63 protein-coding genes and 4 pseudogenes (1 of these 67 cut by a window edge) are annotated in these 54094 nt (G+C 63.0%); 49 read left to right on the forward strand and 18 right to left on the reverse strand.

Translation table 11 applies throughout. The annotated features are described in order from the left end of the window. The 4 genes in view from OKW27_RS34995 to OKW27_RS35010 are tightly spaced (at most 56 nt apart) and all read right to left on the reverse strand, a layout consistent with a single transcriptional unit that may run on beyond the window. A protein-coding gene (locus OKW27_RS34995) for a hypothetical protein (RefSeq protein WP_429336124.1) crosses the window boundary here: on the reverse strand, positions 1–112 show its 5' end (the start). 176 nt of this gene lie to the left of the window's left edge; the window shows 112 of its 288 coding nt (coding positions 1–112); it begins with the start codon at positions 110–112; the stop codon falls past the left edge of the window. A 56-nt stretch (positions 113–168) separates the two neighbouring features. Continuing rightward, the gene (locus tag OKW27_RS35000) at positions 169–330 is read right to left on the reverse strand and encodes a hypothetical protein (RefSeq protein ID WP_429336125.1); all 162 of its coding nucleotides are present in this window, start codon (positions 328–330) and stop codon (positions 169–171) included. Further along, a complete protein-coding gene (locus OKW27_RS35005; protein WP_429336126.1) occupies positions 327–575 on the reverse strand; it encodes a DNA-directed RNA polymerase subunit alpha C-terminal domain-containing protein in 249 nt (82 codons plus the stop codon). Before OKW27_RS35005 ends, OKW27_RS35000 begins: the two co-directional genes overlap by 4 nt. Beyond that, on the reverse strand, positions 572–784 hold the full coding sequence (locus OKW27_RS35010; protein WP_429336127.1) for a hypothetical protein: 213 nt from the start codon (positions 782–784) through the stop codon (positions 572–574). The genes OKW27_RS35005 and OKW27_RS35010 overlap by 4 nt, the downstream gene beginning before the upstream one ends. A 496-nt stretch (positions 785–1280) precedes the next feature. Here OKW27_RS35010 and OKW27_RS35015 point away from each other — a divergent pair, with 496 nt between their 5' ends. The 15 genes from OKW27_RS35015 to OKW27_RS35085 all read left to right on the forward strand — a co-directional run bounded on the left by OKW27_RS35015 (position 1281) and on the right by OKW27_RS35085 (position 11435). Then, positions 1281–1598 (forward strand): hypothetical protein, encoded by a 318-nt coding sequence (locus tag OKW27_RS35015; RefSeq protein WP_429336128.1) that lies wholly within the window; start codon positions 1281–1283, stop codon positions 1596–1598. Positions 1599–1861: 263 nt separating this feature from the next. Beyond that, a complete protein-coding gene (locus OKW27_RS35020) occupies positions 1862–2563 on the forward strand; it encodes a hypothetical protein (protein ID WP_429336129.1) in 702 nt (233 codons plus the stop codon). Continuing rightward, positions 2560–2763 (forward strand): hypothetical protein, encoded by a 204-nt coding sequence (locus tag OKW27_RS35025; RefSeq protein ID WP_429336130.1) that lies wholly within the window; start codon positions 2560–2562, stop codon positions 2761–2763. Before OKW27_RS35020 ends, OKW27_RS35025 begins: the two co-directional genes overlap by 4 nt. An 11-nt stretch (positions 2764–2774) precedes the next feature. Further along, on the forward strand, positions 2775–3716 hold the full coding sequence (locus tag OKW27_RS35030; protein ID WP_429336131.1) for a hypothetical protein: 942 nt from the start codon (positions 2775–2777) through the stop codon (positions 3714–3716). After that, positions 3694–4215: a hypothetical protein gene (locus OKW27_RS35035; RefSeq protein WP_429336132.1), complete on the forward strand. Its 522-nt coding sequence runs from the start codon at positions 3694–3696 to the stop codon at positions 4213–4215. The genes OKW27_RS35030 and OKW27_RS35035 overlap by 23 nt, the downstream gene beginning before the upstream one ends. Before the next feature lie 10 nt (positions 4216–4225). After that, positions 4226–4693, forward strand: a complete 468-nt coding sequence (locus OKW27_RS35040; RefSeq protein WP_429336133.1) for a hypothetical protein — start codon at positions 4226–4228, stop codon at positions 4691–4693. Beyond that, positions 4690–4956 carry a hypothetical protein gene (locus tag OKW27_RS35045; protein WP_429336134.1) on the forward strand — a complete coding sequence of 89 codons (267 nt, stop codon included), beginning with the start codon at positions 4690–4692 and terminating at the stop codon, positions 4954–4956. The genes OKW27_RS35040 and OKW27_RS35045 overlap by 4 nt, the downstream gene beginning before the upstream one ends. Positions 4957–5018: 62 nt before the next feature. Continuing rightward, entirely contained in the window at positions 5019–5375 is a 357-nt protein-coding gene (locus tag OKW27_RS35050) for a hypothetical protein (protein ID WP_429336135.1), read from the forward strand. A 68-nt stretch (positions 5376–5443) separates the two neighbouring features. Continuing rightward, complete coding sequence (locus OKW27_RS35055; RefSeq protein WP_429336136.1) at positions 5444–5767, forward strand: hypothetical protein; 324 nt, start codon at positions 5444–5446, stop codon at positions 5765–5767. A gap of 47 nt (positions 5768–5814) precedes the next feature. Further along, positions 5815–6534 (forward strand): hypothetical protein, encoded by a 720-nt coding sequence (locus OKW27_RS35060; protein WP_429336137.1) that lies wholly within the window; start codon positions 5815–5817, stop codon positions 6532–6534. Positions 6535–6561: 27 nt separating this feature from the next. Next, positions 6562–6879, forward strand: coding sequence for a hypothetical protein (locus OKW27_RS35065; protein WP_429336138.1), 318 nt, complete (start codon positions 6562–6564; stop codon positions 6877–6879). Beyond that, positions 6876–7085, forward strand: a complete 210-nt coding sequence (locus OKW27_RS35070; RefSeq protein ID WP_429336139.1) for a hypothetical protein — start codon at positions 6876–6878, stop codon at positions 7083–7085. The genes OKW27_RS35065 and OKW27_RS35070 overlap by 4 nt, the downstream gene beginning before the upstream one ends. A 1011-nt stretch (positions 7086–8096) precedes the next feature. After that, positions 8097–9122 carry a hypothetical protein gene (locus OKW27_RS35075; protein ID WP_429336140.1) on the forward strand — a complete coding sequence of 342 codons (1026 nt, stop codon included), beginning with the start codon at positions 8097–8099 and terminating at the stop codon, positions 9120–9122. 406 nt (positions 9123–9528) lie between these two features. Beyond that, positions 9529–10125: a hypothetical protein gene (locus OKW27_RS35080; protein ID WP_429336141.1), complete on the forward strand. Its 597-nt coding sequence runs from the start codon at positions 9529–9531 to the stop codon at positions 10123–10125. Positions 10126–10139: 14 nt separating this feature from the next. Then, a complete protein-coding gene (locus OKW27_RS35085) occupies positions 10140–11435 on the forward strand; it encodes a site-specific DNA-methyltransferase (protein WP_429336142.1) in 1296 nt (431 codons plus the stop codon). Here OKW27_RS35085 and OKW27_RS35090 read toward each other — a convergent pair. Then, positions 11417–11854, reverse strand: coding sequence for a DUF3489 domain-containing protein (locus OKW27_RS35090; RefSeq protein ID WP_429336143.1), 438 nt, complete (start codon positions 11852–11854; stop codon positions 11417–11419). The two genes, OKW27_RS35085 and OKW27_RS35090, sit on opposite strands and share 19 nt — an antisense overlap. A 64-nt stretch (positions 11855–11918) precedes the next feature. Next, positions 11919–12283: pseudogene (locus OKW27_RS35095) on the reverse strand (hypothetical protein). Positions 12284–12433: 150 nt separating this feature from the next. Here OKW27_RS35095 and OKW27_RS35100 point away from each other — a divergent pair. The 6 genes from OKW27_RS35100 (at position 12434) to OKW27_RS35125 (ending at position 18086) form a co-directional block, all read left to right on the forward strand. Beyond that, positions 12434–13096 carry a hypothetical protein gene (locus OKW27_RS35100; RefSeq protein WP_429336144.1) on the forward strand — a complete coding sequence of 221 codons (663 nt, stop codon included), beginning with the start codon at positions 12434–12436 and terminating at the stop codon, positions 13094–13096. 33 nt (positions 13097–13129) lie between these two features. Further along, positions 13130–13282, forward strand: coding sequence for a hypothetical protein (locus tag OKW27_RS35105; protein ID WP_429336145.1), 153 nt, complete (start codon positions 13130–13132; stop codon positions 13280–13282). Between the two features lie 226 nt (positions 13283–13508). Continuing rightward, entirely contained in the window at positions 13509–14015 is a 507-nt protein-coding gene (locus OKW27_RS35110) for a hypothetical protein (protein ID WP_429336146.1), read from the forward strand. Further along, positions 13951–16068 carry a phage terminase large subunit family protein gene (locus OKW27_RS35115; RefSeq protein WP_429336147.1) on the forward strand — a complete coding sequence of 706 codons (2118 nt, stop codon included), beginning with the start codon at positions 13951–13953 and terminating at the stop codon, positions 16066–16068. The genes OKW27_RS35110 and OKW27_RS35115 overlap by 65 nt, the downstream gene beginning before the upstream one ends. A 3-nt stretch (positions 16069–16071) precedes the next feature. Continuing rightward, positions 16072–16347 (forward strand): gpW family head-tail joining protein, encoded by a 276-nt coding sequence (gene gpW, locus OKW27_RS35120; protein ID WP_429336148.1) that lies wholly within the window; start codon positions 16072–16074, stop codon positions 16345–16347. An 11-nt stretch (positions 16348–16358) separates the two neighbouring features. Continuing rightward, positions 16359–18086 (forward strand): phage portal protein, encoded by a 1728-nt coding sequence (locus OKW27_RS35125; RefSeq protein WP_429336149.1) that lies wholly within the window; start codon positions 16359–16361, stop codon positions 18084–18086. Between the two features lie 23 nt (positions 18087–18109). On the opposite strand, the gene OKW27_RS35130 is transcribed toward OKW27_RS35125, so the two are convergent. Further along, positions 18110–19237: an FRG domain-containing protein gene (locus tag OKW27_RS35130; protein WP_429336150.1), complete on the reverse strand. Its 1128-nt coding sequence runs from the start codon at positions 19235–19237 to the stop codon at positions 18110–18112. A gap of 98 nt (positions 19238–19335) precedes the next feature. Here OKW27_RS35130 and OKW27_RS35135 point away from each other — a divergent pair, with 98 nt between their 5' ends. The 19 genes from OKW27_RS35135 to OKW27_RS35225 all read left to right on the forward strand — a co-directional run bounded on the left by OKW27_RS35135 (position 19336) and on the right by OKW27_RS35225 (position 34864). Then, positions 19336–20235, forward strand: a complete 900-nt coding sequence (locus tag OKW27_RS35135; RefSeq protein WP_429336151.1) for a S49 family peptidase — start codon at positions 19336–19338, stop codon at positions 20233–20235. Beyond that, a complete protein-coding gene (locus OKW27_RS35140; RefSeq protein ID WP_429336152.1) occupies positions 20220–20942 on the forward strand; it encodes a hypothetical protein in 723 nt (240 codons plus the stop codon). The genes OKW27_RS35135 and OKW27_RS35140 overlap by 16 nt, the downstream gene beginning before the upstream one ends. A 35-nt stretch (positions 20943–20977) precedes the next feature. Then, entirely contained in the window at positions 20978–21355 is a 378-nt protein-coding gene (locus OKW27_RS35145) for a head decoration protein (protein WP_429336153.1), read from the forward strand. A gap of 96 nt (positions 21356–21451) precedes the next feature. Beyond that, positions 21452–22630: a major capsid protein gene (locus OKW27_RS35150; RefSeq protein ID WP_429336154.1), complete on the forward strand. Its 1179-nt coding sequence runs from the start codon at positions 21452–21454 to the stop codon at positions 22628–22630. Continuing rightward, a complete protein-coding gene (locus tag OKW27_RS35155; RefSeq protein WP_429336155.1) occupies positions 22627–22965 on the forward strand; it encodes a head-tail joining protein in 339 nt (112 codons plus the stop codon). Before OKW27_RS35150 ends, OKW27_RS35155 begins: the two co-directional genes overlap by 4 nt. A 4-nt stretch (positions 22966–22969) precedes the next feature. Further along, complete coding sequence (locus OKW27_RS35160; RefSeq protein WP_429336156.1) at positions 22970–23668, forward strand: hypothetical protein; 699 nt, start codon at positions 22970–22972, stop codon at positions 23666–23668. Positions 23669–23688: 20 nt separating this feature from the next. Beyond that, positions 23689–23940, forward strand: coding sequence for a DUF2635 domain-containing protein (locus OKW27_RS35165; RefSeq protein ID WP_429336157.1), 252 nt, complete (start codon positions 23689–23691; stop codon positions 23938–23940). Continuing rightward, a complete protein-coding gene (locus OKW27_RS35170) occupies positions 23937–25418 on the forward strand; it encodes a phage tail sheath subtilisin-like domain-containing protein (RefSeq protein ID WP_429336158.1) in 1482 nt (493 codons plus the stop codon). The genes OKW27_RS35165 and OKW27_RS35170 overlap by 4 nt, the downstream gene beginning before the upstream one ends. A 10-nt stretch (positions 25419–25428) precedes the next feature. Beyond that, entirely contained in the window at positions 25429–25803 is a 375-nt protein-coding gene (locus OKW27_RS35175) for a phage tail tube protein (RefSeq protein WP_429336159.1), read from the forward strand. A gap of 11 nt (positions 25804–25814) precedes the next feature. Next, on the forward strand, positions 25815–26075 hold the full coding sequence (locus OKW27_RS35180; RefSeq protein ID WP_429336160.1) for a phage tail assembly protein: 261 nt from the start codon (positions 25815–25817) through the stop codon (positions 26073–26075). 152 nt (positions 26076–26227) lie between these two features. Continuing rightward, on the forward strand, positions 26228–28288 hold the full coding sequence (locus OKW27_RS35185) for a lytic transglycosylase domain-containing protein (RefSeq protein ID WP_429336161.1): 2061 nt from the start codon (positions 26228–26230) through the stop codon (positions 28286–28288). 3 nt (positions 28289–28291) lie between these two features. Continuing rightward, positions 28292–29611 carry a DNA circularization protein gene (locus OKW27_RS35190; RefSeq protein WP_429336162.1) on the forward strand — a complete coding sequence of 440 codons (1320 nt, stop codon included), beginning with the start codon at positions 28292–28294 and terminating at the stop codon, positions 29609–29611. 4 nt (positions 29612–29615) lie between these two features. Beyond that, positions 29616–30695, forward strand: a complete 1080-nt coding sequence (locus OKW27_RS35195) for a phage baseplate assembly protein (protein WP_429336163.1) — start codon at positions 29616–29618, stop codon at positions 30693–30695. Between the two features lie 2 nt (positions 30696–30697). Then, entirely contained in the window at positions 30698–31279 is a 582-nt protein-coding gene (locus tag OKW27_RS35200; protein WP_429336164.1) for a phage baseplate assembly protein V, read from the forward strand. Between the two features lie 4 nt (positions 31280–31283). Next, a complete protein-coding gene (locus tag OKW27_RS35205; protein ID WP_429336165.1) occupies positions 31284–31718 on the forward strand; it encodes a phage GP46 family protein in 435 nt (144 codons plus the stop codon). A 52-nt stretch (positions 31719–31770) separates the two neighbouring features. Next, a complete protein-coding gene (locus OKW27_RS35210) occupies positions 31771–32880 on the forward strand; it encodes a baseplate J/gp47 family protein (RefSeq protein ID WP_429336166.1) in 1110 nt (369 codons plus the stop codon). Between the two features lie 7 nt (positions 32881–32887). Then, on the forward strand, positions 32888–33484 hold the full coding sequence (locus tag OKW27_RS35215) for a YmfQ family protein (protein ID WP_429336167.1): 597 nt from the start codon (positions 32888–32890) through the stop codon (positions 33482–33484). Between the two features lie 12 nt (positions 33485–33496). After that, positions 33497–34429, forward strand: a complete 933-nt coding sequence (locus OKW27_RS35220; RefSeq protein WP_429336168.1) for a gp53-like domain-containing protein — start codon at positions 33497–33499, stop codon at positions 34427–34429. Positions 34430–34438: 9 nt separating this feature from the next. Beyond that, on the forward strand, positions 34439–34864 hold the full coding sequence (locus OKW27_RS35225; protein ID WP_429336169.1) for a tail fiber assembly protein: 426 nt from the start codon (positions 34439–34441) through the stop codon (positions 34862–34864). Between the two features lie 504 nt (positions 34865–35368). Here the strand turns inward: OKW27_RS35225 and OKW27_RS35230 are convergent. Beyond that, the gene (locus OKW27_RS35230; protein WP_187628925.1) at positions 35369–36268 is read right to left on the reverse strand and encodes a LysR family transcriptional regulator; all 900 of its coding nucleotides are present in this window, start codon (positions 36266–36268) and stop codon (positions 35369–35371) included. Between the two features lie 103 nt (positions 36269–36371). Between OKW27_RS35230 and OKW27_RS35235 the strand changes: the two genes are divergently transcribed. After that, positions 36372–37352 (forward strand): NmrA/HSCARG family protein, encoded by a 981-nt coding sequence (locus OKW27_RS35235; protein WP_187628926.1) that lies wholly within the window; start codon positions 36372–36374, stop codon positions 37350–37352. Positions 37353–37753: 401 nt separating this feature from the next. Here the strand turns inward: OKW27_RS35235 and OKW27_RS35240 are convergent, their stop codons facing one another. The 8 genes from OKW27_RS35240 to OKW27_RS35275 form a co-directional block, all read right to left on the reverse strand. Then, positions 37754–38092, reverse strand: a complete 339-nt coding sequence (locus OKW27_RS35240) for an H-NS family nucleoid-associated regulatory protein (protein ID WP_429336170.1) — start codon at positions 38090–38092, stop codon at positions 37754–37756. After that, a complete protein-coding gene (locus tag OKW27_RS35245; RefSeq protein ID WP_429336171.1) occupies positions 38089–38802 on the reverse strand; it encodes a YkgJ family cysteine cluster protein in 714 nt (237 codons plus the stop codon). Before OKW27_RS35245 ends, OKW27_RS35240 begins: the two co-directional genes overlap by 4 nt. 12 nt (positions 38803–38814) lie before the next feature. Further along, positions 38815–39018 carry a hypothetical protein gene (locus OKW27_RS35250; protein WP_429336172.1) on the reverse strand — a complete coding sequence of 68 codons (204 nt, stop codon included), beginning with the start codon at positions 39016–39018 and terminating at the stop codon, positions 38815–38817. 96 nt (positions 39019–39114) lie between these two features. After that, positions 39115–39330, reverse strand: a complete 216-nt coding sequence (locus OKW27_RS35255) for a CopG family ribbon-helix-helix protein (RefSeq protein WP_429336173.1) — start codon at positions 39328–39330, stop codon at positions 39115–39117. A 162-nt stretch (positions 39331–39492) separates the two neighbouring features. After that, entirely contained in the window at positions 39493–40776 is a 1284-nt protein-coding gene (locus tag OKW27_RS35260; protein ID WP_429336174.1) for a helix-turn-helix domain-containing protein, read from the reverse strand. 238 nt (positions 40777–41014) lie between these two features. After that, complete coding sequence (locus OKW27_RS35265) at positions 41015–41152, reverse strand: hypothetical protein (protein WP_429336175.1); 138 nt, start codon at positions 41150–41152, stop codon at positions 41015–41017. Between the two features lie 111 nt (positions 41153–41263). Further along, complete coding sequence (locus tag OKW27_RS35270; protein ID WP_429336176.1) at positions 41264–41776, reverse strand: hypothetical protein; 513 nt, start codon at positions 41774–41776, stop codon at positions 41264–41266. Positions 41777–41858: 82 nt separating this feature from the next. After that, positions 41859–42602, reverse strand: a complete 744-nt coding sequence (locus tag OKW27_RS35275) for a DNA ligase (RefSeq protein ID WP_429336177.1) — start codon at positions 42600–42602, stop codon at positions 41859–41861. Positions 42603–42738: 136 nt separating this feature from the next. Between OKW27_RS35275 and OKW27_RS35280 the strand changes: the two genes are divergently transcribed. The 4 genes and pseudogenes from OKW27_RS35280 to OKW27_RS35295 all read left to right on the forward strand — a co-directional run bounded on the left by OKW27_RS35280 (position 42739) and on the right by OKW27_RS35295 (position 46290). After that, complete coding sequence (locus OKW27_RS35280; RefSeq protein WP_429336178.1) at positions 42739–43296, forward strand: carboxymuconolactone decarboxylase family protein; 558 nt, start codon at positions 42739–42741, stop codon at positions 43294–43296. A 37-nt stretch (positions 43297–43333) separates the two neighbouring features. Next, a pseudogene (locus OKW27_RS35285) lies at positions 43334–43509 on the forward strand (transcriptional regulator); the annotation flags it as partial. Between the two features lie 99 nt (positions 43510–43608). Beyond that, a complete protein-coding gene (locus OKW27_RS35290; protein WP_429336179.1) occupies positions 43609–44163 on the forward strand; it encodes an RNA polymerase sigma factor in 555 nt (184 codons plus the stop codon). 204 nt (positions 44164–44367) lie between these two features. Next, on the forward strand, positions 44368–46290 hold the full coding sequence (locus OKW27_RS35295) for a Kelch repeat-containing protein (RefSeq protein ID WP_429336180.1): 1923 nt from the start codon (positions 44368–44370) through the stop codon (positions 46288–46290). Positions 46291–46819: 529 nt separating this feature from the next. On the opposite strand, the gene OKW27_RS35300 is transcribed toward OKW27_RS35295, so the two are convergent. After that, positions 46820–47290 carry a helix-turn-helix transcriptional regulator gene (locus OKW27_RS35300; RefSeq protein WP_429336181.1) on the reverse strand — a complete coding sequence of 157 codons (471 nt, stop codon included), beginning with the start codon at positions 47288–47290 and terminating at the stop codon, positions 46820–46822. 172 nt (positions 47291–47462) lie between these two features. On the opposite strand from OKW27_RS35300, the pseudogene OKW27_RS35305 reads away from it, so the two are divergent. From OKW27_RS35305 to OKW27_RS35315, 3 genes and pseudogenes are all read left to right on the forward strand, one after another. After that, a pseudogene (locus OKW27_RS35305) lies at positions 47463–48161 on the forward strand (alpha/beta fold hydrolase); the annotation flags it as partial. 634 nt (positions 48162–48795) lie between these two features. After that, a complete protein-coding gene (locus OKW27_RS35310; protein WP_429336182.1) occupies positions 48796–50532 on the forward strand; it encodes a methyl-accepting chemotaxis protein in 1737 nt (578 codons plus the stop codon). Between the two features lie 541 nt (positions 50533–51073). Continuing rightward, a pseudogene (locus OKW27_RS35315) lies at positions 51074–51352 on the forward strand (alpha/beta fold hydrolase); the annotation flags it as partial. A gap of 362 nt (positions 51353–51714) precedes the next feature. On the opposite strand, the gene OKW27_RS35320 reads toward OKW27_RS35315, so the two are convergent. After that, a complete protein-coding gene (locus OKW27_RS35320) occupies positions 51715–52107 on the reverse strand; it encodes a hypothetical protein (RefSeq protein ID WP_429336183.1) in 393 nt (130 codons plus the stop codon). On the opposite strand from OKW27_RS35320, the gene OKW27_RS35325 reads away from it, so the two are divergent. After that, positions 52106–53728 (forward strand): mechanosensitive ion channel family protein, encoded by a 1623-nt coding sequence (locus OKW27_RS35325; protein ID WP_429336184.1) that lies wholly within the window; start codon positions 52106–52108, stop codon positions 53726–53728. The genes OKW27_RS35320 and OKW27_RS35325 overlap by 2 nt on opposite strands. The last annotated feature ends 366 nt before the right edge of the window (positions 53729–54094 follow it).

Consider the following 54094-nt stretch of genomic DNA (forward strand, 5'->3'; position numbering starts at 1 on the left):
CGCAGGCCGAGCCGTGATCCGCACGGACGGCGGCCGCCAAAAATTCCTTCAGAGTCATTTGTTGTTCACCTCTTATCCGGTCGCGCAGTACGCCCTCCAGACGCCTGCGCAACTTGCGATTACCTGAGCACCGATCCGCCCGCGACCGGTAGCTCGGGCGAGAGGTGATCAGGACAATGGGATGCCGTACAGCCTGCTGATGGGCGTACGCGGTTCGTCGTATTTCCAGCGCTGTACCCACCACTGGCGGCGTAGCGCTTTCGGGATCGTGCGCAATACGGAGCGATAGCTCATCGGCTTGCGCCTCGACGTGAACCGGTAGCAGGTCATGACAACGCTTCCTCGGCGGCTTCCTCGCCGACGCGCAGATCCAGTCCGTAAAACGTGAGCACTTCACGGATCAGCGCGACCGAGTGCTTGCCAATCCCGCGCAGTTTCATGAGGTCGTCGGGCCGCTTCGAACGGAGCTTTTCGAGCGTCGAGATTCCGCCCGCGCGCAGAGCGTTCGTCGTAGCGACCGGCAGGCACAACGCCTCGATGCTGACCGGGAGGTGCCTCGTGGTGCGCGCGTTCATGCCGGCACCGCCTTGCGCACAACGACCACCGCGCACCAGCTGCCGGATTCGAGGTCTTGCCTCGGGCCGAAAACCTCGGGGCAGTGCTCGATGGGCGTCGCGTTCTTCACGTCAAGCGCGGCCGAGCGCACATCCTCGCGATCTACACCGGTCACCGTCACGCGGCCGGCGCCGTGCTCGTCGGTATCATGCTCGATCAGGATTTTCATTCCGATTTTCCTCGCCTCGGGTTAAATGCCCGGCAAGGATGCGTCAGTGATTTTCTAATTGCAACGGCCGATTTTTGTCACGATTTTGTATTAACCGGCTATCCAGTTTGATTTCAAGTCTCGTCTCACTGACATTCTCAACTCTTATTCACGTTCATTCTCAACTCGCGCTTAGACCCGTCTGATCTGGAATTTAAGCAAACTTCGCCCCGAACTTCGTCCCAACTTCGCCCCGAACTTCATCCCAAACTTCGCCCCAACTTCGCCCCGAACTTCGTCCCTGAACCCCCAGGGTAGACACCTATGCGGTAGGCAGAACGGTGCATCAGGCGCGCAACGCTACGGAAATTTTTTTGTACGACGTAAAAGCCACTCAGGACGGGCCTCTCGCCGGAAACGCCCTGCACACGGGGCATTGCGGGGATTGTTTTCCGCTAATGGCCCGACTACGATGTGATTCACCAGTCAGCAGCAAAACCGGAGCGACGTCAGCGACATGGCACGAGTCTGGCAGCCGAAGATTCCTCAGGGGCACGCGGCCCTGCGCGAAGCAATCGACCTTTGCGGGTCGAAGGCTGAACTCGCCCGGCGCGTGGCCCGGTTTGTGCCGTGTACGGCATCCCGCATGGAGCAGTGGTTGCGGCTCGGGATGCCCGTGCCACCGGCGTTTGCGCCGTTCATTGCGCAGGCCGTAGACAACCGCGTGAGCGTGCTGCGGCTATGTCCCGAGTACGAACGCGGCTGGGCGCTTCTGAGCGAGCAGCTTCCCGCCATCGAACGAGAGAGACGAAAAAAGAAGGTTCCGGGAGTCTGAGACCGTTCGTAGCTCGTTTGTGCATCAACTGTCGATCCAGTCGAAAAAGCTTTTGAGTGGCCTTTAAGGGACCGGCTTAGGCTTATTGCGCGCATTCACCTCAAAAAAAATACCTCCGGGGGACTCACCGGAGGTATGAGGTTTTGTCTTTGGGATTAACCCATGACAAGTGGATGCACTGAAGATATCACGAGGTCGCCGTATTAAGGAAGCAGTTGGAGTTACGCGCCGCTTTACACGAGTTTCTAAAAAGGAACTGACAAGTGGATATCGAGACTTTGAGTGTTGATGAATTGCGGCAACTTAGCATTCACCCGCTCGCGGCGCACGTTCCGCCGAGCGGGTTCGTGAGCGTACGCGACGCGATCCTCAATCCGGTCGTGTTGCTCGACGGGATGCTCGTGGACGGTCGCGGCCGGGTGCGCGAGGCGATCCGTCTCGGTCTGCCATGTCCCGTGGTTCACATCGATCCGTTACGCGACGATCATCCGGCGCTGGTCATCGCCCGCGCGATGACGGCGCGCGTCCCGCAGCCCGATGTCCCGGTGCGCGCGGTGGTCTGCGCGCGTCTCGTCCGCGAGATCCTGCTGCGTCCCGAGTGGCTCGACCGCTACGACCAGGGAATTGCCGCGCGTCTGAAGAAGCGCAGGAACCTGGCCGGCCTGCTCGACGCCTGCGCGATCTCGCTCAGGACCTACGACCGCGCACACACGGTGCTGCGCGACACGAGGATCGAGGGCGCAGTCGTCGCCGGCCTGTTGCCGCTGAAAACCGCCGAGCGGCTGGTCATGGTCGCTGACGCTGATCGTCGCGCGCAGTTCGCCCGGATGGCTCCCGACAAACGCGAGCTTGCGATCGACCGCTACTTCGCGCGCGTGAGCAAGCGTCGCCACGTAGCGCAGCGCTCGTTCGATATTTGCACAATCAGCGCCCGCGAAGGCGGCCGCATCACCGGAGACGAATGATGAATCCCGAGAACGTGATCCGCCTCGAGATCGATACCGGGCGCGCGACGCTCGTGCTCGACGGCTACGTGCGCGCCTTGCGCGGGGCGCAGGGCGACGCGCTGCCGGTGCTTCAGGCCGAAGCCCAGCCGGCCGTCGACGCCGTGATGCGCGCGCGCAACCTGATGACGGTCCGCGCGTTGCCGTGCGAACGTGACTGAGGGCGACGATCATGCCACGCTCGCGCACCGTCAAGGGCGGCTTTTTTCGCTCACCCGATATCCAGCACACGCCGGTCGATTGCCGGCTGCTGTTCATCTCGCTGTGGACGCAGGCCGACCGCGAAGGACGCCTCGAAGATCTGCCGTGGAAAATCCGCGATGAGGCGTTCCCTTACGATCATGACATCACCGAACAGCACGTCGACCACCTGCTCGACATCCTCGATCGCCGCGACCTCATCACGCGTTACGTTGTCGATAGACAACCGCTTATCGTCATCACGAAGTGGAGCAAGCACCAGCATCCGCATCCCAAGGAAGCGGAGAGCGTCCTGCCCGCGTCACCCGCGTCGTCCGCAAACGCCCGCCAGTCAAGGGTGCAATTTCTAGGTGCGGGCGAGTGCGCATCCGGTAATGACCCGGTTCTCACCCAGGTGCGAACCGACCGGGCACGTACTTCTGATACTTCTATGTCTTCTGGTACTTCTGGTACTTCTAGTACTTCTGGTTCTTCTGTTCCTTCCGGTCCTTCCACGCTGCGCGCTCCCCATACCTCGTCGCCAGCTTCCAAGACCGTAACGCGCGAAAAAAAAACTTCGCGCGGCGAACGGTTGCCCGAAGGCTGGGTTTTGCCGCTCGCATGGGGGCAATGGGCCATGCGTGAATGCACGTTCTCGGACGCGCAGGTGCGCGAGATAGCTGCAGTGTTCGCGGACTTCTGGCACGCGGCCAGCGGCAGGAACGCCACGAAGCTGGACTGGTTCGCGACCTGGCGCAACTGGTGCCGCCGTGCTCGCGACGAGGGACGCCATCGCATGAATGGCCACAAGGAGACGATCCACGATCGCCGCCAGCGCACCGCCGAAGCGTTCGGTGTTGCGCCGGTCAAGCGCGACGACAACGTGTACGACCTGCCCCCCGAGGACTGCCATGTCGTCTCCGCAAAACGGTGAGACGCGCGGCTCGTGGCTCTGGCGCAAGATGCACGCGTGCTTCGGTTCGCGGTTCCTCGACATGTGGGCGTCGGTCGACCAGGCCGAGATGGAGCACGAATGGTCGCTCGCGCTGCGTGGCATTACGCGCGAGAACCTGCAACGTGGTGTCGCCGCGATGTATCAGCGCCGCACGCCGCCAACGCTTGGCGAATTCCTCGCACTGTGCGAGCCGGTGCCGCAGATGTATCGCCAGCACGTATTGCCCGCGCTCACCGATCAGACCCGCGCATCGCCCGATGTGGTCGAAGCGAACCTCGCCCGGATGCGCGAGATCCTCAAGCCGCTCACGCAGCCGAAGCAACCCGGCATCGCGTGGGCCTATCGCCTGCTCGCGCGCGCTGATGCAGGGGAGCCGATCACGCTGCATCAGATCGCGTTCGCGCAGGAGGCAATTGCGAACTGGAAGCGCTCGCACGGCCAACACGGCAACCGCGAGCCCGGCAGCGACGACGAGTGAGGCAGCAGACATGCGTATCGAGTTCACCGTGTACGGGCAGGCGGCGAGCAAGGCGAACAGTCGCCGGCTCGTGACGATCAATGACTCGCCGCGTTCGATTAAGTCGAAGGCCGCGCTGGCGTTCGAGCAGTCGATGCTGCGGCAGATTCCGCCGAAGGCGCGTCTGCGTCTCAAGGGGCCGGTGCGCGTCGCGATCCGCATCTGGTACGCGAGCGAGCGACCAGACCTCGACGAGTCGATCATCCTCGACTGTCTGCAGGACCGCTACAAGACGCGCAAGACTGCCGCAGGCGATGTGCGCGAACTCGTGCAGCGCGGTGTCGTGTGCAATGACCGCCAGTTCCGTCAGAAGGTGATTATCCACGGCATCGACCGCGCGAACCCGCGAGCGCACATCATCATCGAGCCACTCCAGGCGCAGCAGATCGAACTCGCGCTGCTCGACGCTACCGATCCATTCGAACTGGTCGACGTATGAACACGAACAATCGACTTACCCGTCAGACGCTCGCGCTGCGTGTGCATCTCGCGCACGATAACGAGCGGTTACGCGAAGCGCTGCGTCTGATCGTGGAGATGTGCGAGAACACGACGAGTGCGCTCACCCTCGATGATGTCGCGCGCGTCGCGCGTACGGCGCTCGTTCACGCGACGCCGGAAAACGAAGCACTGCGGCATCCCGACGAAGGAGTCAACGCGTTGACTAATGCGCCGGCTCGTTCGTCTCCTGGGCAGGTGTGATTGCTGGCTGCAATACCCGAAGCGAGGGCGGGGATTCTCTCGCAATCCTTAAGGAGTGGAAAATGAAGAAGGCGCTTATGGCAGTACTGGTGATGGCTGCGTTCGGCGTCGCCCATGCAGCGTCGGGCGGCGCAGGTGCGGCCGGATCGTCGTCGGGTGCCAACTCGGTCGCGGTGACTGGTGTTGTCGGCACCGGAGCCGCCGTTGAGGGCACCACCAACGCAACGACGGGCACCGCTACGGTCGTCACGGTTGCAGGCTCGGGCGGCGGCGGCTCGGCCGGCACGCAGACGACCGCGAGCACGACGAGCGCGGGCCTGTCGGTCGGTGCGACGTTCGGCGGCGGCTTCGGTCTGACGGGCGGTGCTGCCGGTTCGCAGGCCGGGTCGGGCGGCATCGGCGGCTTCGTGTTCCCGTAATCCGCTGAAGTGATCGGGGTGCCGTCCGCACGGGCGGCACTTCCGCCACGATCTTCAGGGGACACTCGATGAAACGCGCACTCATGGCGGTACTTGCGCTGGTTGCGGGTTCAACCTTCGCGCAGAGCAGCACCACGACCGTGATCAACGGAACCGGCATCAACTTCTCGGCGACGGCGCAGCAGGACGTCGGCGGGCAGACGGTAACGCTGACCATCGGCAGCGGAGCCGCACCTCGACTGACGAGCGCACCGTCGTCGTCGCCGGCCGGCGTAATGGCCTCGACGTTTTCCGCAGGCCTTTCTGTAGGCGCAATCCTCGGGGGCGGCTTCGGAAGCACGGGCGGGACGTCAGGGACGCAGGCCGGCGCGGGATCGCTGACCCTTCCGTAGAAAACACTCAGGACCGCTCCCTCGCGGGAGCGGGTTATCAGGCAGACATGGCGGGCGGAAAAATGAAAAACGTCTTGCTGTTATCCGTTCTCGCGCTGGCGTGCTGCAACGCTCACGCGCAATCGGCTACATCAACGAGCAGCGGCGCTGCGCAAGCGGGTGCCATTGCTATCGGCGGGGGCGCGTCAACCTCCAACGCGCTCGGCGGTGCGGGGGGCAACGGTCAGGGTGGCGCGGCGTCGAGTGCTGTCACCGTCAACATCGGCTCGACCGATCCGACATCGGGTGGCGATCCGGCGACGGCGAGCAACGCGCAGCAGGTGGCTTCGGGCGCTGGTTCGACGACGCAGGTGAAGGAAACGCTCAAGACCGTGGGCAACCCCGGCGCGGCCAGCTATGGCGTCTCGTTCTCGCAGTTCAACTGCGCGAATACCGCTGCCGTGGGGGCCGGCTGGTTGGGGGGAGTGTTCCAGCTGGGGGGCGGAGTGGAGAGCAGCCCGTGCAACGACCGGGCGAACGCTTCGGCACTGTTCCAGATCGCGGGGGCGCTTCAGACGACGAATGCAGCGCTTTCCTCCCAGCTCTATCACGCCGCGATTTTGTTGATTGGCAACAGCACGAAGGAAACCCGCGAGGCACTGGCGCAGGCCGGCGTAAGTGACTGGGTAAAGACGCCGCCGGTCGCGGCTGCAACGCTGCCCGACGGCGCGAGCGCTTATCCGGTTGCAACGCCGGATAGCGGGAGCCCGGCGACGTCGCATCACTAAAACTTTTTTCGCGGAGGCGACTGAAGCATGAGCGACGCCGAAATACACGACCTGCCGATCAGGGCGCGGCGCGACCTTGGGGACGAGCGCGTGCTCAAGGCGGTTCACACCGGGCAGTGCTGGCACGGCCACGGCTTTATCGTTGACGAGCAGTTGGCCGATGTTACGTGCGCGGCCTGCGGCGGGAAGCTCAACCCGTTGTGGGTGCTCGCGCAGCTTGCGAACCGGGAGAACCGCTTTCACGAACTGCACGCGCCGTATCAGGACGAACTCGCACGCCTCGCCGAGCGGCAGCGTACGAAGTGCGAGCGCTGCGGACAGATGACGAGGATCAGCCGATCATGAGCCACCGCTGCCGCTGGCCCGGTTGCGCGAGGATCGTGGGCGATGACCTCTGGGGGTGCAAGGCGCACTGGCGTTTGCTGCCGTCGGACCTGCGCGCGTGGATCGGTCGAGCGTACCGGCAGGGCATGGACTCCGACACGCATCCGAACGCGAGCTATCGCCGCGCGCATCGCGCCGCGCTCGGCTGGATTGGCGAGCACCGGTAAAGCGCGTCCATTACCCCTCGATTCGGCGCAGGGCGGCCCGATTCTTGCCCTGAAGGACCGAAGTCGACCCACTTCGGCCGCTCAGTCCAGCATGGCGCTAACGGCGGCTCCCGAGGTCAATTCGGTCACATCTCGTCCGGCCAACAGTAGGACCCCCTCAAAGTTCGACGATTTCGGTATCTATGGTTAGCGCAAGCCACGCTATCACGACTGGCGGCGGCGAATTTTGCTACCTTGCCGTTCGCTTCTATATGCCTCAACGCAGCGCAATCTCGACGTTTCAGCAAGGACGGTATCCGTAAGCAACCGCTGAACAACGCTAATTGATTCATTCTCACAAGTTAGAGCAAACAGTCGCATCGTTCGTCGTTCCCTGTACGGGAAATTGGCCGTGCTCACCCGATTCTCTCGGATTCGTAACGGGAACCGCCGCCTTCAACCTTCAACTACGCGTGGGACATTGCCGCCATTTTGGCGGGGAATCGTAAGCTGAGTGATCTTTAATAAAACCAGTTCGAAGTTTGGCGGGTGCGTTGGCAAACCACTGCCGCTCAGATAAGTACGTCGGAACGTTACTCGAGATTCTGTTCGCGCATGCCGGGTTGGCGCTCATGCCGATCTTCGATTACCGGTCGTAAGCCGTAAGTCGTCGTGTGGTCAGGGACGTAAGACGTGGTTGCAGGAGGTGTCATAATGCGAACCATCATCAGTGTCCGGTCAACGTGGTTTAAGGAATTTCTCGCGCAAACAACGCTCGCCATGTTGGCAATCGTAACTGTCCCGCCTCCTTCCGCGGCCCAGGCTATTCTCAACAATCCACCTCCTCCTACAACACCCAGGTCGCAAATACTCCCCCAAAAGGTGCAGCCACCTGTGCGGCCGCGTGACGCCTGGCGTCAGATGATGGAGCGAACTCCTGCCCCCAAAGGCGGGTGCTATGTCGCAACATATCCTGATACAAGTTGGCGTTCGGTTCCATGTTCCACCACGGCTCCTCAGGTCCCTCACCCTATGCCTTTGACGCCCGTGGGAGCAGGGATTGGTTTTCTCGCCAGTGAGGTATTTGGACCGATATCGTCAGCGCATGGGTCTTTTTACAGTGTGACCGGCGCGACTGGGATCACGAGCGTATTTAGCGATCCCAGCAGTACGTCGGCGGGCACATTTTCCTTGCAACTCAACGCGAACACTTTCCCGACAACCCTTTGTCCAGCCACCGCAGAAAATTGCCATGCAGGCGAGCAATTTATCTACGACAACAATGGCAAAAACAGCTCCGTGTACATTCAGTATTGGCTGCTTGCCTATCCCGACTCTAAATGCCCGATCCCAGCAACAATTCCGGACGTCTCGCATAAGTGGCAATGGTACGGGGGATCTGCGGGAGCGAATGGTTGCTATATCAATGGCCATATGACGCCGGTCCCGAACCAATCGATTTCCCAACTGGCTGCGCTTAGCCTTTCCGGATTTAACAGCTCGACGCAACAATTCGCCGTGCTGGAAACGGAGCTTGGCGCTCAGGATCTTTACGGCGCTCCCGACGACGGAGATCTGCTCGGGCTTGGCTCAAACTGGAGCGTAGTGGAGTTTAACGTGTTTGGTTTGAGCAACGGAGCGCTGGCACAATTGAGCGGCGGTACGACGATTGTTACGCAAATCGACGTGAACGTTGGGAATTGGGCTGCAGCGCCGGTGACCTGCGATCCGGCGGGCATTACTGGAGAGAAGAACAGTTTGACGCTTGTTCCGCCGTGTTGTGTTGTTCAGTTCGGGCCGGCAGGTCCCGGAACCGAAGCCGTGAATCGCATACTGTTCACCGAAAGTAACGCGCCCGGCGCAACTTCGGTATGCGCTTGTCCGACGTCCACTTCGTGGGATCCGAGCCAGGAAGCGTGCACGTCGCCACCGGTTGGTACTAACCGCTGCTTCTCTGGATTGGGTTCCGATGAAATCTGGTGCCCACGGCTAAATCGCTGTTTAACTCAATCGGAATACAAGGCTGAATGCCTGTTCCAAAAGCCCACTCCGCCATGAGGGAGGTCGGGCTTCGCTGCGGGACAACAGCTTTCCCCGCATTTACCACTGTTTGAGCAAGGTTGCCGTGCCTCAGCGGCCGAGTGACTACTTTTGTTCGAGCCGCGAAAAGTTGGACGACAGCTATTTGCGTCGACCAGCCGTTCTAGTGGCGGCGTTGCCCGACGGTCCAGCGGCAATAGTTGGCCGGAAGCAGGCACGGGGTGAACGACGCGGCCCGACCGGGCCTCGAAACAACGGGCATTTGTAATTCCTTGACAGATGGCTGATCACCATAAAATTTGACAATCGACAGAAGATGCCTATTATGGCCATTAATCAGGACGCTCCCTCGTTGCGACCTGATTCCGAACAGCCCGCGCAACGCGGGCTTTTTCATTTCGACCTCCTCCCGGAAAACTTCACCATGCGCGACTTCTACGCGGGCACCGCTGCGGCCCTGCGGGATGCGCTACGTCACGCTGTCGAGCGTGGCGGGGCGTGCTCGCTTGGCGTTCTGCATCAGGGCGTGCCGGGTGCCGCTACCCTGAGCGGCGACGCGGCGACCGCACAGGCCGGCCGCATCCGCCGGCAACTCGACCGGCTTTCACCGGTCCCGCGCGCGCTGATCATCGTCGCGTACGCGCCGCGCGATATCGTCTGCGCCTGTCGCGCGCCGTGCTGCTCCGGTCGATATCCGAATCCCGAGTGGCGCGAAGCGCTCGAACAGGTCGTCGCACATACCTCGCCGTTGCTCGCCGGTCACGTGCCGAACATCCGGTTGCGTACGGCGATCGTGACGAACCTGCTCACGCGGACCCACGAGACCGCCGTCAGCCTCGCGCAGCGCTGCGGCGTTCATCGCAACACCGTCGCGGAGCACACGACGATCCTCGAAACCGCGCTGATGGGCAACCGGCAGCACGCGGGCGAACTCGACGCGGCGTTCACACGCATCGACACGCTACTGCGTGACGCCGCTATCGTCACCGAGCCCGAGCAATCGGCCGCTCACGCCGCGTAAGACCTTCCGCCGCCATGCCATCTTCAACGCAACGCGCCGCCAGCCGCGAGCCCGCCTGGCCCGCCGACGCCGTCGAACGCTGGCCGCTTGAGCGCATCCACGAGTCGCCGCGCAATCCGCGCACACACTCCGAGGAGCAGATCGCGCAGGTCGCCGATTCCATGCGCGAGTTCGGATGGACCATGCCGGTACTCGTCGATGAGACAGGCGAACTGATCGCTGGTCACGGCCGCGTACGCGCCGCGCGCCTGCTCGGCTTTACCGACGCGCCGGTCATGATCGCGCGCGGCTGGTCCGAGACCCAGATCCGCGCATACCGGATCGCGGACAACAAGCTCGCGCTGAACGCCGGCTGGGACGAGGAACTGCTGCGCATCGAGTTCGGCGCACTGAGCGAGGTCGGCTTCGATCTTTCGCTGACCGGCTTTGACAGCCGCGAACTGGACGATCTGCTGGGACCCGACGGCGACGCAGAAGGCGCAGACGATGACGATGCGCCGGCCTGCCCGGAGTTGCCGGTCAGCGTGCCTGGCGATGTCTGGGTGTGCGGCCCTCACCGCGTGATGTGTGGCGACGCACTCAACGGCGCGCAGATGGCGAAGCTCATGGACGGCGAGCCGGCAACGCTGGTCGTGACCGATCCGCCATACAACGTCGCCTACGAGGGCAAGACGAGCGAGCGCCTGACGATCGTCAACGATGCCATGTCCGAGAAGGCGTTCCGTGCGTTCCTGCTCGCCGCGTTCGAAAACATGATGGCCCACTGCATTGCCGGCGCACCGGCCTACGTTTTCCATGCGGACACGCAGGGCGCGAATTTCCGGCGCGCGTTCACTGAAGCGGGCTGGTATCTCGCGCAGTGCGCCGTATGGGTGAAGCCGGTGTTCGTGATGGGACGCCAGGACTATCACTGGCAGCACGAGCCGGTGCTCTATGGCTGGAAGCCGGGCGCGGCACATCGCTGGTACGCCGACCGGAGCCAGTCGACGACATGGGCATTCGACCGTCCTTCGCGCAGCGAGGTGCATCCGACGATGAAGCCGGTCGCGCTGCTGGAGTACCTGCTGACGAACAGCAGCCAGCGTGGCGACGTAGTGCTCGACGCGTTCGGCGGGTCAGGCTCGACCCTGATCGCGTGTGCGCGCATGAAACGCGCGGCGCGGTTGATGGAACTCGATCCGCGCTACTGCGACGTGATCGTACGGCGGTGGCAGGAGTTCAGCGGAGAGCGCGCGATCCGCGAGGCGGATGGCGCGTCATTTGATTCGCCGGTGGAAGCCGGCGTCGGGCGTCAGGCGGCGACCTTGTAGATGCGCTTGCCGTCGACGCGCACGCTCTCAATGGTCAGGCCCAGCTTCTTCTTCGCGGTGCCGCTGATGAAGCCGCGCACCGTGTGGGCCTGCCAGCTGGTCGCGGCCATGATGTCCTCCAGGGATGCGCCTCCGGGTGCCTGCATCATCGCGACCACGCGGGCCTGCGCGCTGTCCTCGCGCGGTGCGCGCGTCGCTGCCGGCGCGGCTGCAGGTGCCTTGCGACCGGCCTTGGTGGCGGGCTTGGTTGCCACCGTGCTGGCCTTCACCGGGGCCTTCGCGCCGGTAGCGCGAGCGGCCTTCGCCGGGGCCGCCGTGGGGGCTTTTGTGGCCTTCTTCGCGGCCGTCTTGGCGGCGGCCTTCGGCGCTGCCTTGGAGGTGGTCTTCTTCGCTGCCGTGGTGGTGGTTTTCGTTGCCATGTTTGCTGCTCCTTTGCTTCGGTTGGTTTGCTTGCTTCGATCGGTTGGTTGCGCGTCGGGCGCGTTATTCGTTGGCGATGTTGTCGCAGTTGATGACGAATCCGGTGAGGTAAGGCAGGCCACGCGGGATGCCGTACTGGCGCTGGTATGCGCGCCGATCTTCCAGCCCATCCACTTCTGCGTGGCGGCTTCGATCGCGGCGGCGAGTTCCAGCCCGCTGTGCATCGCGTTGTGGACGTCGTCCGCGAAGTGGCGTCCCGGCACCGCGTCGAGGAAGGCTCGCACCGCCTCGGCCGATTCGCCGGTGGCCTTCGAGACCGCCTCGATTGCCAGCGGCCAGGCGGCCTGCGCGTATTGCTCCATCGTGCCGAAAAAGCCCCAGCTCTCGTTGCGGGTGGCGGGGATCGGGGCGTTCGTCGCTGCGTTCATTTGCGTGGCTCCGTATTGCGTTGGGGTGACGTGATTAACGCTCTGGTCGCAGACGAAATCCAGTTGTTTCCGCATCTTTATTGCAGGTACAAACCCCGACGTCTGATCGTAAGCAACTCGAACGATTGACAAACGAAAGACGCCGTTTCCATGCTTGATATTTCGGTCAGGCCGAATGTTGCCGACGTTGCGCGCGAGCTATCGACGCTCGCCTATAAACAGGTTCCGTTCGCGACGGCACGCACGGTGACCTCGCTGGCGAAGCTCGCCGCCGACGCCGAGAAGAGGGCGATGCCGCAGGTGTTCGATTCGCCGACGCCGTTCACCGTCAACTCGGTCGCGGTGCAGAGCGCGAAGAAGGCGATGCCTGTCGCTCGGGTCTATATCCGCGACATCGCGGCGCAATACCTCGCGCCGTATGAGTACGGCGGCACGCAGTTTCTCGGCAGGAAGCCGGGCGATCTCGTGCCGGTGAACGCCGCCGCGAACCAGTACGGCAACCTGCCGCGCAATGCGATCCGGCGTTACATGGGCCGCAGCGACGTGTTCCTCGGCACGGTGAAAACGAAACGCGGTGACACCTACGGACTGTGGCAGCGACCCACCGTGCAGTCGGCCAAGGGTGCGAAGCGCGCGAAAGGCGCGAAGCTCGCCAATACGACCGGACGCATGAAGCTGCTGGTCGCCTTCCATGATCCGGTCGAGACGAAGCAGCGCCTGAACTTCGGCGACCACGCGCTCGCGATCGTCTCGGCGAACTTCGATCAGGTGTTCAGCGCGGAGATGGACCGCGCGCTTGCCACCGCGAGATGAATCGCACTGCTGCCTTTCTTGTGGAGGGACGCCATGCTCACGCTGTCAACGGTTCTGCTGGTAGTCGCGCTTGTGCTGTTCGTGCTCGCGGCGATCTCGGTGCCGGTGCCGCGCATCAACCTCGTCGGCGCGGGCCTCGCCTTCTGGGTGCTCGCGCAGCTGCTCGGGCAATTCCTGTCGAAGTGACGGCGGTGAACGGTTCGGTCGAAGGCCACAGCAGGCCGCACAGGGCGCCGGTGCGCGCGCAGGCCTCACCGCCCCAGCCGCGAGGCGGGAGGCCCTCTGGAGGCGGCGTGACGTGCCCGGAAGGCCGGGCCGCATGGGTCCTCCCTGCCCACTTCCGAAACCGTGGGAATTGCGCACCCCGATCTCTCTCTAGCTACGCACCCCAAAAGGTCTAAGCGTTTGCGTCATGGCTGACAAGGACACCATCTCCATCAAGGAGTTCGCGCGCCGCGAGGGCGTGTCGGACACGCTTGTGCATTTTGCGCTGCGCGACGGACGGCTCACGCGCGCGTCGGACGGACGCATGGACCCGACGCTCGTGGGCTCGCAATGGCGGGCAAGCGACGACGCACGCGCGGGCCTGCGCACGAGCGAGGGCGGCGGCAAGGGCGTCCCCTATGGCGAAGCGTTGCGCCTGAAGGAGAACTGGTTAGCGCTGCTGCGCCGGCTCGAATACGAAGAAAAGTCCCGTTCGCTTGTCGACATCACCACCGCGCAGAACGTCGTCTTCGACCTGTTCCGCGAGCAGCGTGATGCCTGGCTCGCGTGGCCTGCGAAGGTCGCACCATTTCTCGCGGTCGAGTTCGGCATCACCGACATCGAACGGCTGACCGCCTCGCTCACTGCCCATGTCCACAATCAGCTTGCCGATCTCGGAGAACCCGAGATCCGTTTCGAAGCAGGCACAGCGTGATCTGATCGCGCAGGCGGCTCGCCGGGGCTGGACCCCGCCGCCGAGACTGTCGCTGCCAGAGTGGGCCGACCGCTATCGCAAGCTCGCGCGCTCTGCTGGCAGTCTGACGGGGGCATGGCATACCTCGACGGTCGAGATCGCGCGAGGGCCGATGCTCGCGGTGACGGAGCCGGGTGTGCACGTGATCACGGCGATGGTCTGCACGCAGCTGCTCAAGACCGCGCTGCTGGAGAACATCTTCGGGTATCACGCGCATCTCGATCCGTGCCCGCTGCTGCTGCTTCAGCCGAAGGACGAAGCGGCCGAGCAGTTCAGCAAGGAGCGCCTGACGCCGCTCATTCGTGCGACGCCGGTGCTGCGCGATCTGGTTGGGCCGGCGCGCATGCGCAACGGTGATGACACGCTCGGCTACAAGGCATTTCCGGGCGGCTTCATAGCGCTTGCCGGCGCGGGCAGTCCAGACAACCTCGCGCGTCGGCCGGTGCGCATCGTGCTCGCCGACGAGATCGACAAGTACCCGGTCACGCGCGAGGGCGATCCGATCACGCTTGCCGAGGAACGCACGGCGACGTTCGCGACCTGGCTGAGTGTGCGGGCCTGCTCGCCGACGATCGCCGAGGAAAGCCGGATCGAGGACAGCTACGAGGCGTCGGATCAGCGTCGCGCGTCGCTGGCGTGTCCGCATTGCGGGCACCGGCTGTTTCCCGATTTTTTCAAACACGTCGAATGGGACAAGACACGGGACGAGACCGGCAACATCACGGCGCACGAAACGGATACGGCGCGCATCTTCTGCGAGGCGTGTGGCGCCAGCTGGTCGGAGGCCGATCGCCTCAACGCATTGCACAGCGCGCGCTGGCATCAGACGAAGCCCTTCAACTGCTGCGGCGCGCGCCATGTCCCACTCGATGCCTATGAAAAGGCCTGGCGCGAAACAGACGGCGGGCCGGCCGTCGCTGCCGTCTGGCAGTGGTGGCACGACGCGCAGGCTGGTCGTTACGCCGTCTATCGCGCGAAATGCCCGACCTGTGGACAGCCGGGCATCGAGAACACGCACGCCGGGTTTCAGGCATCAAAACTCTACAGTCCGTGGACACGCGACCGGCCACCCGCAGTCGCGAAGAAATGGATAGATGCGCAGGGCGACGAGGAAAAGCTGCAGGCCTGGTGGAACACGCAGATGGGGCTCCCGTACCGTGCACATACTGGCAGGCGCGTGCAGGCGGAAACGCTCGTCGCGCGCGGCGAGACATGGGCTGCCGAGGTTCCCGACGGCGTCGCGGTGATCACGATCGGCATCGACGTGCAGGACTACCGCGTCGAGTGCGAGACCGTGGGCTGGGGACGCAACGAGGAAAGCTGGTCGATCGACTACGAGATCTTCGAGGGCGAGTTCGCCGACGCGCCGATACAGGATCTGGTCGACGAGTACCTGCTGCGGATGTGGAAGCGCGCCGACGGTCGGCCGTTCGAGGTGATGGCGGCCTGCATCGACTCGGGCGGTCACCACACGCAGGCGGTCTATGAGTTCTGCAAGGCGCGACTCGGCCGGCGCGTGTGGGCGATCAAGGGTGAGTCGGCGCGCGGTGGCGAGCGCAATCCGGTCTGGCCGCCGAAGCGACCCTCGCCGCGTTCGAAGAAGACGTTCCGCCCGATCATCCTCGGCGTCAACGCAGCGAAGGACACCATCCGCGCCCGGCTGCTCCTGATGGAGCACGGACCGGGCTATATGCACTTTCCGGCCAACCGCGACATCGGCTACTACGCGCAGCTCACCGCCGAGCGCCTCGTGGTGCGCGAAGCGGGCGGCAAGCGCTTTCGGGTCTGGGAGCTACCGGGCGGTCGGGCCAATGAAGCACTCGACTGTCGCGTGTACGCCTACGGGGCCTTGTGTGGACTGCTTTATTTCGGCCTGAAGCTGAACCAGCGCGCCGACAGCGTGGGCGCAACGACGACCACGCTCGGCGCGCCAGAGCGTCAACCAGCAGCGCAGGGCGTGCCGCCTGCGGCGCGCGCTGCGATTACCCGATCCATTGTCAACCGGCTCGCATAGATCATGGCTAATTGCGGATGTACCAGCATTCTCGACGGCCTCGACGCGTCCGCGCTGCAGGCGCAGCTCGCCGACATGCAGCAGGCGTATCTGCTGCTCGTGAGCGGTGGCAAGGTGCAGTCTGCGTCGTACACGCAGGCCGATGGCTCGCGGTCGGTCTCCTATACGCTCGCGAACATCGCGGATCTCGTGCAGGCGATCAAGCTTGTGCAGAAGCAGCTCGCCTCGCTTAACGGCTACTGCTGCAACATCCGCCCGCCGATCACGCCGTTCTTCTAGGGACACGCATCATGGGCCTGATCGTCGACTCACGCGGGCATCCGCTGGAGCAGCCTGCGCAGGCCGCCGCTGGTGATCAGGCGGGCGGCACGCTTGCGCCGCGCGGACGGCAGCGCGCGCAGAACGGCATGGGCGGCAACTATGCGTCCGGTTCGCAACTCGGGTTAGCGCCGTATTACTTCCCGTACGACGCCGCGAACTGGATGAGTCAGGAGTTCGGGAACTGGCTGCCGTGGATACGCTCGCCCGACTCGGAGATCAATCTCTTTCGCGACCGCATGGTCGCGCGCGCTCGCGACCTCGCGCGCAACGATGGCTGGATCAACGGCGCGGTCAACCGCATCCTCGACAACACCGTCGGGACGAATCTGAAGCTATCGGCGAGTCCCGACTACCGCGCGCTCGCGCTGAAGACCGGAATCACCGCGTTCGACGCAACATGGGCCGATGAATTCAGGCGTACCGCCGAGGCGCTGTGGCGCGGCTTCGCAGAGAACATCGACCACTACAACGACGTGGCGCGCGAACTGACGGTGGGCCAGCAGTTTCGCCTCGCGATGCGGCACAAGCTGATCGACGGCGAGGGGCTGGGCGTCAACTACTGGTTACCGGAGCAGCGCGGCTACGGCGCAGCGGACTACGCGACCTCGCTGCTGCTGGTCGATCCCGACCGGCTCTCGAATCCCTACCAGATGATCGACTCGCGCAACATGCGCGGCGGCGTCGAGATCGATGACAACGGCGCGCCCGTTGCCTACCACATCCGCGAGGCCGAGCAGAACGACTGGTATCTCGCGATCGAGGCGAACACATGGGAGCGCATCGAGCGCTATGACGATGATGGCTGGCTGCGCGTGATCCACGACTTCGATCGCGACCGCGCCGGCCAGCATCGCGGCATCGGCGTGTTCACGCCGGTGCTCTCGCACGCCAAGATGCTGGCTCGCTACTACGGCGTCGAGCTTCAGGCCGCGACCGTCGCCTCGATCTTCGGCACCTATGTGACGAGCCCCTACGATCCGGCGCTCGTGCAGGACGCGCTCGGTGCCGGCGAAGGTGACGAACTGCCGTTGTACCAGTCGCTGCGCGCCGAGTGGGCGAACGAGCGGCCCGCGTATCTGAACGGCGTGCGCATCGCCACGCTTGCACCGGGCGAGTCGCTGCAGAGCGTGCAGGCGGGACATCCGAACGGCAACTTCGAGATGTTCGCGCACGAGATGCAGCGCGTGATCGCCGCCGCGCTCGGTCTGTCGGCCGAGCAGATCACGCAGGACTGGAGCAAGACGAACTACAGCAGCGCACGCGCGGCATTGCTCGAAGCATGGAAAACGCTGCAGCGTCGGCGCGACGAGTTCTGCCTGAATTTCGCCACGCCGTTCTACGCGACGTGGTTGTGGGAAGCATTCGAGTTGGGCGAACTGCCGCTGCCGGCCGGCGCACCCCCGTTCGCGGAAATGCGCTCGGCTTACTCGCGCTGCTCGTGGATGGGTGTGGCTCGCGGCTGGATCGATCCGACGAAGGAGAAGGCCGGCGCGGTCATGGGGATGGACGCCGCACTCTCGACGCTCAAGCGCGAGTGCGCCGAGCAGGGCCTCGACTACGAGGAAGTGCTGCACCAGCGCGCGATGGAAATCAAGCTCATGAACGAACTGGGCCTGCCGCTGCCCGACTGGGCGGGCGACGTCGCGGTCGCAGAAATCAGCCGCAGCGCGGACGCCGCTGTGCCGCAGCCGCAGTGATTTTCAAAGCGGGAGTTGTTGATCTATGAAGGAAAAAGCCTTTCGCGCAGCTCTTCGCAAGAGCCATCAAGGCCCGGAAAAAGAGAGCCCGCCGTAATCCCCATTAATGCGAGTTCTTCCATCACTTTTTTTCGTTCGTGTGCAGGAATGTCTATCGCAAACAAATAGCGCTTGTTTGCTCTTTGTTCGAACCCTGCGATGTACGTCTCAACGTCGTCCACGTTTGTGAGGCCTGAGAGTGCCTGCTGCGGAATCAATCTCTCGTTTTCTACCGCGAGAAATTCAAGCAGCGAGAAGTGCGGTGGCATTGCAGCGGTGAACGTTATTTGCGGCGCATCCGACCTCCACTGCTCCTGATCAAAGAGGAAGATGCGCACACTGGGAGTACCGCGCTTTTCCGAATCGGAAACGCTCAGTTTCCTAAACGCAAAAAACGCGGCGACATAGGGCGAATACGTCCAATCAATGAGGGGAGTCGGAAAGCCATGATGCTGCGCCAAGTGGAGAAAAGCACCATTCTGGTCGGGAATTGCGCGGTCGAACAGGTGACGCGTGCGTGCGCTTAAATTCCGGTGAAGCAGTGGCAAGTCGGTCCAGGTGTACTTGACAAGATCTCTCCGGCCCGTTCTATGGAAATGCGACCGAAGCCTCCATGCTTTATTTTGCTGACCTCTGAATACGAATTTTCGCAAAGGCAGAGTCGCAACGTGCTTCTTGAACTGGTCCCAAGTCATTCGTCTGGACGGTAGATCGGAGGCTCGGCCTGCCGCTGCATCGATCCGCCTCAATGTCGCGCGCCCAGCCCTGTTGATATCCGAGTGCCAGTGAATCACCAATTGATCGTCGTTCAAGTTTATTTCGGCCTGCGCAAACTTTGCCAATTGGATATCACGAAATTGCTGGCGGCTCTGTTCCCATGAAAGCAGGCTTCCGTTGTACGGATTCACTGCGTTCAGCAGAAGGGATACATAAAGGCGAGGTGCCGTGCCGAAGGTAGATTGAATCTGTCCAACGATCACAGGGCCGTTTAGTCCTTGTCTAGGAAAGAGCACGGCACTGCCCACCGTATCGCCTTGAAAGTCTTCTGCGTCGATAGTTACGGTGCCTGCCCATTCAGTAGCCTCAAAGTCGCCTTTCCATTGGCCATGCATGATGACTAACTCCCTTGGAATTGAATGCTGTCACGGACGCGGCGAGATTATAGACCGCCGTGCGCTATGTCGATCTCAACCAAGCCACGGTTCGTGTAATGCTTCCTGACTATCCACATCTGGCGACACGCCTATTCAACGTGCCGCTCGCGATCACGCCGGGCAAGGTCGAGATCGTGATGGCGGCGCTCGCGGACCGCTTTGGCCTCGCGCGCCTGTTTCGCGCCGACGGCGAAATGCTGCTGCTCGATGGTGGCGATTTCGACATGGGCGAGCCGATCGATGAGCGCCCTTATCGCGTGATCGAGGGCATTGCGATCGTGCCGGTGCAGGGCACGCTCGTCCAGAAGCTCGGCACGCTACGCCCGTACTCGGGCATGACCGGCTATGACGGCATCCGCGCGAACCTGAGCATGGCGCTCGCTGACGAGACGGTGCGTGCCATCGTGCTCGACATCGACTCGCCCGGTGGCGAGGTCGCCGGCTGCTTCGATCTGTCCGACGCGATCTGGCGCGCGCGCGGCACCAAGCCGCTGTGGGCAATCCTCAGTGAGTGCGCGTTCTCGGCCGCCTATGCGCTCGCGAGCGCGTGCGACACGGTCACGGTCCCGCGTACCGGTGGCACGGGCAGCGTCGGCGTGATCGTCGCGCACGTGGACTTCTCGCAGGCGCTCGCGAAGGAAGGCATCACGGTCACGCTCATTACCTCGGGCGCACGCAAGGCAGACGGCACTCCGTATCAACCGCTCTCGGACGACGCACGCGCGGCGATCCAGTCGGACGTCGATGAGGTTGCCGAACTGTTCTTTGCGACCGTCGCGCGCAACCGCGGAATTGCTGTGGCGAGGCTGCGAGCGGCTCAGGGCGCGACGTTTCTCGGATCGGCGGGTGTGGATATGGGTTTTGCCGACGCTGTGCAATCCCCGGATGAGGCGCTTTATGCGCTCTGGTCAACGTTGCAGGAACAGACGGGAGGTTCGAAATGGGCATCGCAATGAAGGGCGTGCAGCAGCGCATGCAAAGGGCGCTGTCCTTTGCGCATCTGTCGGCTGTGAGTTCGCGGGCGCGTGCGCAGGATGACGACGACAGGAAGGACGACAAGGACGACAGCGCTCGCGCTGAAGATGACGACGACAAGGAGCCGGCCGAGCGCGACCGCGAGGACGTGAACAGCCGCAAGGGAAAGCGCGCGCGCGCCCAGGACGACGACAAGGATCGCGAGGACGATGACGGCCGCGAGGACGCGCGCGCGGAAAGTGGCGACGACGGTGATGACGACGCCGATCCCGATGATGACAGCGGCAAGGGCAAGCGCGGCAAGGCGAAAAGCGCCCGAGCCCAGGGCGAGGATGAAGAAGCGCAGGACGATGAGGACGACGATGACGAAGGCGAGATGCGCGGCACGTCAACCGCCGCTCGCGCACGCCGTCGCGAACAGGCGCGGTGCGCGGCGATCTTCGCCTCAAAGGCTGCGGCGCGCAACACAGTGCTGGCTGCGCATCTCGCATTCAAGACGCGCCTCCCACGCAACGAGGCAATCGCAATGCTGGAGGCCGCGCCGGTGCCGAATGCGCCGTCCGATCGCGCCGCGCGCAATCCACGCGTCGGTCCGGGAGGCACGCCCGAGCGCAACAGCCAACAGGCCATCGCGGCGGGCTGGGACCGTGCATTCGGCAAGGCCAATCCGCAGGCGCGCTCGCGCTGAAGCGTTCTCATCCTTTCATCCGTGGGAGACACAACATGAGCACTCCGACTGTTCTCTCTGAGCAGTGGCATGACGGCGGGTTCGTCGTATCCGAAGCGAACGGGCACCGCTCGCGCGATCAGGTCACGCTCTCGGGCGGCACCAAGGTCTACGCCGGCACGGTGCTCGGGCACCTGACGGCCTCGGGGGACTACGTGCCGCTCAATCCGGGCGGTGCCGGTGATGGTTCGGAAACAGCAGCCGGCATCCTCTGGGGCACGAAGGACGCGACGGTTGGACCCGTATCGGCGACAGCAATCACGCGCGACGCCGAAGTCAACGCGTCCGAACTGATCTGGCCGAGCGGCGCGACGCCGTCGCAGATCGCGACCGCGACGGCCCAGCTCGCTTCGGTCGGCATCATCCTGCGCTAAACCACCTCGCGCCCCAGCGCGAATCCCGCTCTTTCCAGTTCGAACGAAGGCCGCTCCCGCGTCGCGGGGCGGTCTTTTTTTTCGGGGAGTCCTGTCATGGCTGGCGAAATTCTTGACGTATTCCACCAGGACCCGTTCACGGCAATCGCCCTGACGGATGCCGTTCAACGCAATCCGTTCCAGCCTGTGGGACTTGGCGCGCTGAATGTCTTTGAGCCGAATCCGATCCGCACCAAGGCGCTCGCCGTCGAGGAGCGCACCGGTAAGCTCGTCCTGATTCCGTTCTCGGAGCGCGGCGCAGAAGGCACGCAGCGTACGACCGAGAAGCGCGATATGCGCTACTTCAACGTGCCGCGCCTCATGCACGACGACACGGTGTATGCCGAGGAAGTCCAGGGCATCCGCGAATTCGGCACGGAGTCGGTGCTGATGCAGATCGAGACCGAGGTCGCGCGCCGGCTCTCGGGACCGACAGGGCTGCTCGCCTCTGTCGAATACACGAAGGAGTTCCTGCGTCTTGCGGCCCTGCAGGGCCTCGTGCTCGATCCGAAAGACGGCAGCGTGAAATACAACTGGTTTAACGAGTTTGGCATCACGCAGGCACCGGTAACGCCGTTCGATCTGAGCGCGCAGACACCGAACTCGCTGCGTCCGATCTGCAACGGCATCGTGCGGACGATGGCCCGCAAGGCGCAGGGGGCGTTCACCGCGACCACGCGCGTCTATGGCATGTGCGGCGATGCGTTCTACGACGCGTTCGTCAACCATGTCGATGTGATCCGCACGTTCGTTAACTGGTCCGATGCGCGCGCGCTGCGCGACAACTCGCAGGGCGCGGCGTTCGACTCGTTCGATTTCGCCGGCATTACGTGGTTCAACTATCGTGGCTCGGACGATAACGCCACGATCAAGGTGCCCGACAACGATGTGCTGTTTTTCCCGGTCGGCGCGCCTGGCATTTTCCGCGAGGCAACCGCGCCGGGCGAGACCGTCGATTGGGTGAACACGCCCGGAAAGCCGGTGTACGTGCTGCCGATCTTCGATGTGCTACGGCGTATGTGGTGGAAGATGGAAACGTACGCCTATCCGCTGTTCATCTGCACGCGGCCGGAAGTGTTGCTGTCGGGCACCGCACTCGCGTCGGCCGCAGCTGCTGCCGAAGCACGCGAGAAGGCGCGCAAGGCACGCGACGAGGTTGATGCCGAAGCAGCGAAGGAAGCGGCCAGCAACAGAAGCGGCAGCAGCGCTCATACCGGCAGCAAGGGCAAGTCGTGATCGACTGGGATTCGGTCCTGCTCGCGCCGGTCGAGGGCGTGTTCGGTCAGGCGGCGAACCACACCACCGCCGACGGCACCACCACCACGCCGCTCAATGGCGTGTTCGATGAAGCCGTGACCGATATCGACGTGATCGACGGCGTGCCGGTCACGAGCAAGCGTCCCTGCTTCGGCTTTCGCGTGGTGCAGCTTGCGATGGCCGCCGTGCAGGGTGACACGCTGCTCGTGTTCGCGGCGTCACCCGCGCCGCTCGTCGACACGACCTTCGTCATCCGCGAGGTCCGCGTCGACGGTCACGGCTGGTGCTTCCTGCTGCTGAACAACGCGGACTGAGGCCATGCGCCGCGATCTCACGCCCGTTGCACTGCCGATGCTCGGCCGCCGCCAGCTGCGTCTGGCCGCCATCGGTGCGCTCGCCAATGCTGCGCTGACCGACCGGGGCACGCCCGTCACGATCCAGTCGCCGGGTGACTGGTCGCTGCCCGATGGGATTCTGCCGGTCATCGTCGTTCGCACCTCGGGTGAGACAAAGAACTCGGTCAACCGGGGCATGCCGGAATTCACCACCGGCTGCACGCTTGAGGTCAAGGCCGCTGTTCTCGCCACGACCGCGAGCGCAGCGCAGGACGCGATTGAAGCGCTCTGGTACAGCGTCGAGCAGGCGCTGTTCACGGACTGGTCGCTCGTGCGGATCGTCCAGCAGTTCGCGAGCGTGGACACCGCGCTTGAGATCCGCGCCGATGGCTCGCGCCACATCGCGGGCATTGCGGCCGCGATCCAGTGCGAGTTCTTCGAGGCGTTCGACCCGACTGCGGCGGCTCCCACGCCCGGTGCATGGCCCGCCGATCCCGCACCGCCCGCGCCGTTCGAAAGCATCGATATCCACGTTGACACGGGCGCGCCGTTCGATCCGAGCGGCACTTACCCAAACCCGCCGTTCCCCGACGCCGTGACGCCCGCGCCCCGCACCCAGGGACCGGACGGACGCGACGAAGGCTACATCGACATCTCGCTCCCGCAGCCCGACGGCAAATAACTGTCCGGCTCCCTTCCGCCATGAAAACACTTCGCATCCATCCGGTTGCGGGAAGGGTCGTGCGCGACCCGGACCTGCGCGACCTGATCACTGCACCGCGCACGGTTGTCGACTCGCCGTTCTGGCGACGCCGCATCCGCGACGGCGACGTGTCCCTCGACCCGTCTGCGGCAGCGCCACCCGCGCCCACGTTTCAGCCCGCAGGGGCAACTGCGCAGACCCACAAGGGCAGCACGACTTCGAAGCGTTCCGCTGAAGGGGAGACGTCATGATTCCGTTCAAGCAGATTCCCGAGAACATCCGCGTCCCGCTCTTTTACGCGGAAGTCGACAACTCTCAGACCAACACCGGGCAGACCACGCAGCGCGCGCTGATGATCGGGCAGATTCTCCCGACCGGCAGCGCGACGCCGAACGTGCCGGCGATCAGCCAGGGCAGCGATGACGCGATCACCGCAGGCGGTGCGGGATCGATGCTCGCGCTGATGCTCGCGAAGTACCGGCAGAACGATTCATTCGGCGAGGTCTGGTATCTCCCGCTCGCGGATGACGCCGCCGCGACGGCGGCAGCGGGCACGCTGGCAATCGATACGCCGCCGACCGCTGCCGGCACGATCTCGTTCTACGTCGCCGGCGTGCGCATCGCGCAGCCGGTCCAGCCGACGCAGACCGCAGCCGAAATCGCAACCGCGCTCGCGGCGAGCATCAACGCGACGCCGAACCTGCCTGTTTCCGCTGCTGCGGCAACCAGTACCGTGACCCTGACGGCGCTGAACAAGGGTCCCTGTGGCAACGAGATCGACCTGCGCATGAACTACGTCGGCACGCCTGGTGGCGAGGTGACGCCCGCAGGACTGACCTACACCATCACGGCGATGGCAGGTGGCGCGACGGCACCGGACATGAGCGCGGGACTCGACGCGCTGGGCGACATGACGTTCGACTTCATCGTCACGCCCTATACCGATCCGACCTCGCTCGATGGGCTGAAGGATTTTCTCGACGACATCACCGGGCGCTGGAGTTGGCAGCAGATGCTCTACGGTGGATTTTTCGCTGCCGCCGAAGGTACGCTCGGCGCGCTCGTCGCGATCGGCACCGCGCGCAACGACCAGCACGGCTCGATCATGGGCTTCAATGACAGTCCGACGCCGGCATGGCTGTGGGCCTGCGCTATCGCAGGCGCGTCCGCCAACAGCCTGCGCGCCGACCCGGCAACGCCCTTGCAGACGCTTCCGCTGAAAGGCGTGCTCGCTCCACCGGTTCATTCGCGCTTCGCGCTCTCGGACCGTAATTCGCTCCTCTACGACGGAATCTCGACCTTCACCGTTGCCGACGACGGAACGGTGCAGATCGAAAACCTCATCACGACGTATCAGGAGAACGCCTACGGCCAGCCCGACGACAGCTACCTCGAAGTCGAGACGCTGTACACGCTGGCCGCGCTGTTGCGTCGCCTGGCGATGGTCGTGACGAGCAAGTACGGGCGCGTGAAGCTCGCCGATGACGGGACACGTTTTGCTGCCGGCGCAAACATCGTCACGCCAAACATCATCCGCGCCGACCTCATTGCCGAATATCAGGGCGCTGAGGCGGACGGACTGGTGCAGGACAGCGATGCATTCGCGAAGGCGCTGATCGTCGAGCGCAACTCGACGAATCCGAACCGGGTTGATGTTCTCTGGCCCGGCATCCTGATCGACCAGCTGCGGATCTTTGCGCTGCTCGCGCAGTTCCGGCTGACGGCGTAAGGAGGCAATCATGGCTGACAACACGAACCGGCTCGCCGGGATTGCCTACGTCTCGATCGACGGGCAGAACTATATGCTCGCCGGCGAGTTGACCTATTCGCCCGGCACGGTCGAGCGTGAATCGCTGATCGGTCAGGATCGCGTTCACGGCTATGGCGAGAAGCCGCGCGCGCCGTTCATCTCGGGAAGCTTCCGCGACGCGGGCACGCTCACGGTCGCCGACTTCAACTCGATGACGAACAACACCGTGACCTGCGAACTCGCGAATGGCAAGACGGTCGTGGGGCGCAACATGTGGACCGTCGAAGCGCAGGAAGTGAAAACACCGGACGCCACCTTCGAGGTCAAATGGGAAGGCTTCAGCGGCTCCGTAACCGAACAATAAGAGGCCACGCCATGTCCGATCCGACCGATCTGGTTTCGCCATTCACGATCAAGCTGATCACGCCCGTCGATGGCGTCAGTGAGGTGACGCTGCGCGAGCCTGTCGCCGATGAGGTTGCGAAGGTGAACGATGAGACCGCGAAATTCGGTGCCGTGCGTGCGATGAAGCACCTCATCGCCGCGATGTCGAAGGTCGAAGTCGCGACCGTGGGCAAGATGGGTATCCGCGACTTCAATGCGTGCAACAAGTACCTCACCGCTTTTTTCGACTGATCCCGCCGAACCTGCGCGACGTGATTGCGGAAGTGACGTGGTTCTACCATTGGGGGCCGCGCGAGGCGGGCGCGCTCACGTGGACCGAACTCTCACATTGGCACGCGCAGGCGCAACGCATCATCAGGATGCAGGCGCGCGAGGGCTGAACGATGGCCGACAAGAAAATCGAGTTCACCATCTCGGCGGTGGACAAGGCGAGCGCGACCATCGCACGCCTGAACCAGAACGTCGAGAAGATGACGCGACCCTATGCGAACCTCGCGAAGAGCATCAAGGGCTTCTCGGATGTCTCGGGCCTGACGAAGGTCTCGAAGAGTCTCGGCAGCGTCGCGAACGAGGCCGAGAAAGCCGCACGCGGCATCCTGAAGATCGGCGCACCGCTGCTCGCGATTGTGGGTGGCGGCACGCTCGCGGGCCTTTCGGAAATGGTCACGCATTGGGAACGCATCGGCATGGAGACCGAGCGCACATCGCGGCTGCTCGGCATCACCGCCAACCAGCTCACACAGTTGCGCAGCGCGGGCACGTTGATGGGCCTGTCGGCCGACACGATGACGAGCGGCTTCCAGTCGTTGCAGGACACCTTGCAGGACGCGCGCTGGGGCCGCAATCAGGCCGCCATGATGACGCTGCAGGCGCTCGGCATCCAGCTCAGGACGACGAAGACCGGCGCGATCGATACGCAGGCCGCGATGTATGACCTCGCGGACGTGATCCAGCGCGTCCAGAGGCGTGACCCGGCTGCTGCGCGCAATCTCGCGCGCTCCCTCGGCGTCGAGCAGCTGATGCCGGTGCTGATGCTTGGCCGCAAGGGCATGCAGCAGTACGAAGCCGAGGCGCGGCGGCTGCGCGGTGACTTCACGCCCGAGATGGCGGCGCGTGCAACGGCGTTCACGCAGTCGATCACGGGCATGGGCCTCGCGTTCGACGGCCTGAAGGCCGCGATCTCCGACCGGCTCGCCCCAATCCTTGGGCCGATGATCGATCGCTTCACCAACTGGATAGCCACGAACCGGCAGCTGATCTCGCAGCGCGTGGGCGAGGTGGTCGAGCGCATCGCGAATGCCTTTGTCCGTCTGGTCGAAGGCGTCGATTGGGATACATTCCTCGACAATATCGGCAGCGCGGCCGAATCGATCAGCCAGATGGTCGAGGATCTGCTTAAGGCGATCAATGCCGTGGGCGGCTTCAAGACGGTGGCAATCGGTCTCGCGGTCTATATGGCGGGCGGCTTCGTCTCGTCGATGTTCACAGCAGTCGGCAGCATCGTCACGCTGATCACCCGCCTGGGCGTGCTTGCTACCTCGTTCGGCGCTGTTGAGACGGCCGCTACGGCGGCAACGGCGGCGGCGGGTGCGGCTGGGACTGCAACCGCCGTAGGTGCGGCTGGCGCGGGCGCGGCGGGCGCAGGTGCGGTAGGTGCAGGCGCTGCAGAGGCCGCAGCGGGCGGTGGGGGCCTGCTCGCTGGCATCGCTTCGCGTCTCGTCGGTCTCATCAATCCGGTGACGGCCGGCGTCGCCGCGATGTTCTATAGCGAAGGACTGAACAAGGGCGAGGACGCCCAGCTTAAGCGAATCCATGCGGCAGAAGTCGAGGCGGGCGGCAAGTACCCCGGCAGCGCTCCGGTGGCCGAATGGGCGAAGAAACTGAACTTTGCCGGTCTGGAGAAGCAGTACGGCCTGCCGGCCGGGATGCTTGCGGGCGTCGCGCAGACGGAATCGCATGGCAACGCGGCGGCGATGAGTCCGGCAGGCGCGAAGGGACTGTTCCAGTTCATGCCGGCCACGGCGAAAGAGTACGGCATCAATCCGTTTGATCCGGCAGCGTCCGCCAACGCCGCCGCGAAGAAGCTCAGCGGCCTGATGGAGCGCTATCACGGCAACGTGGGCCTCGCGCTCTCGGCGTACAACTGGGGCGAAGGCAATGTCGATCGCAAGGGACTCGCCCAGGCGCCGGCTGAAACGCTCGCCTATGCGCCCAAGGTGATGGCGGCCATGCAGAACTATCGCGGTGGTCAGGATACCGGCGCGCCGGCACCCGCACCTTTGCCGCCGCTGCTGAACCCCGCGCCGCCTGCGATGGCGCAGGCAGCGCCCCCGGTGGTGAACGTGAGCACGCAGGTTCACGTCGAGCGTGACGGGCGAACCAGTGTGCGCACCGAGACGCCGAACGGTCTGCACGTCGCCTATCCGATGGTCGCCAACGGGTAAGTCATGGCCGCGATCAATCGTCCGTATTTCCAGGCACTGCAGCCGGCCAGCTGGCGCGGCGTGCCGTTCGCGACGCGCGGCGGGACCTTGCGCGTGGGGCGGCGCGTCTCGGTGCACGAATACCCGTACCGCGACGATGTCTGGGTCGAGGATCTCGGCCGCGCCGGGCGGCGCATCTCGGTCACAGGCTTTCTGCTGCAGGATGCGGCCTATGGCGGCGGCGACGTACTCGCGCAGCGCGCGGCGATGATTGCCGCCTGCGAGACGCCTGATCGGGGCGACGGCGAACTGGTTCATCCGTCGCTCGGACATCTGAACGCCTCGCTGCTCGAATTCGAGTGCGAGGAAACGACCGATCGCGGGCGCAGCTTCGAGGTGCGTTTTACGTTCATTGCAGGCGGCGCGCAGCAGTTTCCCACCGTTGCAATTGCCACGCAGGCGTTCACCTCGCTTTCTGTTGTCCAGGCCTATGCAGCGCTCGCGCAGGACTTCACGAACCGGCTGACCGCATTGATGCAGACGCCCGCGCTCATCGGAGAGATCGAGCGGACCGCGCAATCTTTCGTCAATGATGCGGTGACGATCACGCAGCGCGCGACCTCGCTTGTCGCGATGACCGCCACACTCAAAGGCCAGTTCGGGCGCTATGTGGGGGAGTTCACGGCGGCGACCAAGAATCCGCTGACGACCATCGACCAGCTGATGGGTGCGGGCGCGCAGGCGCGTCAATCCGTAACCCAGGCAGGCGTCGCGCTGACGGGCGCAGCATCAGGCGGGAACTACCCGGGCATGGCAAGCGCCGCGCAATCGCTCGTGACAGCCATCCAGAGCGCGAACCCCGACCCGCATGAGGCGGTGCAATCGCTCCTGATGCTTCAGAGCGCGACGACGCCTGCGCAGGGCGCGACGCCGACACTGACGCAGGCCAACGCGGGCGTGGTCGCGATGCTGCGGCGTAGCACCGTCTGCGCGCTCGCGAGCAGCACAGCCGGCTATGCGCTGACCTCTTACGACGACGCGCAGCAGCTGCGCTCGACCGTGACCGAAGCGCTCGATATCGAGATCGTCAGCGCGGCCGACGCGGGCGACGATACGACCTTCGAGACATTGCAGGCACTGCAGACTGCCGTTGTGCAGGATCTGACCGCGCGCGGCGATTCGCTCGCCACCATGCAGACCATCACGATGGGTGAATCGATGCCCGTGATCGTGCTTGCGCAGCGGCTCTACCAGGACGTGTCGCGCTATGACGGCCTCGTGCAGCAGATCGACCCGGTCAATCCGGCCTTCGCACCGGCCTCGCTCAGTGCGCCCGTAAGCTGATGCCATGCCCGACGATCTCACCCTGACCGTGGGCGGGCAGAGTATCGCCGGCTGGACCTCGATCCGCGTCACGCGAGGCATGGAGCGTATTCCGTCCGACTTCGATATCAGCCTCACGGAGCGCTACCCGAATGTCTCGGATATCGTCGTCATGGAGGGCGATCCGTGCGTGGTCGCGATCGACGGCGATACGGTGATCACTGGCTATGTGGATCGCGTGAGCGAGATCGTCGATGCGCATAACCACGTCCTCTCGGTCTGTGGCCGGGGCAAGTGCGAAGATATTGTCGACTGCTCGGCGCAGTTCGATTCGTTCCAGTTCAAAAAGGTCACGGCGGCGGATGTTGCGACGGCGCTGTGCAAGCCGTTCGGGATTACGGTCAAGGTCATCGGCTCGCCTGGCATCCTGTTCGAGCAGGTCAATCTCAACGTAGGCGATACGCCCTACGCCAAGATCGATGAGCTATGCAAGGCAGCGCAGCTGCTCTGCTATGAGGATGCCGACGGCGCGCTCGTACTTGCGCCCATTTCAACGGTCGAAGCGGCGGGCGGCTTCGCGCTGGGCGTCAATGTCGAGCGCGCCGGATACCTGCGCGATATTTCGCAGCGTTTTTCCGAATACCGCGTCTATCTTGTCGGCGTCGGGCTGTTGCAGGACTTGGGCGTTCAGGCGCTCACGGAGTACACGGTCAACGATACGACCATGCCGCGCTATCGCCCCAAGGCGTTCATCGCCGAGACGGGCGACGCGGGCGCAACGGTGGCCAAGCAGCACGCGCTATGGGAATGCAACCGGCGCATCGGGCGCGGCAATGTGGTGACCGTGACCACTTCAAGCTGGCGCGATGCGGCGGGCACGCTCTACGCGCCGAACACGCTGGCGGCGCTCTCGCTGCCGCAATTGAAGCTGATCGACGGGCAGAAGTTCACCATCGGCGAGGTCACGTACCGGCGCGATATGAACGGGACTGCCTGCGACCTGATACTCATGCCGCCGCAGGGCTTCCAGCCGGAGCCGATCCTCTATATGCCGCTTCCACAGGATGTGGCGGCGGCTCTCGCCGGCACGAACCGCTATTACTAGCCATGCCCTCTGCGTTCTGGAGCCTCGTGCGTTCGCTCGGGCGCGGACGGCTCACGCGCGTCGATGACAGCGGCCCGGTCCAGCTTGTGCAGATGCAGCTCTCGCAGAACGAGACGCGCGATGCGACACCACGCCTGGCCGAATACGGTTTTGAATCGAATCCGCCCGCAGGCAGCGACGCGATTGCGGTTTTTCTCGCCGGTAACCGTACCAATGGCGTCGTCATCGCGTGCGGAAATCAGCAGTACCGGATGCGCGGGCTCGCCTCGGGCGAAGTCGCGATCAGCGACAACAAGGGCCAGTCGGTTTATCTGAGCGCGTCGGGGATCGTCGTCAATGGCGGCGGCCTGCCGATGACGATAACCAATACGCCGAAGATCACCGGCGATACGCCACTCATGCACTTCACCGGCAACGTGACAGCGGACGGCGATATCACCGACAACGTGAAGACCAACTCTCACAGCATGGCGACGAGTCGCGGAATCTACGACTCGCACAATCACCCCGTCAAGAACGTTCAGAGCGGCGGCAGCACGGTCACGACCGACCCCCCGAACCAGCCAGAGATCAAAGCGGAATAACGCCATGCCCGACATCACCACAGTCTGGTCGATACCGGGCATGCGCGGCGATTGGGCGATGGATGGCCCGTCGCTGCTCGCCGGTAACGATCTGCAGACCGCCGTGCTGATCTCGCTCTTTACCGATCGCCTCGCGCTGCCGTCCGATCCGACGCCCGATGGCGACCGGCGCGGCTGGTGGGGCGATACCGATCCGAAATACCGCATCGGCTCGCGGCTCTGGCTGCTTGATCGCGTGAAGGGACCGCTCGACGTTCCGCAGCGCGCGCAGGACTACGCCGCCGAGGCGCTGCAATGGATGATCGATGACGGCGTGGTGGCGAGCTTCGATATCAGCTCCGAATGGATCAACCCGAACCGGCTTGACCTGATCGTCATCGCCAACAGAAAGGACGGCACGACGATCGCCATGAAGTTTCCGCAGGTCTGGACCGGCTGATTCCCCACATCACTTCCTGACTGGCGCGTGCCTGCCGGCGCGCGGCCCCACCATGCCATTCTCACGACCGACGCTCACGCAGCTGCGGAACGCGAGCGCGCAGCAACTTAACGCGTCGCTGCCTGATGCCGATGCGCTGCTGCGCTTCACGAACCTGAACGTGATCGCAGATATCGACGCGGCGCTCGCGTGCATGCTTTATGGCTACCTCGACTGGATCGCGCTGCAATGCACGCCTTTTCAGGCCACGGATGAGTATCTCGAAGGCTGGGGCGCGCTTAAAGGCGTGACGCGCAAACCGTGCGCGCAGGCGTCGGGCTCGATCACCTTCAACGGCACCAGTGGGGTAATCGCAGACGGCGCGGCCATCACGCGCAGCGACGGACTCGCGTACGTCACGACTGAGGCCGCGCAGGTGAGTGGAGGCTCGGTCACGGTCGCGGCCTCGGCCGTGCCGGACCCGCTCGGCCTCACCGGTGCGAATGGCGACTGCGCAGCGGGCACGCAGTTCACGCTCGCGAACGCCATCGCCGGTATCGACTCGACCGGCACCGCCGCGACGGCGTTCACCGGCGGCGCGGACATCGAGGACAACGACGACTATCGCGCGCGCGTGCTGTTCGCTTACCAGAACCCGCCGCAGGGCGGCGATCTGGACGACTACGTGGGATGGGCGCTGGAGGTGCCGGGCGTCACGCGCGCATGGTGCGCGCCGAACGGCATGGGAGCCGGCACCGTGGTCGTCTATGTGATGCTCGACGAGGCAAACGCGGCTCACGGCGGCTTCCCGCAAGGCACGAACGGCTGCGCGACGAAGGAGACGCGCGGCACGACTGCCACTGGCGACCAGCTGACGGTGGCCAATGCCATCTATCCGCAGCAGCCGGTGACAGCGCTTGTCTATGCGGTCTCACCGACCTCGCAGGCAATCCCGATGACCATCAAGGGCATCGGGGTCGGCCTGCAGGCTGAAGTGACCGCTGCGCTCAAGAATCAGCTTCTGATGGACGGTGCACCAGGTGGGACCGTGATCCTCGCGCATCTCTGGAGCGCGATCTCGTCTGTTGCGGGCGTGAATGACTTCCTGATCGTCTCACCGACAACCGATATTGTGCTCGCGGCCGGCGCGCTGCCGGTCCTCGGCACGATCACCTGGCAGTGAGGCGAGCATGAGCCATACCGCCAACAGCGCTGCCGATTACGCGGGCGTCCTGCGCAAGCTGCTGCCACGCGGGCGTGTCTGGACGCGTGAGAACGAAGGGGCGCAGGCAGCGACGCTTGACGCGCTCGCGCTCACCGCGCAGTCACTCGACAATGCCGCGCTTGGCCTGATCGTCTCAGCCTTTCCTGCTACGTGTGACCAGTTGCTGCCCGAATGGGAAGCGACGCTCGGCCTGCCTGATCCGTGCGTGGGCGAATCCGGGTCGACGCAGCAGCGTCGCCAGCAGGTTGTCGCGCGGCTCACGAACTCGGGCGGCGCATCGGCGCAGTACTTCATCGATCTCGCCGCGTCGCTCGGCTACACCGTCACGGTCACGAACTTTGCGCCGTTTCGCGCGGGGCAGAGCCGCGCAGGTCAGGCGCTCGGCACGGCCGACTGGTTTTACACGTGGTCCATCAACGCGCCAATCAACTCTGTCACGTACTTCGCTGCAGGCCTTGCGAGCGCGGGTGATCCGCTCGCGACATGGGGCAATGCCGTTCTCGAATGCGAGATGAATGCGATCAAGCCCGCGCACACCATTCTCCAGTTTCACTATCAGTAGGGAACCCTGACCATGTACCAGATCGATAATGCGACCGTCGCAGCGTCGCAGCCGCCTTCAACGGCGCAGGGAGCGACGGGTTACTTCACCGATGGCAATCCCGCGAGCAATATCCCGGCGACCATCGTTCCTGCCGAGTGGCTGAACTCGGTCATGATGGAGTTAATGAACGCGGTCACCGGCTCGGGGCAGACGCTAAACAAGGCGGCATTCAATCAGCTCTGGACGGCAATCCAGAACGCGTCGCAAAATACCGGCGTCACGCCGCCGCAGTTCGATAACACGACAAAAACTGCTACCACGGCATTCGTACAAAGGGCGCTTGGTAATTACCAGGGTGCGCGGATTTTGTCGGCGCCGACTGTCTTAAACGCAGCCGATGCGGGAAGATCTATTACGCTGGTTGCAGGTTCCTCGGCAACCCTGCCACCTTATTCATCCGTACCGGTAGGCTCGGCCATTTCTTTTTTGAATGCCGATAGCGCTGCGAAAACAGTAACGGCATCAGGTACCGACAAACTCTATCTACCGGTACTGGGTGGCGGATTCACTACCAGCGGAACAAGCCTTACGATGCTGGCAGGTGATTCCGTAACCTTTGTCGCAACCGCTGCGCAATGGGAATTTGTGCAGGGAACAGCGTTACTCAGCAATTCATCGGGCGTTTTCGGCGCGTCGATGACGGCGACTAACGGATTCCAGAAGTTACCTAGCGGCCTGATTATTCAATGGATGGCGGTTTCAGTCTCATCCGCCAGCGGAGTCGCTATTACGTTTCCGATTGCATTCCCTAGTGCATCTTTTACGGCTACTGCGATGGACGGCGGACTAACTGCCTACTCGTATGGCATCTCGTCCGGCACCACAACTGGGGCGGTCATTAACGCAAGACAAGGTGCCACCGCTGTGACCGGAGCTGGCTTTTTAATTTTGATCGGCCACTAAAGGAAAATCATGGGCCAAAAATACGCATATCTTGATGCCGACCGGATCGTCATCGGCTTTTATGCTGATGACATTCACGGCGATAACATACCCGCTGGCGCTGTACCGATCACGGACGAGATCTGGCAAATGCTGCTCAACGGACAGAGCGCGGGCAAGCGCATCAGCGTCGATGAAAACGGCGGCGCCGTGCTGCTCGACCAGTTACCGCCGACGGCTGAACAGATCGCCGCGATGAATGGCGCGGAGCGCAATACGCGCATGAGCGAAGCGGCCGGCCTCATCGGTGCGCTACAGGATGCCGTCGAATTCGGCACCGCCACGAAGACACAGGCCGGTTTGCTCGATGCCTGGCGCAAGTATCGCGCGGCGTTGCTGGCGGTCGACCTCACCGCGAACCCGGCGCAATGGCCCGAGAAGCCAGACGCGCCATAACGAAGTCTCGATTATCCACAGGGATATTCACCGAATCCTGGATAAACGTCGCGCCTGGCGCGGACTCATCAAGCAGGCCGGCACCACCACGACTGGCCATAGGCCACGTCGCCGATGAACTCGATACCGGTCAGCACGAAGCCGATCGGACCCATCCAGCTTAGTTCGACGTCGTGCAGCGGGGGCAACGGTTGGTTGCCGCCGGCCCCTGACTGCTGGAAGCTCGCGACCTTGGTCGTCCGCTCATCGGTCTGGTGCAGGGATGCAACCGCGCACTAACCTGAGGAGTCGACGCTTCCAGCGCGTGAGTCGTGTGACCGGTTCTGGCCGACCGCTGCCTGACGCAGTCGGCTGCAGTCGACCCGTTACAGACATTGTTCCCCTCAGTCTGATCGCTGAAAAGGGGTCATTCAAATTAACCAGATTGCCTGTCAACTCAGTCGTTGCGCGCGTGCTTAGACCGCCGTGAGACGGCCGTTCCGCCCCGCCCTTTGCAGACCCGCCTCACCCGGCGACCAACGCCCTAAGGATCTCGCGCACCCAGCGATGGCCGGTGTGTCCGTGACTGCGCTCATGCCACAGCATGCCCACCTCGAAGCCCGGAACGGAAATCGGGCATTCTACGATCCGCAATGCATCGGTGTGATCGCGCACAAGCCGTTGCGGCACTAGAGCAACGAGGTCGGAGCGGGACACGATATCCAGCACAAACAGGAAGGAGGCCGCGGACAGCACCACGTTGCGCCGAAGGCCTAGGGCCGCCAACGCGTCGTCCACGGGCGTGACGAAGTCGCCGCCGCGTAGCGACACGATGACATGCTCAAGCTGCGCGAACTGCAAAACCGTGAGCTTTCGTCGCAGCTTGGGATGGTCGCGGCGGCCTATCATCACGTAGCGTTCGTTAAACAGGTGGCGGCTGCGCAGGCCAGTCGGGGCGTCACTGGGCGTCATAAACGCGAGGTCGACCTCGCCGTGAGCCATTTGCGTTGGCAGTTGCGGAACGTCCAGCATACGCAACGCTATCCGCACACCAGGCGCCTGTTGTCGAAGCTCCAGGAGTAGCGGCTGCACAAGCGCAGCCTGTAGATAGTCGGTGCAGGCGATAGCCATAGTTAGTTGCGCCCGCGCGGGATCGAAATGGCCATGCTGGATCACCGTTGCACGCAATTGATCAAGCGCATTGCACAAGGGCGCCAGCAGTTCGTCGGCTTTCGCCGTGGGAGTCATGCCGCGTTGCGCCGGGATCAGCAACGGGTCACCAAACAGGTCGCGCAAGCGTGCGAGCTGCGCACTTACCGCTGGTTGGCTAAGGTGTAGGCGGCGGGCAGCGCGCGTCACGTTTTGCTCTGCGAGCAAGGCTTCGAGGGTGACCAACAGGTTCAGGTCTATGCGTTTGGTATCCATGGCATGGATAGTAGAGCAAGAGATTGACGATTTCACTCTATAGCATTTTTTGTCCAGACTGCACATGTCGGCGCGCGTGTTGCGTGCCTGTATGGAGAGTCTCATGACGCCTTTTGCACCATTGCCCTTGATCACCGTCGCTGGCGCCTCCAGCAAGCAAGGCCGCAGCGTGGCCTGCGCCCTGCTGGATAGCGGTCGCTACCGCGTGCGCGCTCTCGCACGAAGTGCAGATAGCGCACCCATGCGCGAACTGGCCCAGCGCGGCGCCGAGATCGTCATCGCGCCGTTGGAGGCGGGTCGCCAAGCCGAGCTTGCCGCGGCTATGCGCGGCTCGTACGGTGCCTTCCTGATGACACCGCCAATAGCGCCCGTGCCGCCGCCGGGCCGCCCCGAATTGGCGCTGGGGCTCGAGTTGGCTGATGCGGCGCTCGCCGCGGGCGTGGAGCATATTGTCTGGAGCAGCCTCGAAAACGTTGAGGCTCGCACGGGGGGCACCCTGTGGGCGCCACACTTCACCGAAAAGGCCTTGGTGGAGGCATACTTGCGCACGCTGCCGCTGCGCAGCTCCTTCATCCAGCTCGCTTTTTTCTACAGCAACTTCCTTGAGTACTACGTACCACGGCCGGAAACCGACGACAGCCTCAGCTTCGCCGTCTATCTGCCGCCAGATACGCCCGTGCCATTTGTCGATCCGCTGACCGCAACCGGTCCCGCGGTTCTGGCGCAATTTGACGAGCCGGAGTCTTATTCCGGCCAAACCCTGCCGGTGATCGGTGAGGTCCTGACCGCGCGCGAGATTGTGGACACCTTCGTCCGCGTAACAGGCCGGCGTGCGCACTACGCCTCAGCGTATACGCGCGAGGAATTACTACGTCACTTTCCCGCGTTCGGTGCCGATGAGTGGCTGGTGCGCGAACTTGTGGGAATGGTTACCTATGCGGTCGAATACGGGTACTACGCGCCAGAACGAGACTTGACGTGGAGCCGGCGAAACGATCCCGACGCACTGACATGGGAAGGTTTTCTGCGGCGCAGTGGTTGGCGTGGAGAACTCACCAGCTTCCGGGTTGCAACGGGTTTATAGACGATTACGCACGCGGTCGACTAAAAGGCCGTCTGGCTCGGAGGGCTTATCAACATACGCCCTTCCGAGGTAAAGCTCGACCAGTATTTCTTACCGCAAAAAAATGCTCCACGGCTCCGGCGGCGAAATGGGCCGCGGTGCAGGAAGTTGACATCTGGCCGGCGTCCTTCCGGGTTCCTGTAAAGCGAGCAGGAACCCCGAAAGCGGTCAACCATGACCGACCGCTGTTGGCCGAATCCAGCCGGCCGTCGACTGACCGCGTCAGAAGTTTGATTTTGCTGTAGTCGCCCACGCGCAGGGCCATCGGAACCTCCTCGAACGTCTCGCCGAGGGTCGGCGCGACGCGGTGCATTGAACCGCGCAGCTCCGGCGTGTGTCGGGGCGCATGTATTGCTTCGTCATCAACGGATCAGATAAGCGTCGCGGTTCTGGCCTGTGATCCACCTCGGCGTGCGCCCGCGACCTGACCACGTTGCGCCGCTTTGGGGATCGCGGTAGAGCGGTGGAACGGGCGGGCGCGGCGCCTTCTGCTTGAACGTGCCAGGCGGCCGGCCACGGCGTGGCGCGATGGTCTGCGTTTTGACGAACCCGAGGTCGAAGGCGGTCAGGCCGTACTCGTCAATGATCTGCCGGCAAGCGGCGACTGCCTGATCGAACTCGGCGGCGCGCGCTGCCTCGATCTGCGCAGTAAGCTCGGCGAGTTGCGCCTTGAGTTCCCGGAGTGTCATTCCTGCTTTCATCTGTCGTCCTTCTGGTTAGCATTGCCATTCGGAAAGAATTCGCGGATATCGCCGACGTCGGGCATCGTGAAGCGCTCGCGAAGCGCAGGCCGGCCCGAGCGCGCGTGATGACCGCGTCGCGTCCAACTGACCGACGTGATGTAGACAAGGGCGGTGTTGTAGTCCATCAGGTTCAGATACGGCACCTTCGTCGCCTCGTCGCCGACGAGTTCGCAGAGCAGCGCGTCGGAGTCCATATTGACCTGCTGCCGACAGGCGAGCGGACGCGACTCGTATATCGAGCACGCGTCGTCCTTCAGGAAGGGGCAGGGATTGTCATAGCCCGAGCGCACAGCGTCCTTCGCCGTGACGCCGGTTACCTTCGCCGGTGCGACGCCGATCCTATGGCCGATCAGCGCCGCCTCCTGCGCGGGCAGCAACACGGGGATGTGGCAGCAATGCGAGCAGCCCTTGCGGCACGCCGAGTACGGCGCGGCGAGCGCGCCGATTTCATCGACGGCTTGCCAGAGGGCTTCGATCTTCGCGCCCGTGTTTAAGCCGGGCTGATTCAGAACCCGGTTGATCTGCTCGTGATGGCGCTGCTTGAGCGGCAGCGCCTGCTCGTTGACGATGGCAATAACGCGGGCGAGCTTGCCCGCGTCGAGTTCGCGCCAGCGCTCGACAACGTTTGCGCGGTGAACTGATTTTCCAGCCGGGAAAGATGTGTTCATGGCCGCGTCCGCTCACTGCCCGTTGTCGTCGCGCCCGTCGTCGGGCGCGCGGTCTTCAGGCAGAGGAGCGGACTGCTCCATCAGGTAGTTCGCACCGAGGGCGAATAGCTCGTCTAGCGTGACACCACGCGCGCGTGCATACGTGCGTGCGCGTTTGAGCACCCCAGGGTCGAGTCTGAGGTCGAGGTGGATGCCTTCGGGCAAGGGCTTACACATGATGCACCGCCTTCGCCACGACGCGGCGAGCGGGCATGCGCCCGATGTTCTGCGGAACGCAGGGAAGTTCGCGATGCGTCGCGCACCGCGCGGACGTCAGGGCTGCTTGAGCGGATGCTCGTCCATAAACCAGTCCATCGCGAGCGCGAATATGGCGGAGCGGTTCAGCCCGCCGCGCCGCTTGCGATACGCGTCGAGACGGTCCAGCAACTCGGGCGGGACCGTAATGCTGATCTTCACGCGTGGGCCTTCGTCCTCGTCCCCCGTCTGATTGCCATTGCGCGACTCGTCGGCAGGTTTCTTTACGGCCATGTAATCCTCGTACGTTTGACGACGCGGAACTATAACAACGTACCGGCGTATTAGGGAAGGTCGGCATTTAGGGGCTCCATTTTAGTATTGGGTGTGGTGATTGCCACACCGAATGCACTAAAAAACGCGCATAGGCGCTACTTCTTTTGTGACAAAAAAGGGTTAGAGGGCGGAAAGCTCGCGCTGCATCTTTGCGAGCCGGCTGGCCTTGCCGCCGTTGTTGCGCCGCGATTCCCGCATTTGCGGCTCGGCCGACTGCGCGTGCTCGAACGCGGCAGCGATCACGGACTGCGGCTGCGGGGCCGGCGTCTCGCGACGCGCAGGCGGTACGCTCAACAGCGCATGCGAGACGACGGGAGACGCAGGCTCTGCCGGGGTATTCGTCGCGGGGCTCGCAGCGCGGCGTTCTTCGAGGTCAACCGGGCGCAGGAGGTGTTCGGGCCTGCAATGAAAGACCTTGCATAGCTTCTCGATGGTCGCGGGACGCAGGAAGGTTTGCGTCTCCATTGCCTTGAGGTTCCCAGGCTGGCCGCCGTACTGCTCGGCGAGTTGCTTCAGCGAGAGGCCGCGATACAGACGCCAGGCGAGCAGGGGTGACTTGCCTGCGAGCAGGCTGTCGAGCACGCCATCGGGGTAGCTCGTGCCGGCCGGCGCGAGAGGCACCGGTGCGGCGGCTTTCTTCGAGGTCGCGGCAGGCGGGATCGCCACGGGCTTGGCAGGTGAAGGTGCAGGAGCAGGGCTCGCCCTTACGCGCTTCTTTTTGCCGACGAACGGCGAGTCATCGGTGCCTGGCTTCGGGGTTATCTGAAGGACCGGAACGTCATAGACCTGCGCGTACTTCTCTAGCGTCGCGATCTTCGGCGCGCCGCGCCCGTTCTCGTGCCAGACGATAGCTGCAACGGTCACGCCGGCAAGTTCGGCAGCGTCGCTCAACGTGAGGCCGCGCTGCTCGCGCCATGCACGCAGGAAGTACGTCCCCGCATTGATTCGCGCCATGACTTCGGCGGGCGGCTTCGCCATGAACTCGCGATAGAAGACGCGGTTCCGTTTCTGCGGCGTAGCTTGGTCGCCTGCGCTCTGCGCCGGCTCGGCGGCTGTGACTGGTTCGGGTTCCGTAGCCGGTTCAGGTTCGTTCGTCGGCTCCGGTATGGGGGCTGCTGCCGCTTCAGCAGGCAGGCGTGAGAGCAGCTTTTGCCAGTGCCGGTCATTGGGGAAGTGGGAGACGTTCGCGGGTTTTGTTTCGACGGCCGACGTCTCGGAGGGCTGTTCGTCGGGCAGCTGCGCCGCCTGCAATGAGCCCTTGTATTGACCGGGCCGGGTGCGTGCTTCGATCTTCGCCGTCTGAGCCCTTCGCGCCGCGATCCAGAATACGGTGAGCGCGGAGAACATCGTATAAGGGATGGTTGCTTTCAGACGGTTGCCGTCGTGGTCCGTCTCGTAACGCACGTCTGTGTAGTCAAGTCCATAGGGCATATCTATCGCTCCGTTGCGTTCATAAAGACTTCTATCCCCACGCCTTCTACAGTCACGATCCTGATTGCGTATTCCATGCTCTAAACGGAGCATTCAATGATCTAAATGGGCGTGCGGAAGGTAAGGTAATAATTACGACGGCTTAGCGCAAGTTCAGCGGGTGCAGAAATCTATCGGCGGGTTCTTAAAAGAGGCTTAAAGCCGTGATAGATCAGATATTTGCGATACTTGATAGGTGTTTACCCGAAATGTCGTAAATCACTCGTGGCGCATCAAAAATTGCCGAATCGGTAATTTTCGTTGATGAAATACGGCCTGCCACATCTTTGTTGCCGAGGATATGCAACATTTGTAACAGTCTTAACGGAGTATTGCGTAATCCAATCAGCGCATCGGGTACGCAAAAGGAGTCTGCCGATACAGAAGGAGGCGGATGTCGGGGTATGCGAGTAACGTCGCGTCAGTCCGTTTTGCTTTTCTTCGATTTGTCGGCGAGCGCTTTGTGAAGGTAGCCCGTCGAGCGGGCCTCAATCAATTCGGACGTCAGATCGGAAAGAGTCGCGGCGAGCTTGTGCAGGTCGCTCGCCGTCGGTGTTGGATGCCAGTCGCCGCCCGATCCGCTGCGAACTGTCTCGTTGTTCGCTCGCTGCGCCCACACGCTATGGATTAGCTCGTTGCGCTTACTCGTTGCGCGCTCACAGCGTTGCAGTAGCGCGTGGAGCTTGAGCAGGGGCGCGCCGTCGCCGAGTCGCTGGCTCGCCAGCTTCCTGATTAGTCTTCGAAGCTCGTATGTGCTGGTATTGGTCGTGGCGTCGAGCGCATCGCCCACGCTGACTCCCGTCAGTGTTTTGATCGTCATTCGGAGAGCGTAGGTTAGCTGCTCATGCCTCAGCGCGACCTCGCCAATGGCAGCCAGCATTTCTTGGTTGTCGGTCGGGACGTGGAACGTCACCATCTCCGTCGTCTTTGCCATCTATCGTCACCGTGTCGTCGGAAGTGCAGCTCGAACACAAAGTCTATTCCGAAGCCAAATGCCGGCAAGCGATGTGCGCCGTCTAAGGAGATGACGAGCGGCCCCAGCCGAGCGCAGCCGGTCTGCCATAGTTCGGGTTCTTCACCTTGAGCCAGTCAGGGGAGCGCCGTCCCTGATACGACGACGCCAGCCGCTTTGCGACCATGCCCTCGAACCCGTGCGCGATGACCTGCTCCCAGACCCACTCGCCCGCTCCAACGATGCCGCTGGTGTAGACGAGCGCGGCCGTGTTCTCGAACGAATCGCGCAGGTGGCGCTTGCGGGTGTCGAGAGGTAGCGTGCGAAGGTTGCGCCGGCCGCTTGCCAGCATGTCGAATACATAGAGCCGCGCCGGGTTCTCACGCGCTGCGGCCCGCACCCTGAGCGGGACGCGGGTGCGCGCGCGCTGCTGCAAGCGCTCGAAGTCGGAGTGCCCCGTGCGCTCGTCGACGGTCAACTCCGAATCCCATACGAACTCGCCCGGCACCTGACGCACCGCCTCAACGACGTCGGGGAAGGACCCGTTCAGTAGCTTGCCGTTGCGGCTCACGAGTTCGACCGTCTCGGCGTCCCTCCGAACGAGGCACCGGTAGCCGTCATATTTGAAAAGGCACCTTTTGCGGTGTTGCCTTTCAATGCCGACCACGCCGCGCGTCCCCGACAGCGATCTGCCGGATTCGGCCAGATCCCGCCGTTGGCCCGCCGGCTTGAGTAGACACTCAGACGTCGGCTCGGCCCAGACAACGGACCTTCGTGTGCGCACCATGTCAGTCGAGTCGTGGCTCATGACGCTCCCTCGCGATCAGCACGCAGCCGTCACCGCACGACGATTACCTCCGATGTAGTTGGCGCACCGAACAACCGCCTCTACTCTTTGGCTGTCGCGCCACCCATCCGGTGACGCTCACCGTCAAGGAGATACCATGCCCAGCTATCCCGTTCACACGATCGAATCCGCTCCCGCGCAATCGAAGCCCGTGCTTCAGCAACTGCAACAGGCGTTCGGCCTGATCCCGAACGTCGCGGCCGCTATGGCCACTTCACCGGTGCTGATCAACGGGTTCATCGGCCTGTTCGAGCGGGTGCATGCCAGCAGTCTGGCGGAGCCACAGATCCAGACGTTGCTGCTGACCAACGCCGTCACGAATGGCAGCGAGTGGCCGGTCGCGTTTCACACGGCGCTCGCGTTGAAGCAGGGCGTACATCCCGCCGATGTCGACGCAATCCGGCATGGCGCCCTGCCTGATGACGCCGGACTGGCCGCGCTGTCAACGCTGGCGCGCACGCTGATCGAAAAGCGCGGCCGCCTGGCTGAATCGGACCAGAGACGCTTCCTCGAAGCGGGATTCCGCTCCGAGCAGATACTCGAGGTCATTGCGGTGGTTGCAGCATCGACTATCACGAACTACACCAGCAGCGTTACCCAGCCGCCGCTCGAAGCGCCGTTCGAGGAATTTGTCTGGCATGCGCCCGCACCCTGAGTCCGTTAGATTGATCCACATTGATTAGGGAAATCCGATGAACGTCACCAGTGGCGATCCGAAAGCGCTGCCGAGCGAACCCGGGGATTTGTTGCGCTATTGGCGCGCGACGCGCGTGGCGTAAGTCAGCTCGATCTGTCGCTCGAGGCGGTGTCTCGCAGCGCCAGATCAAATTTCATTGATATCGGGCGCAGCGTGCCGGGTCGGGACACTGGCCTTTTCCCTGACGTGATCGATGTTAATTCGACGTGACCCTCAAGCGGCACGTCGAGCCGTCGTTCAAGGGCTCTACTCGAAATTGGCCACTCAACCATGTCCATCACTGTCGTTGAGAGTTTGCCGGATCTTTTACCCGGAATGCTGCCCAGATTGTGGGCTTTCTCGTTGCGCCTGTCCGGCAATCAGCACGACGCCGAAGATCTGCTGCAACGTTCGTGCGTACGCGGACTCGAACGGGCGCATCAACTGCAGCCCGGCACGGCGCCGCTCAGCTGGATGTTCTCGATCATCCATTCCACGTGGCTCAACGAATTGCGGGCACGCAGCGTACGAGGCCGGGCGAGTGTCGAGTGGGATGACGCATTGCTAGCCGTCTCCGATCCTGCCGCGCGTTCTCCCGAAGATGTGCTGCTGAGCCGTGAGATCATCGCCGCCGTCGGGCGCTTGCCCGAGGCTCAGCGCGTGGTGATGCTGCTCGTCGCGTTCGAAGGATTGAGCTACGCCGAAGCCGCGCAGGTGCTCGATGTTCCGGTCGGCACAATCATGAGCCGCCTGTCGCGCGCGCGGCAAAGCATTGGCGCGCGGATCGCCAGCGGCGCTGGACCGGCCGCACGTTTCCCGATCAGGTCTTGTATGTCGCTTGTATGAGGCAGTGACCGGCCAACTGCGGTCGGTGGCGATCACGTTAGCACGGACGCTCGAACGTCGCTTCCAGTCGGACTGCGGACGTTAAGCCCGTTGCCACGCTGGTCGCCTTATCGGACGATGTAGCGCCCATTGCATTCGGCTGATAAATCTGCCCGCGCGACCTATCATGAATGAGATGAGTGAAAACGGTCCGGGAGCATGTTCATGCGGATAACGCGTTGCCTGACAGGCCTGCTCGTGCTGCTGACCATGCTGTTAGCTGGATGCCAGGGCGGAGTCGGTGGTGGCACCAACGTCACGCAAGGTTCGCCCGCCGGCATGACCGAGCGCGATGAATCGGTGGTGTACGCGGAAGGGCAGGAAATTATCCCCGATACGCCGAGCAGCAGCGGTGGAACCATCACGCAATACAGCGTGTCGCCTCCGCTGCCCGCTGGACTGAGCCTGAATCCTCTGACTGGCGCAATCACCGGCACGCCGACCGCCGTCAGCAAGGCCACTATTTGCACGATCACGGGCAGCAATGCGCAAGGCAGCACCACCACGTTGGTGGAGATCGAGGTCAAGGCCACCGCCATTGCACCGGATAGCCTGAGCTACCTGGACGATTCGATCATCTATGTGACCAACGCGGCGATCACGCCCAACATGCCGATTGCCTCGGGCGGCGAGATCACGCAATACAGCGTGTCACCGGCGCTGCCTGCGGGCCTCGTTCTGGATCCACAGACCGGAATCATTTCGGGCACGCCCGTGACGGTGACCCCTTCGGCGGTCTATACGGTGACCGGCAGCAATAGTGTGGACAGTGTCCAGGCACAGGTCACTATCGAAGTGCAGGCGCAGATCGCGCCGCCGGCAGGCCTCACCTATATGGACCCGGTGCCTGTCTACACCATCGGCCGGCCAATCGAGGACAACGATCCGCTGTATTCCGGCGGTGAAATCACCGGATTCTCCGTGTCGCCAACACTGCCGGCCGGTTTGAGCATCGATGCGCAGACGGGGCAAATCAGCGGCACGCCAACCACGACGCAGGCGCAGACGACCTTCGTCGTCACCGGCAGCAACAGCGCAGGCAGCGTCACGGCGCAGGTAGCCATCACAGTGGCAACCTCTGTGATTGGTGAGTGGCTGCCTGCCGACGCGATGAATCTGGGGCGTTATGAACATACCGCCACACTGCTGCCCAACGGCAAGGTTCTCGTTGTGGCGGGATACAACAAACGTGCCCTGACCTCAGCCGAACTGTACGATCCGGCTTCGGATACGTGGTCGCAGACCGGCAATCTGGTTGTGCCGCGGGATCTGCACACCGCCACACTGCTGCCCAACGGCAAGGTGCTCGTGGTGGGCGGATACAACAATGGCGGGGGAAGCTCGCAGTCCTCAGCCGAACTGTACGATCCGGCCACGGGGACCTGGTCGCAGACCGGCAGCATGAGCCAGGCGCGTGACAGCCACACGGCCACGCTGCTGCCCAACGGCAAGGTGCTCGTTGCGGGGGGCGAAGGTAACGCAGGACTCCTGTCCTCGGCTGAACTGTACGATCCGGCCACGGGGACGTGGTCGCAGACCGGCAACCTGGTTGTGGCGCGGCAACAGCACACCGCCACGCTGCTGCCCAACGGCAAGGTGCTCGTGGCGGGCGGAGCCGGCAGCGGAGGTCGGCTGTCCTCGGCTGAACTGTATGATCCCGCCACGGGTACCTGGTCCCAGACTGGCAGCATGGGTCAGGTGCGTAACATCTACGCGGCCACGCTGCTGCCCGACGGCAAGGTGCTGGCAGCAGGGGGATACAACGGCACCGCCGCGCTGTCGACAGCCGAACTGTATGACCCGGCCACAGGGACGTGGTCGCAGACCGGCAGCATGAGTCAGGCGCGGTACTACCTCACCGCCACGCTGGTGCCTGACGGCCGGGTGCTCGTAGCGGGGGGGGGCGCCAAAGGCACCTTGGCCTCGGACGAGCTGTACGATCCGGCCACAGGTACCTGGTCGCGGACCGGCAGCTTGCTTCAGCCGCGCTATAAACATACCGCCACGCTACTGCCGGATGGCCGGGTGCTCGCAGCGGGGGGGACCAGCAGCAACGGGACCTTGTCCTCAGCCGAACTGTTCCATTAACGTGGAGATGCCCGAAACGTTCGTCACCAGCGAACTGAGTCGAGCTGCGTACTGGAACAGGTTTGCGAAGGATCTCGCACCGATATTTCCGGTTGCCGGTCGTCTGTCGCCAACGTCCGCTATAGAGGCCGACAACCCGTCGACACTGCCGGTTGAGGGAAAGACCGTTTGACTCTAAAACCTGCCATCGGGACGAGGCGGCGTTCAAGGACTGCAACGGGTCGATTTGAGCCCTCGGCCCGATACCCGTCGCACGCTGTATCAACGCCTCGTTCAAAAGCAACGGTCGTCGATTTCGAAAGGCAACAGCCCCCTGAGACGGCCCTTGCTAGGCAAGCCTTTGAAAGGCAACGCGTGGCGAGGTGCCTATTTGAACTTGAATTCGTAAAGCCACGCGGGATCGGAGAACGGCCTCGGGTACAACGTGGCGAGCATCAGCGCCGTCGCCTCGATCGGCACGGTCGCTAACACGACTGCGTTGTCTTGGCGTCGATGTAGGCGAGCTTCACCTAGGCAAAAGCCTGCGGACCTAATAGCTCCTCCGAACACCCGGTGTAGGCGCAGAAGTGGTCGAAGTCGTCCATCGCGGTATGGCCGCGCTCGTTCGGTAAGAGCGGGACAGCTTCGAGAAGATTTTCCAGAAGTTCAACGGGTTTCTGATAGCACATGGCGGCCTCCTGATGGCAGAAGTCGATTGAGCAGAAACGGTTCCCGCCGCGCGGAGCTGGCGGGCGGCGCACTTGCCATTCCCGCCGACGTCCGGGGGGCGGTCGAAGGCTGCTTGCGCGTTAGCGCGCTCGCGGTCGAGGTAGTCAGCGACATCGCGAACGTCGATCACCAGACGTTTGCCCTGCTTGCGGTGGGGTATCGGAAAGGTGCCGAGCGAGATCAAGTTGTATCCCGTTTTTTTCGCGATACCAATCGCCTCGCATGCCTCGTCCAGGGTGAGCGTTACCCTGCCGTCAAACTGCGCCGCGAGAAAGAACATCGAACTGGCCATTCTCGGCCTCCTTGATCGAGCAGGTTCTCGACCAAACGTAGCTGATGCCTCCGGGTTGGGTCGGGAGGGTTTATCCTCAGTGCCCCCCGTTTAGGATGGCTTTCGCAACGTGCAAAAAGCCCGCAAAGGCCCAACGGATAGGGGTTTTGGCAATGAGTTGCGAAACTAAGTAACGGGCAAGCCCGAGCATTACCAGTACAGCTTCCAGCAACTCGCGCGCAATACGCATGCGCTGCTCGATTCGCTCGGCGTCAGCGAGGTGACGGTGGTCGGCCATTCGACGGGCGGCATGCTCGCCGTCCGCTATGCGCTGATGTATCCGCGCGAAACGCAGCAACTGGTGCTCGTGAATCCGATCGGACTCGAGGACTGGAAGGCGAAGGGCGTGCCGTCGCTGTCGGTCGACCAGTGGTATCAGCGGGAGCTGAAGACCACCGCCGACGGCATCCGCCGCTACGAACAGGCGACCTATTACGCGGGGCAATGGCGCGCCGACTACGAACCGTGGGTGCGGATGCTCGCGGGCATGTATCGTGGGCCGGGCAAGCAGATCGTCGCGTGGAATTCCGCGCTGCTCTATGACATGATTTACACGCAACCGGTCGTCTATGAGCTGGGGCAGCTCAGCATGCCGACGCTGCTGCTGATCGGTCAGAAGGACACGACGGCGATCGGCAAGGACGCCTCGCCGCCCGAGGTGCGCGCGAAGCTAGGCCATTACCCCGAATTGGGCCGCGCGGCCGCGAAGGCGATTCCCCATGCGACGCTAGTCGAGTTCGCGGGGCTCGGTCACGCGCCGCAGATGCAGGACCCGGAAGCGTTTCATCAGGCACTGCTCGATGGACTCGCGGCGGTGCCGACCAATCGTTGAGCGTTCAAACGGCTTTCTGTCCCGCTACCGTACTCCTGCGTCGTTCACCGCCAGACGAAACGCCCTGGTAGCTACTTTATGGCTCTTCGCGGATTTCCAGGGAGGACGCTTGCGGACAGGCTGTAGTCGGCCACCTTCGGCCGCTCGCTCGGGCTTTCACACAAACCTTCGAGCGTCGCCTCCACCTCGGCACCGGACCTTCGTGTGCAGATCATGTCACTCGAGCCGTCGGTCTTATGGAAAGAATTGCACAGGCCGATCTAGAGCCTTGCTACCGGAGATGAGGTCCTGGACGCGATGCCGGGTGAGCAAACGTCATAGCGATTGATCCGTTGATCCCGGAGTGGGGTGGATTTCGACGATGTCGGCGGTGACTGTGCTTTTAGACTTATACACTGTCTGGCGCGCTTGGCGCACCGGGCGAAATCTTTATTTGCTTAAGTTCCGCTGGCGTTTGCCGTAATCGTGTCATTACGAACGGTGAGCGAGAAACCACGACCGGCCCGGCGGGGAGACGGATCTGGCATGCGACCCGACGCTCGAGAGACGAGCCGATCTGCCAGGCAGGCAATCAGGTTGCCGCCAGTGGCAGGTTTGATTGAACTGACGGACCCCATCTGTGAGACTAGCGTAAATGAAGCGATTGACCTTGAACCAGAAGCTATGGAGCATTCTGGCTCTTCTCTGGTTTGGCCTTGGTGTGCTCGTCGTCACGAGCGCGTGGATGAACCGATCCGATATGCTCGAACAACGCAAGAGCATGCTGTCGCAGCAGATAGATACCGCGCTCGGCGTGATTTCCTATTACCAGAAGAAGGTCGCCGACAATACTTTGTCGATCGCCGAAGCGAAACATCAGGCGCTTGAGAACCTGCGCGGACTTCGCTATGGCGCGGACCGTAGCGGCTATTTTGGCATCTACGACTCGAATGTCACGGCACTCCTCTTGCCGTCCAAGCCACAACTCGAAAGCAAGTCACTGGCAGACCTCGTGGATTCGAACGGTACCCACATCGCGGTCGAGATCGTCAAAAGCTCATCGCCCGGCGGCAACCACTTCAGCGAATATGTGTGGCCAAAGCCTGGCAGTGACGCGCCAGTTCGCAAGATTACCTGCAGTGACTTTGTCGCCGAATGGGACTGGCACGTGTATACGGGCGTCTACGTGGACGATATCGACCATCTGTTCTATGTGACGCTCCTGCGCGATCTGTTGCTCGCAGCGATAGTGACCGCAGTTCTGACCCTCGGGATGCTATTACTGGCGCGCAGTATCCGGACGAGCCTGGGTGGCGAACCTGACTACGCGGCGGGGCTATGCAAGCGGATTGCCAACGGCGATCTCGGTGTGAACGTCGACCTTCGACCAGGCGACACAAACAGCCTGATGGCTTCTCTGCGGGCGATGCGTGACAGTCTGTCACGAGTCGTTCTGGAAGTGCGGGAGAACGCTGAAGGGGTGGCGACCGCAAGTGGACAGATTGCGCAGGGCAATCTCGATCTGTCGAGCCGCACCGAAGAGCAGGCAGCGTCGCTCGAGGAAACAGCTTCCAGCATGGAGGAACTGACGGCCACGGTCCGTCACAATACGGACAACGCCCGGCAGGCAGCGACGCTGGCCGGCACGGCCTCTGGCGTTGCGCGGCGCGGCGGCGAGGTGGTCGGGCGCGTGGTCGAGACGATGCAGGAGATCTCCGGCAGTTCGGCAAAAATGTCCGAGATCATTACTGTGATTGAAGGCATTGCATTCCAGACAAACATTCTTGCGCTCAACGCAGCGGTCGAGGCGGCCCGCGCTGGCGAACAGGGCCGTGGGTTTGCTGTCGTGGCCGGCGAGGTCCGTACGCTCGCGCAGCGTAGCGCCACCGCTGCCAAGGAGATCAAGGATCTGATCGGCGACTCGGTAAGTCGTGTGGACGCCGGCTCGAAGCTCGTAGGGGAAGCGGGCCGCACCATCAATGAGATCGTCGAGTCGGTCAAACGGGTGGCCGACATCGTTGGTGAAATCTCGTCGGCTTCGGTAGAGCAGAGCACTGGCATCGAACAGGTGAGTCAGGCGGTGAGCCAGATGGACCAGGTGACCCAACAAAACGCCGCGCTGGTGGAAGAAGCCTCGGCGGCGGCGCAGTCGATGGCTCAACAGGCACAGGCTTTGCGTGAAACGGTGGCCTTTTTCAAGGTTGAGGATGCGAGGCCATCCGCGTCACACATCGTTGAGCGGCAAAACAAGCCGCGTAGGCTGCTCCCGACATCGAAGGTTCGCACGCCCCTTCGTGCATCGACAAAATCAGAGACAACACGCGTCGGGAGCGCAGACAGCAACCCTATGGTCGCGGCGGATACAACTGCTGTGGACTGGCAGGCATTCTGAACGGAGGCGTTTGGTCACTGGGGCTGTTGCACCGATGTGCCAAGCAGGATGAATGAGTCAGTGGTGCGCACTGAACGGCAGACCCCAGGGCGCGAACGCGATGAGTTTAGTTGCAGCCAGCAAAGCGGAACTCACACCATCCAAATGCCGAGGCCGCGTAAATGTCAGCGATGTGCGAGTTCATGTCGCCTGGCGCATGTTTCGGATGACCGCTGCGATCCAAGCGCGGACGTTGCCGCTCCAAGGTCCGCTCCACCTCCGCGAAGAGACGCTAATGGGTCGGCATGCGCGAGTCCGCTCCGGGTCGATCAGCGACGCTCGGGACGCACGCCCTGAGCGCTTGGCGTACGAAAAAATCCCTTTATTGACGCCATCCCTGATAGCACATGGCGTGATCCTCCGGGATTCGGCCCGCTGGATCAGCATGAACGATTCCTGCGCGAATTTAGCGGTGCAACGAAGGCACGTGTGAATCCCGCAAACGCAAGACTGGCAAGCCTTTCGGCGCTTTTCGTGGATTGTTTATAGTCGACACGCCAGCACCCAGCCGGTTTTTTATGAGCTCGGCCAACTCAGCATGCCGACGCTGCTGCTGATCGGTCAGAAGGACACGACGGCGATTGGCAAGGACGCAGCGCCGCCCGAGGTGCGCGCGAAGCTCGGCCATTACCCCGAATTGGGCCGCGCGGCCGCGAAGGCGATTCCCCATGCGACGCTGGTCGAGTTCGCGGGGCTCGGTCACGCGCCGCAGATGCAGGACCCGCAGGCGTTTCATAAGGCGTTGTTGGAAGGGCTGACAGCGGCGCCGGAAAACCGTTGATCGATTACGTGGGTTTCTGTCCCGCAGTCATAGTCCTGCGTCGCTCTCCGTTAAGCGAAGCCGCCTGGGGCTATTTTGCGGTCCATCGCGGCGTTGCGGAGAGGGCCGGCTGCGGATATGCGGTAGTCGGCCAGCTCCAGTCATTCGCTTGCGCGCTTGAGCCGCCATTCAAACGTCGGTTCGCCCCTGCAAACGGCCATTCGCTCCGTTAGCGCACGCGCACCCTGCCGACCGAACCGGTTGTGGCGGCAATCGGTCCCACACTTGCGCGCCGCACACGAAGCGGCCAGTAAGCGAAACAGTGCCCCCGGATGTGCTCGAAGTCTTCCGCGTGGGAAACGAGGGCCGTCAGCTCTGGTCGCTTACTTCGGCGCCGAGACACCCAGCACTTGCGGCGTGGTGGCCGGCACGGTACCGCAGCTGACGGTGTGCGAGACGTGGCGGACGCATAGGCTGACATAGTTCCGGTCGATTGGCCGTTCAATCACGCTTGGATGCGCCCAGCCAAGCCGGCCGCCGCCACTGTGTCTGGAGCCGTCGACCGTATTTGCCGCGTTCGACAATCCGGGCGTCGCTTTTTTGGCTCTCTTGATATACGTCAAGAGCGCCAGTCGCGCGCACGGCAGGATATCCGTGGGAAGTCTTCCGGCAAAGTTTGGCCGAGCAGACGCCTTGTCCGGTGACACGATGACGGCCTTGTTGGCAGGAGAGCGCCCAATGTCTCTCAGAATTCCCATACTTGCGGTGTTGTTCATGATGCTGGCGTCTCCGCTTCAGGCTGCAAGTGAGGAGGTGCGCCCGGAAACGCCCGTCCTCCTTGAGTCGGTGCTCGAAACGGCCCCGGTCGAGATCGACGGTCAGCTCCTGTTCAGCGTCCGAGGGGTTTCGTCCTTTCCCGCCGAGCAGCGCGCCGAGGCCATTAGGGGAAGAATCGAAAAGGTAGCGGCAGACCCCTCATTCCCGAGCGACGGGTTGAGCGCCGAAGTTGTGGAGAACGTCACGATGATCATGGCCGGGCCAGCCACGCTGATGATTGTGAGCGAAGCGGATGCCCAGTTGGAACACACGAGCCGCGACCATCTCGCCACATTGCATCTGATGCGAATCCACCGGGCCATCGACGAATACCGGCAGTCCCGTAGAAGCGACGCCCTGCTCAAGGCGGGGCTGTATGGGGCCGGAGCCACGGCCCTGCTAGTGCTGGCGATCGCAGTTCTGCTCATGCTCAACCGGTGGTTGGACAAAGCGCTTTCCCGACTTCTGAAAAGTCGTGTTCACGCCGTCGGTATCCAGTCTTTTGAGATCCTCCGTTCCGAGACCATCTGGAAGGCATTTCATCGCCTGATGCTTGTGATTGGCGTCGTGACCATTATTGTGTCAGCGTATGCCTATTTGCATTACGTACTTGGGCTCTTTCCATGGACCCGCTCCATCTCCAATGGTCTGTTCGCCCTCGCCGCTGGCGCGGTCGAGCATATGGGAAAATCCGTGGGCGCCAATATCCCGGACATTCTCATTCTGGGCATCATCTACTATCTGTCCCAGTTCGTCCTGCGCCGGATAAGGCGCTTCTTCGACGCGGTGGCGCAGAAGCGCGTCACCTTTGCCCAATTCGAGCCGGAATGGGGCCTCCCGACCTATAAGCTTGTCCGGGTTTTGATCCTGGCCTTCGCGCTTGTCGTCGCCTACCCGTACATCCCTGGCTCCGAGTCCGCCGCCTTCAAAGGGATTTCCATCTTCATCGGTCTAGTGCTCTCGCTCGGCTCCTCGACAGCGATTTCCAATCTCATTGCTGGCTACCTGATGACTTATCGAAGGGTGTTCAAGGTCGGCGACCGGGTGAAGGTGGGGGACGTGACCGGCGAGGTGATCGCCATCCGCCTCCAGGTGACCCATCTGCGGACGGTCAAGAACGAAGAGGTCACGATTCCCAATTCCCAGATCCTGAACGGCGACGTAACAAACTTCAGCTCCTTGGCCGGCACCCGAGGATTGATCCTCCATACCACGGTCGGAATCGGGTACGAGACCCCCTGGCGACAGGTGGAGGCGATGCTGCGCATGGCCGCAGAGCGAACTTCGGGGGTGCTCGGGGAGCCGCAGCCGTTCATCCTGCTAACCAAGCTGGGGGATTTTGCGGTCACTTACGAACTGAATGTCTATATCCGTGACCCGAATATGATCGCCCGGATCTATGCGGACCTGCACCGACACATCCTCGATGTCTTCAACCAGTACGGGGTGCAGATCATGACTCCTGCCTACGAGGGCGATCCCGACGAACCGAAGCTTGTACCGCGGGAGCAGTGGTATGCGACACCGGCATCGCCCGATCAAAGGGAAGAAACTGAGAACGCGGAAAGCGGCTCGTCATAGCGGCGCACAGGCGCGAGAGCGCAGAGGTAACGAAGGCCACCCCGGCGCGACGGCTCAACCCACGGTTTTCCGTGCGGGCAGAAGGGTGGCGTTTTCTGTTGTCGAGCTACGAGGCATGCGCGGATCCGCTCTGGCAAGCAAGTTTGCCCAGAATTGCTGTCCTACGCGAATACCGCAGGAAAGGTCAATTTAGATCGGGTACGCCGCAAGGCGAAGCATTAAAGCTACCGCCCCCTCCTGAGGCCCGATCTTCGTCCCGTAATCGATCCATTGCCGCCGTGCACCGCCGCCGGCTCTGACCGACGAGCCGTCCGCAGTCTGGCGTACCGTCTGGCGCATCAAGTGACTGCTTGACTTTGATACCTG

It is taken from the genome of Paraburkholderia sp. 35.1 (assembly GCF_050436525.1).
Taxonomy (GTDB): domain Bacteria; phylum Pseudomonadota; class Gammaproteobacteria; order Burkholderiales; family Burkholderiaceae; genus Paraburkholderia; species Paraburkholderia tuberum.

Excerpts from the sequence above, each read along its gene's own strand:
- OKW27_RS35230 (WP_187628925.1), bottom strand. The coding sequence starts at position 36,268 with ATGGATACCAAACGCATAGACCTGAACCTGTTGGTCACCCTCGAAGCC.
- OKW27_RS35060 (WP_429336137.1), top strand. The coding sequence starts at position 5,815 with ATGGCGGGCGGAAAAATGAAAAACGTCTTGCTGTTATCCGTTCTCGCG.
- OKW27_RS35180 (WP_429336160.1), top strand. The coding sequence starts at position 25,815 with ATGTCCGATCCGACCGATCTGGTTTCGCCATTCACGATCAAGCTGATC.
- OKW27_RS35185 (WP_429336161.1), top strand. The coding sequence starts at position 26,228 with ATGGCCGACAAGAAAATCGAGTTCACCATCTCGGCGGTGGACAAGGCG.
- OKW27_RS35130 (WP_429336150.1), bottom strand. The coding sequence starts at position 19,237 with ATGCATGGCCAATGGAAAGGCGACTTTGAGGCTACTGAATGGGCAGGC.
- OKW27_RS35045 (WP_429336134.1), top strand. The coding sequence starts at position 4,690 with ATGAACACGAACAATCGACTTACCCGTCAGACGCTCGCGCTGCGTGTG.
- OKW27_RS35070 (WP_429336139.1), top strand. The coding sequence starts at position 6,876 with ATGAGCCACCGCTGCCGCTGGCCCGGTTGCGCGAGGATCGTGGGCGAT.
- OKW27_RS35265 (WP_429336175.1), bottom strand. The coding sequence starts at position 41,152 with ATGTTGCATATCCTCGGCAACAAAGATGTGGCAGGCCGTATTTCATCA.
- OKW27_RS35125 (WP_429336149.1), top strand. The coding sequence starts at position 16,359 with ATGGGCCTGATCGTCGACTCACGCGGGCATCCGCTGGAGCAGCCTGCG.
- OKW27_RS35210 (WP_429336166.1), top strand. The coding sequence starts at position 31,771 with ATGCCATTCTCACGACCGACGCTCACGCAGCTGCGGAACGCGAGCGCG.
- OKW27_RS35175 (WP_429336159.1), top strand. The coding sequence starts at position 25,429 with ATGGCTGACAACACGAACCGGCTCGCCGGGATTGCCTACGTCTCGATC.
- OKW27_RS35035 (WP_429336132.1), top strand. The coding sequence starts at position 3,694 with ATGTCGTCTCCGCAAAACGGTGAGACGCGCGGCTCGTGGCTCTGGCGC.
- OKW27_RS35245 (WP_429336171.1), bottom strand. The coding sequence starts at position 38,802 with ATGAACACATCTTTCCCGGCTGGAAAATCAGTTCACCGCGCAAACGTT.
- OKW27_RS35050 (WP_429336135.1), top strand. The coding sequence starts at position 5,019 with ATGAAGAAGGCGCTTATGGCAGTACTGGTGATGGCTGCGTTCGGCGTC.
- OKW27_RS35205 (WP_429336165.1), top strand. The coding sequence starts at position 31,284 with ATGCCCGACATCACCACAGTCTGGTCGATACCGGGCATGCGCGGCGAT.
- OKW27_RS35165 (WP_429336157.1), top strand. The coding sequence starts at position 23,689 with ATGAAAACACTTCGCATCCATCCGGTTGCGGGAAGGGTCGTGCGCGAC.
- OKW27_RS35015 (WP_429336128.1), top strand. The coding sequence starts at position 1,281 with ATGGCACGAGTCTGGCAGCCGAAGATTCCTCAGGGGCACGCGGCCCTG.
- OKW27_RS35310 (WP_429336182.1), top strand. The coding sequence starts at position 48,796 with ATGAAGCGATTGACCTTGAACCAGAAGCTATGGAGCATTCTGGCTCTT.
- OKW27_RS35100 (WP_429336144.1), top strand. The coding sequence starts at position 12,434 with ATGCTTGATATTTCGGTCAGGCCGAATGTTGCCGACGTTGCGCGCGAG.
- OKW27_RS35320 (WP_429336183.1), bottom strand. The coding sequence starts at position 52,107 with ATGAACAACACCGCAAGTATGGGAATTCTGAGAGACATTGGGCGCTCT.
- OKW27_RS35075 (WP_429336140.1), top strand. The coding sequence starts at position 8,097 with ATGCCTTTGACGCCCGTGGGAGCAGGGATTGGTTTTCTCGCCAGTGAG.
- OKW27_RS35240 (WP_429336170.1), bottom strand. The coding sequence starts at position 38,092 with ATGAAAGCAGGAATGACACTCCGGGAACTCAAGGCGCAACTCGCCGAG.
- OKW27_RS35005 (WP_429336126.1), bottom strand. The coding sequence starts at position 575 with ATGAACGCGCGCACCACGAGGCACCTCCCGGTCAGCATCGAGGCGTTG.
- OKW27_RS35000 (WP_429336125.1), bottom strand. The coding sequence starts at position 330 with ATGACCTGCTACCGGTTCACGTCGAGGCGCAAGCCGATGAGCTATCGC.
- OKW27_RS35090 (WP_429336143.1), bottom strand. The coding sequence starts at position 11,854 with ATGGCAACGAAAACCACCACCACGGCAGCGAAGAAGACCACCTCCAAG.
- OKW27_RS35010 (WP_429336127.1), bottom strand. The coding sequence starts at position 784 with ATGAAAATCCTGATCGAGCATGATACCGACGAGCACGGCGCCGGCCGC.
- OKW27_RS35250 (WP_429336172.1), bottom strand. The coding sequence starts at position 39,018 with ATGTGTAAGCCCTTGCCCGAAGGCATCCACCTCGACCTCAGACTCGAC.
- OKW27_RS35065 (WP_429336138.1), top strand. The coding sequence starts at position 6,562 with ATGAGCGACGCCGAAATACACGACCTGCCGATCAGGGCGCGGCGCGAC.
- OKW27_RS35200 (WP_429336164.1), top strand. The coding sequence starts at position 30,698 with ATGCCCTCTGCGTTCTGGAGCCTCGTGCGTTCGCTCGGGCGCGGACGG.
- OKW27_RS35220 (WP_429336168.1), top strand. The coding sequence starts at position 33,497 with ATGTACCAGATCGATAATGCGACCGTCGCAGCGTCGCAGCCGCCTTCA.
- OKW27_RS35140 (WP_429336152.1), top strand. The coding sequence starts at position 20,220 with ATGGGCATCGCAATGAAGGGCGTGCAGCAGCGCATGCAAAGGGCGCTG.
- OKW27_RS35105 (WP_429336145.1), top strand. The coding sequence starts at position 13,130 with ATGCTCACGCTGTCAACGGTTCTGCTGGTAGTCGCGCTTGTGCTGTTC.
- OKW27_RS35030 (WP_429336131.1), top strand. The coding sequence starts at position 2,775 with ATGCCACGCTCGCGCACCGTCAAGGGCGGCTTTTTTCGCTCACCCGAT.
- OKW27_RS35195 (WP_429336163.1), top strand. The coding sequence starts at position 29,616 with ATGCCCGACGATCTCACCCTGACCGTGGGCGGGCAGAGTATCGCCGGC.
- OKW27_RS35080 (WP_429336141.1), top strand. The coding sequence starts at position 9,529 with ATGCGCGACTTCTACGCGGGCACCGCTGCGGCCCTGCGGGATGCGCTA.
- OKW27_RS35255 (WP_429336173.1), bottom strand. The coding sequence starts at position 39,330 with ATGGCCGTAAAGAAACCTGCCGACGAGTCGCGCAATGGCAATCAGACG.
- OKW27_RS35325 (WP_429336184.1), top strand. The coding sequence starts at position 52,106 with ATGATGCTGGCGTCTCCGCTTCAGGCTGCAAGTGAGGAGGTGCGCCCG.
- OKW27_RS35160 (WP_429336156.1), top strand. The coding sequence starts at position 22,970 with ATGCGCCGCGATCTCACGCCCGTTGCACTGCCGATGCTCGGCCGCCGC.
- gpW (WP_429336148.1), top strand. The coding sequence starts at position 16,072 with ATGGCTAATTGCGGATGTACCAGCATTCTCGACGGCCTCGACGCGTCC.
- OKW27_RS35110 (WP_429336146.1), top strand. The coding sequence starts at position 13,509 with ATGGCTGACAAGGACACCATCTCCATCAAGGAGTTCGCGCGCCGCGAG.
- OKW27_RS35170 (WP_429336158.1), top strand. The coding sequence starts at position 23,937 with ATGATTCCGTTCAAGCAGATTCCCGAGAACATCCGCGTCCCGCTCTTT.
- OKW27_RS35040 (WP_429336133.1), top strand. The coding sequence starts at position 4,226 with ATGCGTATCGAGTTCACCGTGTACGGGCAGGCGGCGAGCAAGGCGAAC.
- OKW27_RS35215 (WP_429336167.1), top strand. The coding sequence starts at position 32,888 with ATGAGCCATACCGCCAACAGCGCTGCCGATTACGCGGGCGTCCTGCGC.
- OKW27_RS35235 (WP_187628926.1), top strand. The coding sequence starts at position 36,372 with ATGACGCCTTTTGCACCATTGCCCTTGATCACCGTCGCTGGCGCCTCC.
- OKW27_RS35295 (WP_429336180.1), top strand. The coding sequence starts at position 44,368 with ATGCGGATAACGCGTTGCCTGACAGGCCTGCTCGTGCTGCTGACCATG.
- OKW27_RS35025 (WP_429336130.1), top strand. The coding sequence starts at position 2,560 with ATGATGAATCCCGAGAACGTGATCCGCCTCGAGATCGATACCGGGCGC.
- OKW27_RS35150 (WP_429336154.1), top strand. The coding sequence starts at position 21,452 with ATGGCTGGCGAAATTCTTGACGTATTCCACCAGGACCCGTTCACGGCA.
- OKW27_RS35135 (WP_429336151.1), top strand. The coding sequence starts at position 19,336 with ATGCTTCCTGACTATCCACATCTGGCGACACGCCTATTCAACGTGCCG.
- OKW27_RS35055 (WP_429336136.1), top strand. The coding sequence starts at position 5,444 with ATGAAACGCGCACTCATGGCGGTACTTGCGCTGGTTGCGGGTTCAACC.
- OKW27_RS35145 (WP_429336153.1), top strand. The coding sequence starts at position 20,978 with ATGAGCACTCCGACTGTTCTCTCTGAGCAGTGGCATGACGGCGGGTTC.
- OKW27_RS35225 (WP_429336169.1), top strand. The coding sequence starts at position 34,439 with ATGGGCCAAAAATACGCATATCTTGATGCCGACCGGATCGTCATCGGC.
- OKW27_RS35115 (WP_429336147.1), top strand. The coding sequence starts at position 13,951 with ATGTCCACAATCAGCTTGCCGATCTCGGAGAACCCGAGATCCGTTTCG.
- OKW27_RS35085 (WP_429336142.1), top strand. The coding sequence starts at position 10,140 with ATGCCATCTTCAACGCAACGCGCCGCCAGCCGCGAGCCCGCCTGGCCC.
- OKW27_RS35280 (WP_429336178.1), top strand. The coding sequence starts at position 42,739 with ATGCCCAGCTATCCCGTTCACACGATCGAATCCGCTCCCGCGCAATCG.
- OKW27_RS35270 (WP_429336176.1), bottom strand. The coding sequence starts at position 41,776 with ATGGCAAAGACGACGGAGATGGTGACGTTCCACGTCCCGACCGACAAC.
- OKW27_RS35300 (WP_429336181.1), bottom strand. The coding sequence starts at position 47,290 with ATGGCCAGTTCGATGTTCTTTCTCGCGGCGCAGTTTGACGGCAGGGTA.
- OKW27_RS35290 (WP_429336179.1), top strand. The coding sequence starts at position 43,609 with ATGTCCATCACTGTCGTTGAGAGTTTGCCGGATCTTTTACCCGGAATG.
- OKW27_RS35190 (WP_429336162.1), top strand. The coding sequence starts at position 28,292 with ATGGCCGCGATCAATCGTCCGTATTTCCAGGCACTGCAGCCGGCCAGC.
- OKW27_RS35275 (WP_429336177.1), bottom strand. The coding sequence starts at position 42,602 with ATGAGCCACGACTCGACTGACATGGTGCGCACACGAAGGTCCGTTGTC.